Consider the following 57671-nt stretch of genomic DNA (forward strand, 5'->3'; position numbering starts at 1 on the left):
CCCCACTCCCGAGTTAACGCTCCAACGTGGAGACCATCTCACATTCGTTGGCCGTCGAGACGCAGTTCATACTGCAATCGAGCGGTGTCATCCTAACCCGTGACTAAAGCCGACGTGACGGCAGGGCTGTAACCGACTTGCCCTGATCAAGTCTACCGACTGGTTACGAGCGGCGATTTTTAAGCCAACAGCTCTGTTGAAGCCTTCAGCGTTGCCATTGTGGTGAGGCGGTCTTTCCACAGGTTTCTACGGATTTGGGAACTCGGTCTTCAGTAAATCGCCAGACTGCGAGAGGGTTCAACAAAGTCTGAACAATGATTTGGATCCGTGATTGCTGTATTAGCGCTGGCTCTACTCACGGACTCGTCTCGTCGTAGCAGTCAGGTTGTGATCTCGCTGGTGTACTGTTGTTCCCAGTCGTCGCGGGCTTCGATCTCCCGGCGACCTCTGGCTGTGATCGCGTAGACGTTCGTTCGGCGGTCCTTCTCGCCTTTGTCGAGCAGTCCCTTCTCGACGAGCGTATCGAGATTGGGGTACAGCCGACCGTGGTGGATCTCGGTTTCGTAGTAGTCCTCGAGTTGGTCTTTGATTGCGAGGCCGTGTGGCTCGTCCAAGCCGGCGGTGACGTACAGCAGGTCTCGTTGGAACCCGGTCAAGTCGTGCATTTTGCTGTCCGCAGCTAGTTTAAGAATACATATACGTTTGTTGGCCCTCGGACGGGTTTCAGAGTGGCCTCGCTGGACGAACGTTTATATCCGAACGTACAGCCACGACGCGGTATGCCACCCTACCGTGACCGGACCGCTGAATTTCGACCGTATGGCGAAGCGACGCAAATCCCGGACCCACAGTTGGAACCTGACCATGCCGAGTACGGCGACGCAATTCCAGAGCATGACTACCCTGCAGGTAACGACCGGGATACGGACACCTGTCAGACCTGTGAGCGGGCCATTCCTCGGACCCAGAGCCAGTGTCGGTTCTGCCTCGATCAGGACGTCTCGGTCCCAGACAGCACCTCTGCGCCCCACGAGCAATCGCTCCACGGCATCATCTGTCTGCTCGTTCCGTCACAGTCATCGCGGGGTGCACTCGCAAAAGGAACTGCAGCAGCACGATTACTGCAGCGTTCCCACTCATCACCTATCGACGAGTGTACACCTGTTGCAGCGCTCGAACAGCCGATCGCGGAGCCACTCCGAACGCGATGGGGTCACCTCCCGGACGTCGTCCCAGCGACTGGGTCACGTGCTGATGGCTTCGTGGCGAAAGCACGGTCGGTCTCGTTGTGGTCCGCTTCTCCTTCGACGGAGGGTTCTGCTTCCCGGTGGTACGACGCTGCTGGGACGCAGATTACTGAGAACTCTCGTCGTGAGCAGTTGCTCTCGGACTCGGAGACGTGGGTTGTCCCGGCGATTGCACTTCGACGAGCGTCTCCCGACTCTTCGCCATCACAGTCGTCGTCAGCCTCACCAACACGGCAGCTGCTCCGCTGTCAGTCGTGTGGTAAGCAGACACCGCATCGGTTCGACTCACGCGACGACAGCCCACCCGCAGCGTGGGCTGGTGAGCCTGTCTGGCAGTGTTCCGTATGTCGAACACCGCGGTATGGGAGCTGACTGTTGGAGTAAGTCCCTTTGCAGAGGGTTGACGCACAGGTTTATTATATGCTGTTGCATAAAATCAGATAGTGTCCGAGAATACAGAACAAGGGATAAAGGTCTGCGTGCCAGTTGATCCACGTGGCGACACGGGAGTGTTTCGGCTGCCTGCGGCCGATGACGTGGTACGTCATCTCATTGATGCACACCAGTCTGAGTTCACACTCAAAGAATTGAGTGAGATTACAGACCGGAGTCGGTCGACAGTTTGGCGAGCAGTTGAGTTCCTTGAAGCCCTTGATATCGTACAGGTTCGACAGACAACACAGCGTAAGTACGTCTCGATCAACCCCGCTCGACTGCAGAAAGACGACCCTGTTCTGGGGATTCCGCAAGTGGAGTATCACGCACCGGTTCGAGCGTTCGTTGAACGGGTCAACGCCGCAATCGAACAGACAGATGCAGTCACGAACGTACTCGGCATTCTCGTCTTTGGCAGTGTCGCCCGTGGTGAGGCCGACCGCAAAAGCGACATTGATGTCTTTGTGCTCGTTGAGGGCGACCGGACTATCGCGCGACGCGTCATCTCGACGGTGGCCGCTGACTTGGGCGAAGAACGGTTCGACGGCGACCGCTACACGTTTGAACCGTTTGTCGAGTCCGAAGCCAGCGCACGTCGAGCGAGCGAGAAACTCCACGAGATCTTTCGCGACGGTGTCACCGTCTATGGTGACACGGAGTTCCAACATGTTCGAACGGCGGTGATGACCGATGAGTAGTACTCGCATCGAGACGCTCGTTGATGAAGTACAAGCCGCATTCGACCATCGTCCTAGTACGATTGAATCTGGACTTGAGACGAACGAAGCAGATATCCTTCAGTTGCGGAAGTCATGTCGTCTCCTCGCTGGTGCGACGGTGCTTCTAGAACAGGGCTTCTACACACTCGTGATTGAGGCATCGTTCGTCGCGATCGAGCGTGTGATCGAATTCAAACTGCTCGAGGGAGGTCTCGAACCTCGTGACCTCCCCGGTACACATCCAGGTGTGTATACAGAAGCGGCGAGACGCGGTATTATCTCGCAGCATGTCGCTGAGAATCTCCAGGACCTCTGGCGGAATCACCGCGCCAAAACCTACTATCAGGATGGGCTTGCTTCAAAAAGCCGTGCGGAGAAACTGTTCGAACTCGCACGAGAGACACACGAATACGTAGTGAACCAATCCACAAAGAAATACGAGTGCATTTGCTAAGTAGGGGGACACCACCGGTTCAGGAATTCTGCTTTGGATTCTGAGGGACGATTTCATAGACTCACGGGACACCCACCACCGTTTCAGCATTTCTCCGGAGTCATGGATGGGGCCGGAGCCAGAACACTACTCACAGTTGGTTAGTCTCGCTGGCTGAGCGCGTATTTTATTGCGCCGGCGATGGGCGCCGGCGCAGGAGGTCGGACAGACTTCGACTCTTGAGCCGGCGAGGTGACGACGAATGCACCAGGTAATCTACGCACTCGTGACTGCATCGACAACAGACCAAGCCCTCTCACGGGCCGCCGACGTGTTCGATCAACTGGTGGGCGCTGCCCCCCAGGCCGAGGTGGTGTTCGACTACTACGTGACGTTCGATGACGACTCAACAACAGTCGCTGGCAGCGCCCGGTGGGGTGACCTCCCGGTTGCAGCACCCGTTGGCTCGGAGGACGGCCAAGAACTCCTTGAGCGCGGCTGGCAGGCGACCACTCGTGAGTTCGAGCGAAACCTCGAACGCGTTCGAGAGGGTGTTGACGACCTTGACGCGACGGCAATCATGCGCGATGAGGACCTCGTCAGGCATGCGTGCCACAATCTCGGGGCGTACCGCGGACCGGCGGTGTACCTCTACGACGAGTTCGCTGACGGCGTTCGGCATCGCGAGCGGCTTGAGCAACTCGTCGGGTCGAACGACCATCTGTGGATCGTTCCCGCTGATGTGCATTACTGAGTCGACGCTGTGCCCAATGGTACTCCTGAGTGAGCTGTTTCCTGATCGTGGTATCGCTGTTCGAATCGTCGTCGACGACGCGGCGGACAGCTATCGTGTCGAGTACACCCCGCTGTCCGATGGTGCAGTGACCGACGAGTGGACTGTGTTCGGTGGGTCCGTCGGCTATGATGCGTCGGTGTTTGCAACTGCCGCCGCTGCCCGTACGTTTGTCGAGCGCGTTCGAACGACCTCACACGACGACATTCTCGCGGAGTTAGCAGTAGACACAGACTGAGCGACCGAGTAGGAAGGGGGTGTGCTTGGTGTTGTTTTTGCGCCGCCCAAAGGGCGGAGGCGCAGTAACAGATGTTGATTCCAACGTCAGTAGCCGAGTTGTCTCGTTTTCCACACCATTCACTCACGATACCTGCTCCGGTGGTGAATGATCGATGAGTCTCGAGCGCGTGTTCCGTCACGACGAGGCGCTGTTCGAGTTTTTGTGGTGTCCGGTGTGTGGCACGGAAGCGTTCACGCACATTCCCTTTGAGGGAGTGTTCTGTACGGAGTGCAATACCAGCGTGACGTGCCGTGAGTCGCCTGAGTCGCGTGGTTACGACGAAGCAGTCATCATCACGTTCGACGCGACGACGACATGGAATCTCCACGTCGACGAAAAACTTCGCCGGCCGCTTCCCGACGACGAAGCGCAAGTTAAGATTCTTGGTGCGCCTGGTGACTACCACGTCGACTGGTGGGCACCAACCACGACTGAAGACTGGACGCCAGTTGAGCGCAACGAGTTCGCTGACGAATCCGAACCGGAGGAAGTGTCGCACCTCGCATAGCGTCGATCGAGAGACCCGTCGGGACTAGCGCGCCGTGGTTATTTTTTGCGCCCGTGATGGGTGCGGGCTGAAGACACAGTCCGTGTGACGTGATTTCCATGAGTCACCAACAAACAGAGTCAGACGTCTCGATCGACGAGATTCCGGTCGATCTCGACCTCGTGCATCGTTCGGAGTTCACCCGAGCCGACATTCCCGATGAAATCGAGTCGATTTCGTGGGAACCTTCTGAGCGAATCGGCCGCCGACGAATTCGCTCGTTGTGCTCAAAGCCGCTCGCTGGTGGTACATCCACGGCACAGGTGAGTCCGATCCCATGTACTGCTGGGCGATTGAGTGGGTTCGCCACCTCACGACTGGCGAGGCGACTGCAAGCGGCCTGTTCGGCGAGTGTCGACAGTACCTTCGGAGCCTCGAGTGCGAGGACACCGACCAGTAGGTCGTCTCACCTGTTTTTTGTGCGCCCCAGAGGGGTGTGGCGCGTCCTGGAAGGACGTGTTAGAACTGAAACCAATGGCAACAACGAGTTCTCCGTCGGTGTCGTTCGACGAGACCGACACGCGACACGATGAGATGCATCGCACGATCGAACAGTGGCTTGCGGACCTCGCTGCCGACGTCGACGACGCTCGGGCGAGCGAGCAGTTCCAAGAATGGCTGGACGTCCAGAGTCGGTTCCACGACTACTCCCACCGCAACACACTCCTCATCACCCTCCAGTGTCCTGCGGCGACGAAGGTTGCTGGCTACCGGACGTGGCAAGAAGAGTTCGACCGACACGTCCAGGAAGGCGAGTCGGCGATCTGGATTTGGGCGCCGATCATCACGACCCAATGCCCCGAGTGTGGGAACGCACCGAGCTATCACGACAACAGCGAGTGTGAGTACGACGAGACACCACCCGAGGAATGGTCAGAGGGCCTCGTGGGCTTCAAGCCAGCACCAGTCTTCGACATTTCGCAGACAGAGGGCGAGCCGCTCCCCGAGTTGGACACGGCGGCGACCGGTGAGCCTGACACGCTCGTCGACGATCTTACCAACATCGCGTCAGACCTCGGCGTGACCGTCCGCATTGTCGATCCCGATGAGTGGCGACATGGGGAGGCAAAGGGCATCTGCCAGTCGCGGAGTGTCCAAGATCTCACCCCACTCGTGGAAGTGAAGAATCGACCGAACCGCGCGGATCTCGCGTCGACGATCATCCATGAGTACGCCCACGCGATTCTGCACTTCGACATCACCGACGCAACCGAGCGGGCGAAACGCGAGGTCGAAGCAGAGGCCGTCGCGTACGTTGTCGGTCGATACCTCGGCTTAGACACGAGTGGGTCGGCGTTCTATCTCGCGGCGTGGCAGGGCGACGAGACAGATGTCCTCCAAGAGCGACTGGGTCGGATTAGCGGGACGGCCGAAGAGCTTCTGTCGACACTCGACGCGGTCTAACCCCATCTGCCGTCCAGTGACTCTTTTTCATGCGCTAAAAGGGCGCGCGCACTGCGCGCTGGCTACCATGACTCCAGTACTACCAGAGTTCGATCCACCTACGCGCGTCCTCAAGCGAGCGCAGTACGAGGCGTTTGCGTTCGAACTCCTTGACGGCGATGTCCGTGTACGCAACGAGAGCTATGCCGACCCGACCGCGCACGAGTACCGCGTTCGAATTCAGGACGGCGTGCCCGAGTCGTGTTCGTGTCCCGCCGATGCGAGCGGTGACGGCCCGTGTAAACATCGGGTTGCAGTCGCGATTCGCCCACGAATACTCGACCTCGCCGTGCAGATGCGTGTCGTTGCTGACGGTGGTAGCCCACCAAACGACGATGACGACACACCAGACCTGCCCTGCGAGTGTGAACAGCTCTCTGAAGCTCTTCCTTGTTGGAACTGTATCGACGCTGGGCGGCGCAACCTATCTGAATAGTCGTTGGCGAGGGTTCGTACGTCACCAATCACCCATCAGTCGTCGAACTGCTGGGACGCAGCGTACGCACCAGCAAACTGCTCGCGCATCTCTCGACGGAGCAGTTCGCTCATCACTTCGTAGACGACCGGCTGGGGATACTTCTCAAGGAGGCGTTGGACGTCGGCTGCACATTCGCTTTTTTCAGTCGCAAAGTTTGCGGTCCATGGTGAGCTACTCATACAAGACAGTCATCTGTTGTCTCAGTTAACTGTTCGCCTAGTGAGAAGTTCCGACTAACACAGTCCACGGACCGCGGCCTGCAGAGTCCTACTGATACGACTGTCGAGTGCACGAAACTCGGTGGGCACGAAGCCCACGAGGGAGTTATCAAGGGGTGGATGCAGATGGCTTGGTACGCGATTCCGCACCCGTTGCAGAACAGGGCGCGTCTTGGGTGACACGGCGAGCCTGCAACGGCAATCCACCTGTGAGCATGTTTGGTGTTGTGATTCAGTCATTAATCGCCCCTCCAGCCGAAGCCAGCCTATTCGAGACGGCGACGATGCTTTTGAGCCCCTGAAGGGTGCGGGGCGCAGCGAGATGCGTCGCGCGGTGTTCGAGATGGCGACACGAGATGTCTACGAGCGACAGTTCGACGAATCGTGCGGGAAATCCTGTGGGAACGCCTCCTGTCCAGAGTGTGGTGGCCAGGTCATTACGGACGGCTGGTGAGCGACGGTGTGAGTCCTGTGGACTCATCATCGACGGCCACGGCATCGACCGCGGCCCGGAGTGGCGATCGTTCGAACGTGACGAGCGCAAGCGAGTCGGGGCGCCGCGAACGCCGACGCGACACGATCACGGTCTCGCCACCGACATCGGCCGACACGTTGACGCGAACGGGACAGCGATTCCGGGCAAACATCGCCAGCAACTCTCTCGACTCCGTACCCAGCATAGTCGGAGTCGGTACCAGTCGAGTCGTGAGCGACGGTTGGCTCACGGGTTGGATGAAGTCCGGCGACTTGCTGGTGCACTCGACCTTCCTGATAGCCTGCGTGACCAAGCCTGTCGGTGCTTTCGGTCCGCTCAACAGGCGGACCTGCTGCCGGGGCGGTCGATTGAAGCAGTCGCGGCTGCGAGCGTCCATGCGGCCTGTCGATGTGCAGGGCTTTTGCGGACACTCGCCGAACTTGTCCCACTCGCACGGGTGGCTGACTCGCGCGTCCGGTCAGCGTACAACGCACTCAATACAGAACTCGGGCTGCCTGCGAAGCCAGTTCCACCGGTTGAGTTCGTTCCGCGAGTGGCAGATGCGCTTGATGTGACGGACCAGATTCGACGACGAGCACGGTCGTTAGCCGAGACATCGAGCGATGAGTGGGCTCATCGTGGCGCGAATCCGCATGCAGTCGCTGCAGCGTGTGTGTATACCGCTGCGGCTGAGCGAGACTGGCCGCTCACGCAGGCGCGTGTGGCAGCTGTGAGTGATTCTTCAATCAAAACGATTCGGACGCATTACCAGACGTTGTGTGAAGCTACCGGTTGAAGGTTCGAGCTGAGAGCAAGAGTTGTGTTGTACCCGTGACCGGTCTCACTCGCTTCATCCTATTCTGGTCATGCTCCCGACTGGCACTACCCTTTAATAGTAGTATATAAAATTCAAATACAATGTCTCACGAGAAACGGCTTGCGTCGCTTGAAATTCAGAACGTTGTCGCCTCCTGCGCAATCGGCCAAGAGTTGGCGTTAGAATCGCTCTCGATGGACCTTGTAGGCGCCGATTACAACCCGGATAATTTCCCGGGACTCGTGTACCGAACACAGGAGCCAAAAGCAGCGAATCTGATTTTCCGGTCTGGAAAAATCGTGTGCACTGGTGCGAGTAGCGTCGACGGGGTCAACCGTGCATTAGACCAGGTATTCGAAGAACTCGATAGCCTTGGAATCCCAATCGATGACCGGGAAGAGGCGACCGTGCAGAACATCGTCTCGAGTGCAGACCTCGGAACAACTCTCAATCTGAATGCACTTGCGATTGGTCTCGGGCTTGAGAATGTTGAGTATGAACCCGAGCAATTCCCTGGCCTCGTCTATCGGATCGACGAGCCGAACGTAGTGGTCTTGCTGTTTGGATCGGGGAAAATCGTCATCACGGGTGCAAAGAAGGTGGAGTTTGCACGTGAGGCGATTCAGGTCGTGAGCGACGAAATTGACTCGCTTGGGTTACTCGGTTGAGTATCGGATTCTGTAGTCAAGTTGTCCAATGGCCGGGGAAAGACAAAGGGTGATAACTGGCCTTTTTCCTGGAACGGGGTATCTGGGTCACACCTGAGCCGACTGATTCAGGGTGTAGTCTCGACTGAATCCCCGTATTCGGTCCAAGTGGCGTTTCAGGCATTCACACAACGAGAAACGCCGCGCTTCGGTCGCTCTGTATTCCCTTTGACCATGCACAGGTGCTTGAAAGTACATTCTCCGACCGGTTTTGCTGTTATCGCTCGCTCATCGTACGTAGACGACAATTGAAGACGAGTACTGGTGCGACAGTCGATCAGATACTGAACACCGTCAGGGCGTCCGAACATCATCGGCATAACAATGAGAGATATTGGTGATATACGTGTCAGTATGGGTTCCTCTGAAACCACCGGTGAGACGCAAAGACTCGATGTCAGAGATATCGACGGTGAACCGTTCAGCCACATCATGTCTGCAATCGGTGAGTTGAGCGCGGGTGACTCACTTCTTCTTGTCAATAGCTTCGAACCGGTCCCACTCTACGATGTCCTCAAACGGCGTGGGTGTGAGTTTCAGACGACTCAGGTTGAAGACGACGAGTGGCACATCACGATCTCTCTGAGATAGTAACGACTGAAGATGTGTGCACCACCGCAACCGCTTGCAAAGATACAGGTATCATACCAGTATTTCGGTCACGACGTGTGACGTGCTCCAATCTCGATCAAGAGCCGTACTAGTAAATATCCGTATCCGAGCGACCCCAGGAGTGCGACGCCGTCTCCGAGAGCACCTACAAGAGACATACCTGCGATTCGGCCGAGGACCGAGAGGACGAGCCCAGCGAGGAGTGCAGCGATTATGAGCTGGGTAGTCCGTTCGCTCGCCCCACGAAACCGACCTGCAGACGGAGGATAAAACAGGAAGATAAACCCGACAATGACGAGACCAAGGAAACCAAGGAGGTTGAGCTGACGGTGTGCAGATAGCGTCCCCGGTGGAAGCGCAGGTATCTCAAGTACGCTCCAAAGGGCCATTGTGAGCCCGATAGCAACACCCATAACACCAGCAACCACACCTGCGAGAACACTTTCTGTTCCGACCCGCCGGCGGTCTGACCGGAAGAACACACTGAGATACAACGCTGCAAAGCTGACGAATGCTATCGCTTCACTCACCGCCCCCGCGACGAAAAGTGGACCACCACCCAGACCGGCGGCAACCAATGCCGGTCCAACTGCACCGGCGGGGAGGACGACTGCGGCGAGTTTTTTCGATACCGGAACACCGAGGAACCGAGGGCTGAGACGAACGCCGAGCGTGAAAACGAGGAGGACTGCGAACCCCGCGGATACCAAGTGTGTGATTCGCGGAAAATAGCCGTCCGTGAGCCCTGGTAGCATTGTCGTACGCGCGAGTAGTTCGTACGACCCAACCGCGAGATAGGCGAACGGGATGATGAGATACCGGTTTGCATACTGGTCTACCCACTCGTAGTTCTCCCTGTGAGAACTCGTTCCCGTTTCCCCGCGTTGGACCTCGTTTCGGACCGACCACGACAGCGCAGCGACGAACGCTGCGACACCACTCCCCCAAACGAGTGCCCCAAGAGTTTCTACAAACGTCGGTCCGGCCGAACCTGCAGAGAATGCAAGTAGTACAGTCCCCAACGTGGCTGCCACGAAATGGATTGGTGGGATGGTCTCGGTAGAGAGCGTCGTCCCGAAATACGAGGGAACTAACAGATAGGCCATACCGAAGACAACGTGGGAGACGAACCCGAAGAGAGCGAGGATGACCTCAACACGATGGGTGATGCCGACCGTTGCACCGAGTCGCCAGCAGACGAAAAACACGGCACTCACGATGATGAATCGCCGCGACCACTGACTTCGGCTCGCTCCTGTCATCGGAGACCACCCGAGACGTTCCGCTTCGAGCTGAGTGTGCGCGATCTCTCGTCTCGAATAGCTGCCTTTGGACCCCGTCATTGGCTGTGGCGGTGCATCGCTCATCATCCAGTCGTAGACAGCCGAGGAACAAACAGTTCCACCCGAACGTATTCGGGAGAACGCTGAACGAGTGTTCACGTCATAGTTCCGCTGTATGCCACGTGTCGATTTTGATGCGAAACGGACGTACAATGCAACCCGGTTTTCTGCCAACGAAGCGTTTCTGACCGGCCGGACGAAAGTCATCTGTGGCTTCTTCGAGTCGGGACAGTTTATCCCCGTCCACGCACCGTCGAGCGACCTCGTCGTCAGCGTTCGATCTGGAAGCGGGCTCGTCCGCGAAGGTGAGACTGACCACCATGTCACCCCTGGTGACGTAGTGTTTGTCCCCGCGGAGACGAAACGTGGAATACGAGCTGACGAAGATTCAAGACTCGAAGTATTGTTGGTGACGTCGCCACCGCCGACCGATGTTGAACACGAGCCGGTTCGCCGCGGGTTGACGGAGGGGGATTTCGAACCATTATTTACCAGCGAGTGATTCGTTGTCGGCAAACTCCCTGTAGCTGTCTTCATGGGTGGTGATCGACCGCCCACTAAGGGGCCATCTACTTGCGACCCGAGTACAACAGCCCCGTGACCCGAAGACGTTCGCACAAAGGTATTCTTACTACCGGTTCGGACCTGAAGCTGATGAGTGAGCGAACGACCGAACTTCGCCAGTTGACAACCGAACTCCGAACCCACGACGACGTTGATGACGCGTTCCTCGCGAAGAGCTTCACCGATCGTCACGTGATTGTCGACATCAAAGGTGACAGCGGAGTTCCGTCGAACGTAGCGAACCGACTCGCGGCACACGGGCTCCGTGGCGCCGACGAGGTGTATGGCGACGATGAGCACGGGTCTTTTGCCGGTGCCGTCGGTGACGCGACACGGCATCATTTCGTGGATGTCCAGACTCGCGGCGCTCACCAGTCATACGTGTAGACTGAGTCGACAATGTGCGCGCAGATGTGTGGTTGATTATTCGAGTCAGAAACGTAACTGACTGTCTGGGTATCGTATCGGGGTCGTTGTGCTAGTTAGCCCAGTCTGTACCCCATTGGTCGAGGGCTTCGAAGACGGGACAAAGAGCACTTCCCTTCTCGGTCAGCGCATAATAGCTCGCAACCGGTGATTCGAACTCCTTGTGATTGTCGACCAACCCCTCCGCTTCCAAGTCGTCGAGTACACGCGAGAGCGTGTAGGAACTGGCCCCGGTTGAGCGTTTGAGTTCGTTGAACCGCTTTTCACCGTCACGCAGGTCGTTGAGGATGATGAGCTTCCACTTTGCTCCCATCTGCTCGACAGCCCCCACGACGTTGCAGACGTCCGAATTCCGCCGCTCGACCTCGGTGTCTTCGCTAGTGTCAGCTTCGGGTGGTTGGGTCGCCATTACTTGGTCACACTATCGTTGCCTGAGATATAAATAGGTTTGTAGCCAAACCAGGTAATGTAATGGAACTACAAAACTCGACAGTGCTCGTGACCGGAGCGACCGGAAACATGGGTCCGTACGTGACGGATTCTCTCGTTACTAGTGGTGCCAATGTTATCGGAACCTACGTCACCGACACAGCAAGAGATGAAGTCGAAAAGCGCGCTGAAAACGCCGACGCAGTATCGTACTACCAGGTCGATCTAACCGAACAGGCCGCTGTTAACACCTTCGCCGAGACGGTCGTTGACGACCACGGATCGATCGACCACATCGTCGGACTCGCTGGTGGCTTCTCGATGGGAAGCGTAACTGATACCGACGTCGATGCCTTCCAGGCCGCGCTGAATCGCCACGTGACAACAGCGTTTCTAACCGTCAAGGCCTTCGCGGACCACCTCGACGAGCAGAGCGGTGTCGTCCTGTTCAGTTCCGAGCGTGCTATCAACCCTGTCGGCGGTACGCTCGCGTACGACGTCGGTAAGGGCGCAGTTCGGACGCTGACCGAGTCGCTCGACACCGAACTCGATGCTCGTCTCAACGCAGTTGCACCGTTCCTCATCGACGTGCCCGGGAACCGCGAGGCGATGCCCGACGCCGATTTCTCGGAGTGGACGGCCCCCGAGGCCATCGTTGATGAAGTGCTCCACCTGCTTTCGAACGAGGGCGTAACGGGGCAGATCATTCGGATGACCGGCGGCCAGCCGGAGTTGGAGGAATAGTCGTGCAGATCGAGACACAACAACCGACATCAGAGGCGGCTACGCGGTGGGGTTTGGCCTTTGTTCGACTCGCGCTCGGGATTCCGATGCTTATCTCAGGCGTCGGCAAGGTGCTCGCAATCGGACCGAAACCGATGGGTATCTCGGGCTTCGCGGGTTTCTTGACAAGCCTCGGCGTTCCGTTTCCCACAGTTGCTGCGTGGGGAGTCGGCCTCATCGAACTTGTTGGCGGCCTCTTGTTGGTCGTCGGCGTGGCTGTTCGAGTCGTGAGTGCGCTGATTGCAGTCGATATGGTCGTCGCGACCGTTCTGTACCACCTTCCCAACGGATATCCCGCCGGAAGTAATGGTATCGAACTGACGCTCGTGTTAACCCTGATCGCAGCAGCGCTGGTGCTGAGTGGCCCCGGCACGCTCTCGGTCGAACATGCGCTGTTCGATCAGGAGGATTCGTCTTTCGACTCGTCTCAATCCCGGGGCGCACATAAGTAAGGGGCGCACCGTCTCAGTATTATGACCTCAGAGATCCCAGTCACCGACACGGATGAGGGCTTTGTCGTTCGCGATCCCGACGATATCGAAATTCGAATTCAAATCGACCCATCGGATCTGTAGTCTGAACGAACGCTGCTCCGATGGCTACCTTGTTCAGCATCGCAATATCCCATCCGAGTGGCTCGATACCACCGTCAACCCCCTGATCAGATAACAAGTGTGATGGTACCGGATCGTTGCCGGAGTCCATCGTTTGTCCCAATGCACGTCACGGGTCGTATACCCTCGATCTCAGTCAGCAGGTGCTTCCCGTCCACTTAGTGGACTTCTGTACATTGAAGATAAATGTCGTTCTTGCAACCGGTACGAATCGAGAACTCGCAGACGTGATCAGCGAGTGCTTCGCTGACCCGCTCTTCTGAAATGGGACGCAGAGCGTCTGACATACTACTGATTGAGTTGTCGATTCCACAGATCCTCTGCTGTCCGGAGTGCAGTTACAGTTTCAGCAACATCGTGAACTCGTACGATATCTGCGCCACCCTTCGCAGCGACGAGGTGCGCAGCGAGACTCGACCCAACTCGTTCATTAGAAGGCAAGTCGGAGAATTCCGTGGCAAACGACTTACGCGACGCACCGACGAGTACTGGAAAGCCGAGGGCAGTAAACTCATCAGTTCGTGCGAGTAGTTCGAGGTCGCCTTCTGTGTCAGTTCCGAAGCCGATCCCCGGATCGAGGATGAGCTGGTCGTCAGAGATCCCGGCAGCACGAGCGCGTTCGACACGCTGTTCCAGACGTTCACAAACGTCAGCTACGATATCGTCAGTTTCCGGTCTGTATGTGTTATCGACGGGCAGATTGACCGCGTCCATAAGTACTGCTTTGCACTCACGGCCGGCAACGAGTGACTGCATCTCGGGGTCTTCAAGTCCGTTCTGGTCGTTGATCATGTCAGCGCCGGCATCAAGGGCCGCCTTAGCAACTTTCGGCTTGTACGTATCGACCGAAACCAACGCATCGATATCAGAATTACTGGTAATCCGTTCGAGGATAGGGAGAACCCGTTCCTGCTCTTCTTGGACGGACACTGGGTCTGCCCCAGGTCGAGTACTCTCTCCCCCAATGTCGATGATGTCGGCACCTGCTTCATCGATTTTACGTGCGCGTTCGACTGCGCTCTCGAGAGACGTGTAGCAACCACCGTCGGAGAACGAATCTGGAGTGACATTCAGGATACCCATGACTTGTGTATGTTCTGTACTCTCAAGTGTTTGGCTCCAGTTCATATTCATACGTCGTCTGGTAGGTGAGATAAGCCCTATGACTTGCGAAGCAACGTTGGTGACTTGTTCAGTTTGATGGCTTCTCGCTTATCGCCATCTTCTACGGTTTATCCACGCAAATATTCATTTCCACTGTCTCGTTGAGTTGTCTTCCCTATCATACCCAGTACAAGAGTTGTAGCGGTGCTAGTCAACAGCACCTTTCAAAAATGTTCGATAATATCGGAACTCCGGTTGTGCAGTATGAACACAATTAAGAAATATATCAGAAAACAGTCATTTCGAGTGGTTCGTTGGTTACTCTGCTCATAGAACTTGTAATGATTAGAGCTGCCATGTAGACTACTATCTTCTTCGAGTGTCAAATACTAACTCCGAGATATCCAACTACGATGTCGAATTTAATTACAACACTAGGGGCGTAATCTTTTATTCAGGTCACGAAACTGGGCCAGATCATTGGTTCAAAGTCATACAATATTCACAAGTACTGGCGATGCTCCTACATCTCAGATACTTCGTAAATAACGAGATATACTGCCTCTCTGCCTGCTTTCTGGATCAGAGATTTGATTCGAGGGGACTACTTCGATATAATCGAAATCAGGGCCACCCCCTCAAATAAGTGACTGAAAGATACATTTGGAATGTCGTTGAGGCCAATAGTCTCCCAGAAGGTTCCAGAGATAATCACATGTTGAGATGAACTACGGGTGATGACTCGCGAGTGCGGAGGTGATAGTCCACCCCAACCGGTTGTTCACTGCTGCTTTCGTAGACAGTCTCCTCTCGTCCTCGGTAGGCTACAGTAAGATGTTCCTACTTGCCAGTCCCTTCGGCTAGACCTTCGACTACCTACCGCCCGGCACGGAAGAGATCTGTCTGGTTGCTTGGCGTCATGAGAAACCAATTCCGCCAAGTTCGGTAGTGGACGCCCGTACGATGACCTTTGTCTTCGAGAATGAGTTGAGCGAAAGATCACAAAATCTTCGCCCAGTATTCTCGCTGAAACACCATCCTGGGTACATCTTCTGAAACACGCTCAGTAAGCTCTGTAACGCTCACGTCAGCAGAGCTACTACCACGAACAGCTTCACGATTGCTGGGTCGCTTGTCTGGAACTTCTCCAACCCGTACTTCGATTCAACTCACGGAACAGTACTTCTCCTTTCTACTACACCACGTACAACGCCGCGACTTGCTCCGACGTGAACTCATCCGGCAGGTTCGTCATCTGCTGGAGATAGTCGTTAGTGTCCTCGTTGCGGTCACTGTCTCGACGTAGAACGCCATCGTCGCAGTCGGACGCTTCTCATCGTGGACGCTGCTTGAAGCCCACCAACCGTGTTTACTTGTTTATTTGCAGCGTACCTGTTTATGTCGGAATTTGGAATCAAATCCACCAATTGCGTGCCTCGGCGACGACGTACAGTGAACCGGTGATTAGCACGCAATCGTCGTCGTCCGCCAAGTCGAGCGCGTGTTCGACCGCTATTTTCACTGTTTCGTTCCGTTCTATCCGGGGAGAGCTCGTCTCGAATGCACCAGCGAGCGTGTCGAATGACGCAGCTCGGCTCACACCCGGTCGACAGAGGTGAAGCACGTCCGATTCAGGGAGTATTGTCGCCATCTTGGAGTGGTCTTTCTCTTTCATTGCGCCGAACACGAGGTGTAGCTCATCGAATTCGTATCGATTGACGAGAGTAGCTAGTGCGGAGCACGCTGCCGGATTGTGCGCACCATCAAGGATTACCAATGGCTTCGTCGACAGTACCTCGAATCTCCCCGGCCAGTAAGCGTTGTGGAGGCCGTGCTCGATCGTCTTAGTATCGACGTTCGCCACTTGTCGGGCGAGCATTGCCGCAACGCCGGCGTTAGTCGCTTGGTGTTGACCAATCAACGATAGATTCGTCGTGACGTCCCAGTTCGGACCGATTATCGAAACAGTCGTTTCGTCGTTCGAGATCATTGGCTCCTCCTGGGTGATGATATCGGCTGCCGTGTCGCCCACAGTGACGACCGGCGTTTCGGCTCGGATCGTGTCGAGTGCGGTGCCGTCCGCACTCGTCACGAGCGGGGAGTCGTCCGGTGCGACTTGGGCTTTATCTCTGGCGATCTCTTCGACCGTCTCGCCAAGGACGTCGGTGTGTTCGAGACTGACGTTCGTGACGGCACTCGCCACCGGGTCGACGACACTCGTCGCGTCATGCCGCCCGCCGACCCCGACTTCGAGGACTGCAACGTCGACGTCTTCGCTACTAAAATGCTGCAACGCGAGGACGGTCAGAATCTCGAAGTACGTAGGGCAGTCACCGTCGTCGCGTAGCTGGGCGATGCACGGTTTAATCTCCTTAGCGAACGATCGGACGTGTGCCTTTGGGACTTTCCGCCCGTTAACCCGGATCCGCTCGCGAAAGCCGTTCAGGTCCGGTGAGGTGTACAACCCGACATCGTGACCCGCTTCTCGCAGTATGCGTTCGAGCATTACCGCTGTACTCCCCTTCCCGTTTGATCCCGCTATCTGAACGCAGTCGACTCCCTCATGTGGATTGCCGAGGCCGGAAAGCATCTTAGCGGTCGTCTCCGTCCCGAGATTCGGGCGAGAGCAATCCAGACTCTCTAGATAGTCGACCGCCTCATGGTACTCCATATCAAGTAGGTTCATCGGTATCGGTATTAATGTGTTTTTCTCCTCTATTACCCAAAATAACGTCCTGTGCCGGGACCCACGACACGGGACAGGAAACCGTTCACTCTCGCAATTGCTCCTGACTTTAAGCTACTCAGCGGTGCGGTATCCGTCTATTAGTCTGTGGAACTGGAAGGTTCAGCGACGGACGGGTCAGAGCCTCGGACATTCCAGACGACGTACATCGCGATTGGGACGAGCAACGTTATGATGAGCGCCCCAACATTGCCTGCAATCTTGAGCGTGCCGACGAAGCTTCGGACCCCGTAGAGGTAAATCACCAGCGGCGGCACTGCGGTTAGGGCCCATGCGACACTCGTTGAGAGGCCATTGTAGTCGACGTAGTTGTTCTTCTGAGCTAGGCCGAAGCCGATGAAACTGGTCATAACGGTGATCAGTGGTAAGACGTTGCCGATGATCAAGCCGCTCGTACCGTAGATCTGTTCGAAGGCCTGCGGCCCGATCTGTGGCACTTCGCGTCCGAAGACGAGGACGAAGGCGACCGTCAGAATCACGTAGAGCGCGAAGATCAGGACGAAAGCCAGGCGGATGCTCCGCTTGGCCGCCTCGTAGTCGCCGATGGACCTGTAGACGTCCGGAATCATCGCGTGCCCGACGAAGGCAAAGAGTGCGACGCCGACGAAGGCCTGCCAAGCACCCATGTCGACGGTATCGGCGTTGGAGAGATCCCCATGGGGGAGACTCGTGAGCGCCACGACTAAGAACAGGAAGACGATCCCGATGACGAGAGCGAACTCCATCTTAATCGAGGCCTCCAGACCTTGGTAGATCATGAACGAGGCAACGATCCAGAAGAGAATCGCGGCCATGACCTCGCTGAGCGGCGTGATAGCGGCGAGCGTCTGGCCGCCAGCGGAGGTGTACGCGAGCAGTGCGCCGTAAATGTAGACCATCATACCGCCCATCATGAGGTACCCTCCCGGACGCCCCAGCAGATCACTGGCCAAGGTGACGATCTGGCTGCCACCACTCTTCGCCGAGAACCGAAGCAGAATGATGGAGGTTGCGTACAGTAACACGCCCACGACCAGCATGAGAAGTAACGATGGGAGCAGCCCGATTTGAGCGGCAGCGTATGGTATCCCGAGGACACCGGCACCGATGATGCTCCCGATGATGAGACTTGCGCCGCGTAGTTCCTCTGTGAACGTCATTATTGATTAATCACCACAGACGATTATTGCTGAATGTTAAAACTTAAACTTTTGGTTACTCAGTTTAGAATTATATTTTCTCATCGAGCAGCGACCAGGTTTCGTGAGAGGCTGAAGCGAGACGGATCGCCTTCGCGTTCAGTATGGGTATTCGCTAGGGGTCAGACCGATATTAGGATAAGAGCCCATCATCAACCCGCAGAACCTCGCCGTTAACGTATGAGGCAGTCTCACTCGCCAGAAATGCGATTACATCTGCGATTTCTTTCGGCGTTGCCAGCCGTCCGCTTGCCGTATAGTCCTCTACCTCGTCCTCGTAGCTGGTCGTATTTTCGATGAGGTCAGTGTCAGTGTATCCTGGCGCAACGGCGTTGACACGAATACCTTTCTCGCCCAGTTCTCGTGCCGCCGCGCGAGTCAGTCCGATCAGTCCTGCCTTGCTTGCAGCGTAGTTTACCTGCCCCGCCCAGCCGCGCTGTGCCGCGACGCTCGCGACGTTCACGATCCGACCACCACGGTTTCGGAGCATCAGCCGAGCCGCCTCACGCGTACAGTAAAACGCACCAGATAGATTGGTCTCGATGACGTTGTGCCACTGTTCAGGCGTCATGCGAACGAGCAGTCCGTTCTCCATGGTTCCTGCGTTGTTGATCAGAACCGTCGGCGAGCCGTATCGGTCGGAGATCATCTCGAAGACTGCTGCCACCTCGTTGAAGTTGGTCACGTCGCACGGCTCAACCCTAGTGGCGGCCGGATATGCTGCTAGCATTTCGGTCGTCTGTTCAGCCGCTTCCTCGTCGTCGTGATAGGTGACGATCACTGTTGCACCGCCATCAGCGAGGCGCATCGCTACTGCACGACCAATTCCTCGCGTTCCACCGGTCACGACGGCGACGTCGTCCTGAAAGCTGACCATTACGCAAACACCGACCGTGCATCAGCAGGCGTCTCCAGCGTGTGGCACTCAGCGTCCGGATCGATACGCTTGACGAGACCTGCTAGGACGCCAGCCGGCGGAAACTCGATGTAGCGAGTGACGCCGCGTTGACGTAACTCCTCGATAGCGCCGATCCAGTCGACGGACGACGTGATCTGGTTGGTAAGATCCTGTCGAGCGATCGCTGGGTCTGTGTAGACTCGCCCCGAAACATCCGAGACGATTGGTATTGCCGCTTCCTTCAGTGAGATATCTTCGAAAACCCTCTCAAGAGGGTCAACGGCGGGTGCCATGATTGAAGAGTGAAATGCTGCACCGACTTGGAGTTCGCGGAACCGAGCAGTCGTTGCGTTAGAAAGGGTCGCTCGAACTTCCTTGACGCCGCTGATCGACCCGCTAATCACGGTCTGTTTTGGTCCGTTGTACAGCGCTACATTCACATCATCACGATTTCGACAGACATCGGCAACAGTTTCAGGATCTGCAAGTAATACTGCCAGCATCATCCCTGGTCCAGCCACTTGTTCGGCGCGTTCCATGAACTTTCCCCGTCGATGAACGACATCAACGAGATCAGCAGGTGACGCCATGCCGGCAGCTGTTAAAGCGGTGAAATGTCCCAAACTGTGACCGGCAACGAAGGCGGGCTCCACGTCAAACCGAGATACAACACCTCGGTACGTCGCGTATCCGGCGGCCAGTAGAGTCGGCTGAGCGGTACGTGGTTGTGCGAGTTCTCTCGTTCCCGCCTGGAAGCAGAGCTCGTACAGGTCACTATCGAGTGCGCCGTCGAGACTGTCGAAAGCCGTGCGCATCTCTGGCCACGCTTCGTAGAAGCTCTTTCCCATCCCCTGCTGTTGACTCCCCTGTCCGGGGAAGATGAATGCCGTGTCTGCGAGCGTTGCGGGTCGGTTGTCCTGGTTCATATGTTGTGTCGTGGAGTCCTCCTCGTCGAGCTACGGTTCGATACTGAACACGGTCACAGAGCCGATCGCGTATCCGGCGTCCTTGTCGTGACTGAGGCTGATCAGCGATATCTGCTGTTTCGTAGAGATATATTTCTTCGGTCGAGCGTCCTGCCAAGTGCTTCGTTCGCGGGCGGTTTAATCCGAAGGTGTGGGGTGGCCCGTTTACGAACAACCTCAATCGAGTCCAGCGGAATCGCAGGCGATTCAGCGTCGAGCGTCTTACAAAACGCCTCCTTGGCCGCCCATCGAGCCGCATAGTGCTGCGATGGCGTCCCTCGGCGTTCACAGTACGCTTGCTCCGAGTCCGTGAACGCGCGGTCACGGAACGATTTGCCGAATTCTGCGAGGAGAGAGGCAATTCTCTCAATCGATACGAGATCAATGCCGTGGCGAACGACGGAACCGGAGTCGATGGATCGGTCAGCCCTCGACTCGATGTCAGCGAAGGTCTCACAATAGCCGTCGTCGGCGCTAGATCCAATTCCAATGTTGCCGCCCAAGGCGTCTTCTTCACACATTGTCATGCTTGCTCGAAGACGAGCGTGGCGTTGATTCCACCGAAGCCGGCGGAGGTCGTCACAGCGGCGTCGATAGGGGCGTTGCACGCTTCAGTCACGACTGGAAGATCACACGCCGGATCCGGGTTCTCGTAGTTCGCTGTCGGTGGGATCGTCCGTTCAGCGATTGCCGTAGCAATAATCGCACTCTCGATGGCTCCGGCACCACTGAGAGCATGCCCGAGTGCGCCTTTGACGCTCGTGACTGGCGGAACGGTGTCGAACACGGACTGGAGTGCCTCAGCCTCCCGGGCATCGCCGGTCGGTGTACTCGTCGCATGTGCGTTAACATGATCGACAGCGTCCGAATCCAGAGTCGCATCCTTGAGTGCACGCTCGAGACACCGCCGAAGACCCTGCCCCCCTTTGGCCGGCCGTGTTGGGTGGTGGGCGTCGGCGGTCAATCCAGAACCCGTAATGGCCGCGTACGGCGTGACGCCGCGCTCGTCCGCGTGACTGCGCTCTTCGAGGATGAGAATCCCTCCCCCTTCCGCGAGGACGAACCCATCTCGATCGGCGTCGAACGGACGACTCGCTTGTTCTGGCGCCTCATTTCGTGTGCTGAGCGCCCGCATCGCGTCGAATCCGCCAACACCGGTTGGGGTGATTGGCGCCTCGGTTCCCCCGGCGATCACAATATCTGCGCGCCCGGCCCGGATGTCGTCGACTGCATCGGCAATCGCGTGAGCACCGGCTGCACAGGCCGTCGCAGGTGATCGGTTCGGCCCTTTCGCGTCGAAACACATACTGACGTGACCGGCCGCGAGATTCGCGAGCGCGGTGATGAGAAACCGCGGCGACGGCCGTTGACCAGTGGCGGCTTCGATCTCCGAAAGCCCGCCGAATGTCGAAGCGACACTGGTGCCGACTTGACATGGCGTCCAAGAGGGTTCACTGGGATCGAATTCAGCATCCGCGATCGCTTCCGCGGCTGCAGTAATGGCGAACTGCGCGTATCGTCCCATCATCCGATCATCGATCCAGCCACTGGCCGTTTCATCTGCCGGACTCCCGTCGATTTCGCACGCGATCTGTGACCGAACGGCTGCCCCATTGGGGTCGAACCGAGTGATTGGATCAGCGGCGGTGGTGCCCGCACACACCGCCTCCCAGGTTTCGTCCGCGGTCATTCCGAGTGGTGTGACCATCCCGATGCCAGTCACGACGACATCTCGATCCATGCTCAGACGTGTTCCTTGACGTATTCTTTGAAGCCTCTGACTTGCTCGATCTCCGCGAGATCTTCGTCGGGGATGTGGACACCGAGATCCGCTTCAATCACCTCGGCGAGTTCGACGATATCAAGCGATTCGGCGTCCAGTGTCTCTCCTTTGAGTGCGGTCGAATCATCGAACGAATCCATGTCGACGCGTAGTCTGTCCGCGACAATCGTATCGATTTGGGTGCTGATGCTGGGCGAGTCAGCCATGTCTTACGCTTTCGCATCGGTGAGTAAAATAATACCGTTTGTCACTGGCGACGACAAGACCTCCTTACGGTTCGAGGACGACTTTGCCAACGGTCTCGCGGTTCGTCAGTTCGTCGTGGGCCGCTCTCGCCTCAGTCAGCGCGAACGTCTCACCGATAATAGGTTCGACTCGGCCGGCGTGCAGGTGATCGAGCAGGTTCGGGACCGCCATATAGACGCGATGTGGAACATGCTCGAACGCGTGCTCGAGATGGTATCCAATGATCGACTGGTTCTCGAAAAACAGTCGAGGTACCGCCACCGTCGGGATCGACCCGCTGGCCATCCCGAACGAGACGATTCGGCCATTTGGTGCGAGCGCCTCTACGCTTTCGGCGAACGCATTGCCGCCGACGCCATCGAGAACGAGATCGACGCCCTTGCCGTCAGTTCGCGCAGAAACCGATTCTGCCACGTTAGTTTCGGAGTACTTGATCGCGTGATCGGCACCCAGTTCTTTCGCGATATCGAGCTTTGTATCGGTGCTCGCAGTGGCAAACACTTCCGCACCTGCAGTGGCAGCCAGCTGAATCGCTAGCGAACCGACACCGCCAGCAGCAGCGTGGATCAAGACGCGTTCCTCAGAACCTAATCGTCCCCACTCGTGGAGAATATTATGTGCGGTCAGGCCTTGAACAGGAATTGCTACCGCCTCGCGAGTGGAGAGCGATTTAGGGACCCGAAACGTCCGATCGACTGGTGCTGTTGCGATCTGAGCGTACCCTCCGGTGGAGGTCAGTGCTGCAACCCGGTCACCGACATCGATACTCGCTTCCGTTGGAGCAGCGGTGACGGTCCCAGCGACTTCGAGACCAGGGACGAACGGTGGGGAGGGCCCCTCCGGATAGTTCCCACGTCGTTGTTCGACGTCGGCGAAGTTCACGCCGGCAGCGTCAACGTTAATTTGAACCTCTGATTCGTCGTTCTCGATCGACGGTGGATTTCGGTCAGTGACTGTCAGAACGTCGCTACCGCCGTATTCAACGGCTGTAATGGCTTTCATTCTCAGGTTCCCCCGCTCGGTGAGACAGCTACAGGCCGTCCCACAGATTGGTGCCTTCTATCAATTGTCGTAGCCTGTTTCTGTTGTTCGGCCGTGCAGGTTACAATCTCCTCACCCAATAACCTTGGAGACGCTTTCATACGATACGGATCTAGCTGGTTCGTGACAGGAACTCGAGCACGGTTTCCGAGAGAACGGCGACACCGATCAGCAGACAATCTTCATCGATATCGAACGTCGGTGTATGATGGCCGCCGGTATTACCACCGATTCCGACAAACGTCGCTTTACCACCGTTCTCTTTGACGGCCCGCATAAGGTAGGTCACGTCCTCGCTGGCACCCGCGCTAGCACGTCGACGCACTGAGGAAACGCCGTCGACGCCTCTTGCAATGCCGTCGACGATATCGACCAGTTCCTCGTCACTGTCCTCGCGGATTGCCTCTCCGATAAGCGAGGTCTCGGCTTCACACCCATGCGCTTGTGCCGCTGAGTGGATGTGCCGACGAACTGAATCGCGCATATATTCCATCAACTCGTCCGATTCTCCCCGCATCTCTACTGTCGCAGTCGCTTTATCTGCGATCACGTTGGCGGCATTGTCGGAACTGATCTCACCGACGTTCACCCGTGTGGCCCCATCTCTGTGACGCGGGATACCGTAGATATTGCTCGTGGCATCCACGAGCGCTTGGACCGCATTACGGCCCTCATTCGGCGCTAACCCGGCGTGTGCAGATTTGCCGGTGAAGGTGATATCGTAGCGCGAAAAGGCAAGTGCCTCGTCGATGCCCGCAACCACAGTCCCGATCGGATGATCGAGACCGACGTGCGTTCCAACCAGGTAGTCAACATCGCCGATGTGGGGTCCGGCGGCCATCGCTTTCCCGCCTCCGAGGAGTTCCTCGGAGGGCTGGAAAAAGACCTTGAACGTGCCGCTAAAGTCGCTTTCGAGGACAGTCTGGAGCGTTCCCAAGCCGAACGCAATGTGCGAGTCGTGGCCGCACGCGTGCATGAACCCCTCGTTCTCAGAGCGGAATCCAACGGTGCTCGGCGCGTGGCTCTCGTCGGTCGATTCGGTAATCGGGAGAGCATCGATATCGACACGAAGCCCTACCGTCGGGCCATCACCGCGATTGACGACCGCGACGACCCCGGTATGTCCGCCTGCAACCTGTTCAAGGACGTCAGTTCGATCCGTCCGAGTTGCCGCTCGTTCGTGCCACTCGGAGAGTTCTTGTTCGTCCGGGACTCCCAGTCGTTCGTCGGGATTGAGCGCATCAGCCCCGACGTGAATCTGATCGATACCTAGACGTTCGAGTTCGTCGACGATCCGTGCTGTGGTCCAGAACTCGCGCCACCCGGGTTCAGGAAATTCGTGAAATTCGCGTCGGAGGTCAATGAGTTCCTGTTCCGTCGGGAGGTGGATTTTCGTTGTCATAGGTGTGTTGTGATGTGTGTTTGTTCGTTGTGCTATCTGTGCGTTATTCGTCTGCTTTGTCGGGCGGCGAGACCATATCCTTGTACCACATCCAGCGAGCGATGAGCGTCGTGCCGAATACGGAGACGATGATCACTGCGTACAGGGGGTAGCTTGGGAGGAAAGCCAGGTATCCGAGTTCCAACAGCAGCGTCATACTCAGTGCGATCACGAACCCGATACCCGCAACTTTCGGGTAGTCCCGCCCGAACTGGGCGAAGATAGCACCGAAGACCGCCGGTACCAGATACGATTCGAGTGCATTTCTCCACAGCTCGGGGAGTGCCTGGAAGACCGAAACGAGCGCGAACGCACCGACTCCCAGCATCGCCGTGTTGACGAAGATTGAGGCCGCTATCGCTACCGTTGAGATGATACTCGCTTGCGGCGTCCCCGTTTCGACGTCTGCAGCTTCCTGAGCCGCCGCTGCGCACGGTAATCGCAGGTTCGAGATATTCCCCGAGAGGAACGCCATGTACGTTCCAGGGATACCCAGGACCGGGTAATACGACAGCGGCTCAATGACCCAAGCCCACCCGAATGTGACCGCAACCGCGGCGAACGCCCCGATGATTGCTGACGAAGGAGCCAGGATGTCGAAGGCGACCAGTAGCGTAACCGCAGGTCCCAACGAGAGCACGACTGCGAGGAGATTGGTCGCCCTTCCCCATTTGTTGACGTAGGGGATAAACTGCTCCTGATAAACATCGCTATCGTCCGCCGTTTGGGTGCTACTGACTTGCGTACTCTGACCTTTAGACATGTTACCACCAACCTCCAACGGTCACTTGCATGGCGACGCCGGCCAGAAGCCCGACGAACATTGCTATGCCAAGCGACCATTCTCTGATCCACTGAATGTCGCGACCTATCAGCAATGTGTAACAGTGCAAGCATCGCGAGCCCTCCGACGGCGACGGAAGCGGTCTCCTGAGTCCCTGCAGTGACTTCGCCGCTCAGGAAATACGCGAACGCACCGAGCATCGCCGCTGCACTAATCACCGGGAGGAGTTTTTCGTTACCGTTGCTGATCTTCGTTCTGAACGCCTCCATGTGCCGCGTGCCAAACGCCGAGACGAGTAGCCAGCCGGTGCCGCCAAGTGTCATCGCCCAAACTGCCGTCGCGTACGCTGTTTCGGTAATGCCCTCCTCACCCAAGCTGTATCCGAACTGGCTAACGCCTAACTCGGCGGCAGGTAGCTCGAACGCCACCGACCCGATCACCGTGAGACGCATCCATGCCACGGGACCACCAACAGTCGCAATCAATGCTAACATTCCCGCCAACACCGCGACTGAGGGACCGATAGCCGATATCAGTCCCGTTTTGAATCCAGTCTCTAGTTTCTCCTCCGAGAGCCCCATCTCCTTCCCGTCGTTCCATGCACGCCGCAGAAAGAGAGTGGCCTGCAGCAGCACGGCTAAAACGACCGGAACTGTCGAGAGCCACAACCACGGACTGTTGGCGATGTCCATATACGCCGGTGCTATCGGCGCCATCTCATGCCATACCATAGCATGTACCCCGTGCATCAGATTAACATATATAATCACCGGTGATGGTCGCAGGTCCGGAATTCAATCTCTAGATATCCTTACATTACCCCGATAAATTCGGCGCGTTCGTAGCCGGACACTAACTATCCCAGCAGATGCCTGCGGTATCGACTCTTGCCGCTGTACTGTCGACACCGCGGTCGCGCTCAAATTAAACGCCGCGACCCTGCAGCATCTCCTCCTCGGGCAGGTCGACGTTGGCGTCGCCCTTCATACCCGAGCCGACGTTCTTGCTGATCTCGGCCAGCGCGTCGGAGTCGTCCCAGTTGTTGACGGCCTCGACGATAGCGGTGCCCATCGCCTCGGGATCCTCGGCGCCGAAGATGCCCGAGCCGACAAAGATCCCGTCGCAGCCGTGATGCATCATCAGCGCGGCGTCGGCCGGCGTCGCGATGCCACCGGCCGCGAAGTTCACGACCGGCAGGCGGCCCATCTCAGCGGTCTCGTGGACCAGTTCGGCGGGTGCTTCGTGTTCGCGGGCCCACCTCTCGCGTTCTTGATGGGTCATTCCTTCGAGTGTACGGATCGATCCCTTGATGTTGCGTTGGTGGTGGACGGCCTGATTGACGTCGCCGGTACCGGCTTCGCCCTTAGTGCGGATCATCGCCGCGCCCTCGTCGATGCGCCGGAGCGCCTCGCCGAGGTTGCGCGCGCCGCAAACAAACGGCGCTGTAAACTCGCGCTTGTCAATATGATAGCGGTCGTCGGCGGGCGTCAGGACCTCCGACTCGTCGATCATGTCGACACCGGTCGATTCCAAGATCTGGGCCTCCTTGGTGTGACCGATCCGGGACTTTCCCATCACCGGGATTGACACCTCATCGATGATCGCTTCCACGTCGGCGGGGTCGGCCATTCGGGCGACTCCCCCGCGCTTGCGAATGTCGGCGGGAACCGCTTCTAGGGACATTACCGCGACCGCGCCGGCGTCCTCGGCGATCCGGGCCTGCTCGCGGTTCACGACGTCCATGATCACGCCGCCCTTCTGCATCCGGGCGAAGCCGCGTTTGATCAGATCGTGTCCGTGCTTGAGTTCCTCGAGTTCAGCGTCTTCTGGCATTTTTGATATTTGGTTTCATGTTCGGTTTCCGAATCTGTACATAGTTTTTGTCACGATTGGGCTCTGGCGCGCTCGCGCGCCTGCTGGATATCCTCGCCTTCGAGTATCGCTTCGACGAACAGCTCGCCGGCGCGGTACGACGAGCGGACCATCGGACCAGAGGCACAGTAGAGAAAGTCCAGTTCGTCTTCGGCAACGCGCTTCCAGGTGTCGAAGGCGTCCGGATGCACGTACTCGCTGACGTCGAGGTGCGAGCGGGAGGGTTGGAGATACTGACCCAGCGTCACGATGTCGACGCCGGCCTCCCGAAGGTCCGACATCGTCCGGTACACCTCGTGAGCGTACTCACCGACTCCCAGCATCAGGCTCGTCTTCGTGTAAATGTCGGTCTCACGATCGACCTGCTCGAGGACCGAGAGCGACTGTTCGTAGCCGGCACGGCGGTCCCGAACGGGCCACTGGAGGCGCTCGACCGTCTCGATGTTGTGGGCGATCACGTCCGGATCGGCGTCGATAATCTTCCGGACGAGATCGGGGTCACCCTGGAAGTCTGGAATCAAGCACTCCACGAGGATTGAGGGATCCCGCTCCTTGATCTCGCGGATGGTTCGAGCGAAGTGACCCGCACCCTGGTCGGGCAAGTCGTCGCGGTCGACCGACGTGAGGACGACGTAATCGAGACCAATGTCGGCGACGGCGTCCGCAACGTTCGAGGGTTCGTCGAAGTCCAGCGGCTCCATCCCGCCGGTCTTGACGTCGCAGAAGTTACAGCCACGCGAACAGCGATCGCCCATCAGCATGAACGTCGCCGTTCCGGGGCCGTCCCGTCCGCTCCAGCACTCGCCCATGTTCGGGCAGTTGGCTTCCTCACAAACCGTGTGGAGGTCTCGCTCACGGAGCGACTGTTTGATCTCCGTGAAGCGCTCGCCTGACGGCGGTCGAATCTTCAGCCAGTCTGGTTTACGTGCCTTGCTCATGGGGTTCGATGGTCGATCGACGATCAGTCATAGATGGGATGCTCCGAACAGAGCCGGTCCACCTCTGTCGATACCTCCTCGGCCAGGTTGTCGTCGCCCGGATCGTCAAGGAGATCGACGATATACTGACCGACCTGCTCCATCTCAGACTCGGTGAACCCGCGCGTCGTCAGCGCCGGTGTCCCGACACGGATACCGCTGGTGACAAACGGAGACCGCGACTCGCCTGGAACTGTGTTCTTGTTGACCGTGATCCCGACGCTCTCCAGTCGCTCCTCGGCATCTTTTCCAGTGACAGACGGATGCGAGTCACGCAGGTCGACGAGGAGGAGGTGCTTGTCGGTGCCGCCGCTGACAAGAGACATTCCGCGATCGGTGAGCACATCGGCGAGAGCTTTCGCGTTCGAGACGACCTGTTCCGTGTACTCGGTGAACTCGTCGGTGAGTGCTTCCCCGAAGCCAACGGCCTTGCCGGCGATGTTGTGCATCAACGGCCCGCCCTGCGCGCCGGGGAACATCGCCTTGTCGATCGCCTCGGCGTGTTCCTCCGTCGTGAGTATCATCCCGCCGCGTCCGGCGCGGATCGTCTTGTGCGTGCTCCCCGTTACGAAATCGGCGTCCTCGACCGGGTTCACGTGGACCCCGCCAGCGATGAGCCCCGTGACGTGGGCGATGTCCGCAAGGTGATACGCGTCGACGGCGTCAGCGACCTCGCCGATGCGCTCGTAATCGAACTCGCGGGGGTACGCTGATGATCCACTGACGATCAGGTCCGGATCGAACTGTTCGGCGTGATCGGCGAGTTCGTCGTAGTCAATATACCCCGTCTCCGGATCGACGCCATACTGTTCGACCTCGTAGTACTGCCCGGAGAAGTTGACGTGATGACCGTGTGAGAGATGGCCGCCGTGGGTCAGGTCCAGCGAGAGAATTCGGTCGCCAGGATCCAGCATCGCGAAGTAGACGCCCATGTTGGCCTGCGTGCCACTGTGTGGCTGAACGTTCGCGTGGTCGGCGCCGAAGAGCTCTTTCGCGCGATCGATCGCCAGCTGTTCCACGGTATCAACGTGTTCGCAGCCGCCGTAGTACCGCGATCCGGGATACCCCTCGGCGTACTTGTTGGTCAGCACCGATCCCTGCGCCTCGAGGACGGCTTCGGAGACGTGATTCTCTGACGCAATCATCTCCAAGTTCGATTCCTGTCGGCGTTTCTCTCCGCTGATGGCAGCTTGGACATCGGGATCCGTCGCTGCCAGACCGCTGTCTGGTAACATACACTGAGTGAATCCCACCGATAGTATAAAAAATCTTGGTCAAGTCTAGCGTGCGGAACGATATCACAATGTCATGTCCACTTAGTAGACCTGAAAACTGCTAGCTCAAAGAGGAGGTGACTCCCCACACTGCTCGGCCGCTTAGAACAACCGTCCAGCTACCAAACTCACCATGTTTTAAGTCGGTGTAGTAGCGTGAATGCTGTATGGTGCAAACCGTAGAGACAACCGAAGCGCCGGCAGCGGTCGGTGCGTACAGCCAGGCGACCGAGACCGACGACATCGTATTTACCGCCGGACAGATCCCCGCGACACCCGACGGCGAACTCCTAGATGATGCACCGATCGCCGAGCAGACGGAACAGTCACTCAAGAACGTCGAGGCAGTGCTGGACGAGGTGGGCCTCGGCATGAGCGACGTGCTCAAAGTGACCGTCTTCCTCGATGACATCGACGACTTTGACGAAATGAACGAGGTGTACAGCGGGTACTTCGACGACGAGCCGCCTGCTCGGAGCGCCGTCGGTGTCGACAAACTTCCGAAAGGCGTCGGCGTCGAGATCGAAGCCGTCGCCAGCAAGTAACGCAACTGCCTCTGACGAGGCATCGAACAGTTATTTTGCTCCACCGGAACGAAACCCCGAGCCGCCCGCAAGCGGCGGCCTCTCGTCCCCGACTGACAGTTACTGACTGCGACAGTGACCAACTGCGTCGAACTGCGTGTGGTCGGCTCTCTCCGCCGCAGTTCGCGCCGTCGGGCAGAGCCAGTTACCGGTCGAAGGTGTGAATCGGATGACCGAGCGCACACTCGGCTGCTTCCATAATCGCCTCGGAGAGCGTGGGATGCGCATGGACGGTCGACGCGACATCAGAGAGCGTCAGTTCCTGCTCGACTGCGAGGCTGATCTCGGCGATCAGCTCGGATGCCTCGGGGCCGACGACTTCTCCACCGAGTATCGTCCCGGATTCGGCGTCCGCGACTAATTTTACGAACCCTTCTCGCTTCCCGGCCGTCAGCGCCCGCCCGCTCGCGCGGAACGGGAATTCCCCCAAGGTGGGTTCGTAGCCCCGTTCGCGTGCCTCCGATTCGGTCAGCCCGACGGTTCCGATCTCAGGGTCGGTGAACACCACGCTCGGGACGGTTCGAGGCGGGTCGGGTGACGTGCCCGCAATCGCTTCGGCAGCAACAACGCCTGCGGAACTTCCTTCGTGGGCAAGCATCGGTTCGCCCGCGACGTCGCCCGCCGCGAAGACGTGATCGACGTTCGTCCGCCCGAAGTTGTCCGTTTCGACGAACCCCTTGTCGTCGCGCTCGATGCCGAGCGCTTCCAGGCCTGCCGTGTCAGAGACCGGGGAACGGCCCACCGCGATCAGTGCCTTGTCGGCCGTGAGTTGTTCGGGGGCACCCTTGTCCGTGTCATCCTCGACAGGTTCGGTCGTAATCCGAATCCGCCCGTTACCGGTCGGCTCCCAGTTCGCCGCGACGCGACCGAACTGAAAGTTCACGCCAAGCTTTTTCGCCTGCTTACGGACCGGCCGAGTAAGTTTGTCTGAGTACCGCGGTAGTGGGGCGTCCAGCATCTCGACGATTGTCACGTCCGTCCCCAGTTTGGCGAACATTGTCGATAGCTCCATCCCAATATAGCCCGCGCCGATGACCACGAGCTCGTCGGGGACCGACTCGAGGTCGAGCGCGGCCTTCGCGTTCAGTATCGGTTCGTCATCGAACGAGAATCCCGGGAGCTCGATCGCCCGACTCCCGGTCGCGACGATGGCGTGGTCGAACGCGACCATCTCGATGTCGCCGTCGCTACTGATCTCCGCGCGGTGATTGTCGACCAGCTGGGCCGTTCCCTGTTGCAGCGTGACGCCGTTAGCCTTGCAGAGCTTCTCGACGCCCTTCGTTAGCTTCCGGACCACGCGGTCCTTCCATCGAGTGAGGTGTTCGAAGTCAACCGCGACGTCTGCCTCGATACCGCGGTCCTCCGCGTTCCGTATCGAGTGAACATCGTCGGCCGCATCGATCAACGCCTTCGAGGGGATACAGCCGTGGTTCAGACACGTTCCACCAATACCACCCCGATTGACGAGGGTAACGGTTCGTCCGAGCTGTCCAGCGCGGATGGCCGCGACGTAGCCCGCGGGGCCACCACCGATGACAAGTACGTCTGTTTCTTGCATGGATGTGCTATCCTCGTGATATCCTCTGGGCTTCCTCCTGTTAATAGTTCGCAGTCGCACTGCGGTCGGTCGAGACAGCCGCAGCGCTACCGGAAAGAACGAGGCGGAACGCCGGAACGGTCCCGACAGATAGCGTGAGCGCCGCGCGCTCACTCAAGCGCGTGCCAGGAGAGACGCGGGCTCCGGGCAGCACTTGTCTGGTCGATGCGACTGGCGGCCGTCAACGACGGGGCCGTCGACAGCGTTGTCTCGTCCTCTCCCGCCACCGCGTTCAACGCCTCGGCAAGCTGGTCGAGGGTCTCCCGGCTCTCCGTCTCCGTTGGTTCGGTCATGAGAGCTTCGGAGACGATATCGGGCCACTTCGTCGTCGGCGGGTGGACACCGTAGTCGAGCATGCGCTTCGCGAAGTCGGCAGCGTCTCGGTCTCCCGCACTGGCGACGAACTCGTGGTGGAACGGTCCGAATGGGATGTCAAGGTCGATCTGCGAACCGAGATAGTTCGCGTTGAGTACCGCCTTTGCGCTCGTATCAGCCAGTCCGTCGTCGCCGAGCCGTTCGATGTAGGCGTAGGCTTTCAGCAGGACGAGCCAGTTCCCCATTGCCCCATGGACCTTGCCGATCGAGTGCTCCGGCTCGTGTAACTCGTACTCGTCGCCGTCGACCCGCACCTGCGGCGAGGGCAGGAACTCGGCCAGATCCTCAGTGACACCGATCGGACCGGCACCGGGTCCACCGCCACCATGGGGTGTGGCGAAGGTTTTGTGCAGGTTGAAGTGCATGATGTCGAACCCCATGTCACCCGGCCGGGCCTGCCCCAGCAGTGCGTTCAGGTTCGCGCCGTCGTAGTACAGCAACCCACCCGCGTCGTGGACGATTTCGGCAATCTCCTCGATGTCTCGCTCGAACAGCCCCAGCGTGTTGGGGTTTGTCAGCATCAGTGCTGCCGTCTTGTCGCTGACGGCCCCTTCCAGCGCGTCAAGGTCGAGCCGGCCGTCGTCGCTCGGCGGGAGTTCGACTACATCGTAGCCCGCCAGCGCTGCGCTCGCGAAGTTGGTCCCGTGGGCGCTCGACGGGACAATCACCTCATTGCGGTCCTCCTCGTCGTTATGCTCGTGGTAGGCCTTCGCAACGAGAATACCCGTGAACTCACCGGCCGCCCCGGCGGGCGGCTGGAGTGTCACTGCATCCATCCCACCGATCTTCCCCAGATGCGCTTGTAGGCGACCGTAGATTTCGAGCGTGCCCTGTGTAGACTCGGCCGATCGATCCCGGTGAGCGGCCGCGTCGGCGAGCGCGGCAACGTCCTCGGTGAACTTGGGGTTATACTTCATCGTACAGGATCCAAGCGGGAACACCCCGTTTTCGATGCCGTAGTTCATCTGGGAGAGGCGCGTGTAGTGGCGCGCAATCTCGGGCTCGGAGAGTTCCGGAAGGGTCACCGATTCCCTGGTCAGATCGTCGGGAAGCGACGTCTGCTCTACGACGTCGACCCGCTCTTCGTTTTTCTCCACGAGTAGGGGCTCGTACCGGTCGCCGTCCATCTCACTCCAAGTGGCTTGGTCGTAGCGCTGCATCAGGCGACCACCTCCTTGACCGCTGCCACGAATTCGTCCCGCTCGCTGCGGTTAGCGTCAGTGATACAGATCTGAATCAGATGATCGTCGACAGCGTGAACTGCAAACCCGGCGCTCTCGAGGTCATCGGCGACCCACTCGGCGTCCTGTCGCGTCTCCGCAAGGAACTCGCGGAAGTGGTGCCGGTCGTGGACGGGCGCAGTGATGCCCTCGATGTCGTCGAGATCGGCTGCCAGTTCCTGTGACAGTTCAACACACTCTGCGGCCAGGTCGACCAACCCGGTCGCGCCGAGCCAAGCGATGTGAATCGCGGTCCGTAACGCGACCCACGCCTGGTTGGTGCAAATGTTTGAGGTGGCCCGTTCTCGGCGGATGTGCTGTTCCCGGGTCTGCAGGGTGAGCGTGTACGCGCGGTTGTCGCTCGCGTCTTCGCTCACGCCGACAAGCCGTCCCGGCACCTGACGAAGGTAATCATCCCGGCAGGCGAAGAGCCCAAGTCCCATTCCGTACGCCGGTGGTAGTCCGAGGACACTCGCGTCACCGACGACGATATCTGCGCCGACGCTCGCCGGTTCTTCGAGCAGCGCCAGCGCGACGGGGTCGGTCCCCAGGCAGAAGGCCGCGTCGTGTTCGTCGGCGACGTCGCCCACCGCCGAGAGGTCTTCCTGGATGGTTCCGACTGCTGTCGGGTTCTCGACATACACCATCACCGTCTCGTCGGTGACGTGCTCTGCGAGCGTTTCCGAGTCGGTCGCCCCGTTCGTAGTGGGGTATGTATTGACCGTCAAGTCGACACCGGAGAGGTAGTTTTCGAGGACAGACAGGCGCTCCTCGCGGACGAGATCCGAGACGAGCACCTGCGATCCGCTGGTTCCGCGGACTCGGTCGGCTAGCAAGGCCGCCTCGCCCAGCGCCGTCGCGGCGTCGTACATCGAACAGTTCGCAACCTCGAGGCCGGTGAGTTCGACCAACATCGACTGATACTCGAACAGCGCCTGGAGGAACCCCTGGGCGATTTCGGGCTGGTACTGGGTGTAGCTCGTCAGGAACTCTGAGCGCAGAGAGAGGTTGTCAACGAGCGAGGGAACGTAATGATCGTACTGACCGCGCCCGAGGAACTCCGTGAGTTGCTCGTTCTGGGCGAGCGTGTCCGATACGTTCTGAACGACCGCCTGCTCAGACGCCGACTCGATTCCGAACGCTCCCTCGAACTGGACCGACGGCGGGATGTCGAACAGTTCCTCGACGGACTCAGCGCCGATTATGTCGAGCATCGTCTGGACGTCCTCTTCGGTGTGTGGAGTGAAGGGGTTGCCTTCGGACCGACGCTCGCTGCCCACGTTCTGGATGTTCTGTGTCATTTGGGTTTTCTGTGTCATCAGTAACTCTCTCGCATGCTCATTCGATCTGGTCTCGGTACTCATCGGCCGACAGGAGCGGTTCTGTATCGAGGTCCCCGTCGAGTTCTAGTTCGATCAACCAGCCGTCGCCGAAGGGGTCGTCGTTAACGAGCACCGGCTCGGATTCCGCTGCCTCATTGACGTCGGCGACGACGCCAGCGACCGGAGCGTAGATATCGGAGACGGCTTTGATACTCTCAACGACGGCGAATTCGTCGCCGTCGTCGAGTTCGGTGCCGACTGCCGGCAGTTCGACGAAGACGATGTCGCCGAGTTCGTCCTGCGCGAAGTCGGTGATCCCGATCCTCGCAGTGTCGTCGGTCAGTTCGATCCATTCGTGCGATTCGGTGTAGTGCAGTTCGTCGGGTACGTCAAATTCCATTGGTGTTGCTTGTAGTCCGCTCGTGGTTCAATCGCGATGCTCCTGCAGGAACCGGTGGCTCACGACCGCCGCTGTCGCCGTCCGATCGCGTATCTCAACGCCAAGTGAGGTGCCCTCGTCAGCGTACTCCGCGTCGACGTAGCCGAGCGCAATCGGTACCTCAAGCGTCGAACTCATCGTCCCGCTAGTCACGTGACCGACCTGCTCGCCGTCGTGTAGAATCGGATAGCCGTGTCGCGGGATGCCCCGCTCCTGCAACTCAAGGCCGACGAGCAGTTCGTCCGGGTCGTCCGCGTCACGGAGCGCTTCCTGACCGACGAAGAAGGACTTCGAGTTGTCGACGACGAAGCTTAGGCGGGCCTCGTAGGGCGTGCGCGGCTCGTCCTCGGGGTGGAAGTCCTGTCCGGAGAGTAGTAATCCGGCTTCGAGTCGGAGTGTGTCTCGCGCGCCGAGCCCGCAGGGCTGCACGTCGTCGAACGCATTCCAGACAGCCTCAGAGTCGTTGTCGTCGAAGATCAGCTCGAAGCCGTCTTCGCCGGTGTAGCCGGTCCGGGCAACGAGGCAGTCGGCACCACCGATCGTCGTCTCGCGAGCGCTAAACTGAGATACGCCATCGAGGGGGTCAGCGGCGACTTCCTGGACGCGGTCGACCGCATCCGGGCCCTGTACGGCGAACATTCCGAGCTCTTCGGTCCGGTTTACGACGGCCGCGTCGAGGTCGTGTGCTGTCGCGTAGTCGGTCCAGCGGTCGACCATCATCTCGTCGTGCCCGGCATTAGGGACGAAGAGGTACTCCTCGCTATCGGGGCGGAAGTAGACCACGGTGTCGTCGATGATGATCCCATCCTCGTTCAGAATGCAGGCATACTGAGCGTCCCCCGGATCAAGCGTGGTCACGTCGTTGGTTGTGAGCTGGTTCATCAGATCCGCTGCGTCCGGACCACTGACTGTGACTTCACCCATGTGACTGACGTCGAAGATACCGACCGAGTTGCGGACTGCCGCGTGTTCGGTCGTGATAGAGTCGAACGAGACTGGCATATCCCAGCCGCCGAAGTCGGTGAAGTCGGCTCCGGACTGCGAGTGCTTCTCGTAGAGAGGTGGCTTTCGTGTCGACACGGTTTGGGTAATTCCTTGCAACGGTTATATAACTTACCGTGAGCGCCATCTCTGACGCGCTGTTTCAGAGACTGGAACGAGCGACGCGCGACAGCGTCGTTAGATCGCGAACTGTGACACGCACGTCAGTTGAGGCGAGTGACTTCGTAGCCCGCATTTTTGATCGCCTGAATGATGTGCTGGGTATGCTGGCCGCCGCTCGTCTCGATGCGGAAGTCGAGGTACGCCTCGCCAACCTTCAGCTCGTCGATGGCCCGCTCGTGACTGACGTTCCGGATATTGGCATTCTCGTCGGCGATGATGCTCGAGATGGTGCTCATCCTCCCTGGTTCGTCAATGATGCGAACCCGGAGCTGGACGAGCTGCTGTCGGTAGGTAAGCTCATGCGTGAGTGTTCGCTGGAGCATCGTTGCGCTGAGGTTCCCGCCGCTGAGGACTGGGACGACCGTCTCGTTAGCGACATCGACCCGGTCGCTCAGGAGCGCTGCTATGGTCGCCGCTCCGGCGCCTTCAACCATCTGCTTGGTCCGCTCAAGGAGATAGCGGATGCTGTGCGCAATCTCCGTGTCTGAGACCGTTACCACCTCGTTGACGTGCCGGTCTATGAGTTGGTACGTAAGCTCCGAAATACCACCCGTTGCAATCCCGTCTGCGATTGTCTGGACCGAATCGATTGTCTGTGGCCCACCCTTCTGGAGGCTCTGGGGGACGGTCGCCGCGTCTTCGGCCTGGACGCCGATGATACGGACGGACGGATCTAGTTCCGCGACGGCTGCCGAGATACCACCGATAAGCCCGCCGCCACCGATCGGTACAAGGATCGTATCGACGTCTGGGACCTGATCGAGGATTTCGAGGCCGAGCGTCCCTTGGCCGGCGACGATGTCGGGGTCGTCGTACGCGTGAACGAAGACGGTACTGTCATCGACTAGTGACTGCGCATACTCCATCGCCGCCTGAAAGTTCTGCCCGTGGAGGTCGACGTCGGCGCCGTAGTCCCTCGTCGCGTCCACCTTCGACTGTGGCGCATTTGTCGGCATGACGATCGTCGCCTCAAGGCCAGTCTCTGCTGCAGCAAGCGCGACACCCTGCGCGTGGTTGCCGGCGCTGGCGGCGATCACCCGGTCGACGGTTGATCCACCGTCGGTGTCTTCCAACTGGACAAGTTTGTTGTACGCCCCCCTCGTCTTGAACGAGCCCGTTCGCTGGAGATGCTCCATTTTGAGGTAGACCCGAGCGTCGGTATCGCGGTCTAGCGTCCGGCTCGTCTCAATTGGTGTCTTCCTGGCGACCGACTCGCCGGCGAGGCGGTTCTGTGCTCGCTGAATATCGGTGAGTTGTACGGACATAGTTCCTGAACCGGTAGTTGATTTCCGACGGCACCTAGAGGGAACCTTCGGATAACGTACCGATTGTGCATAACGATTGTACGGAGCGATTTATACGTACTGGTCGTTGGAACGGGATACGTGACTCGCTGTCCCCTTATTTCCTTTCGGAATATGGGGAACAGTATGTGAAACATTTATGAATGATAGTCATATAGCGGCCGTTCATCGATTGATGTACGACCCATCGGATGATAAATTATCTTTCTGTTATTTATCGCCAATTAATCAGAATATTGTAGTCCCAGATGTACCAAACTATATCATATGTATTCCCCATGACGGGGAAGGTCTCTGTCCCGGGGTTTAAGCCTCTGCCTAGACAGTGGTAATGTATGGCGCGTCAAAACGACGGCGAACGACGGAAGACCACAGCGACATCGCTACGCATTGTCGATGCTATCGAGGAACTCGACGGTGCAACGCTCTCTGAAATCACCGAATACATGAAATCCTCCACGAGCACCCTTCACACACACCTCAATACCCTAGAAGAGTGCGGCTACGTCACGAAAGTCGGCAACAGCTACCAACTTGGACTGAAACTTTTCCGTCTTGGGGAAGCAGCCCGATACCGGGACGACCGGTTTCAGTTAGCGAAGAGGAAGGCTTTCGAACTCGCGAATACGACGAATGAGGAGGTCAGTTTCGCCGTCGAAGAGAACGGTCGCAGCATTGTCCTCTTCGACGAGACCAACAACCCCTCGATGGACGGCTTTCAGGTAGGGCACCATTTTTACATGCACAACTCAGCCAGCGGCAAGGCCATGCTCGCAGAGTTCGATGAGGAGCGCCGAAACGAAATTATCAATCGGTGGGGGCTGCCACGGGAGACGGAAAATACCATAGTCAATCGAGGTGAACTCTACGATGAACTCGCACGCATTCGAGAGCAGGGGTATGCCGTCAACGATCAGGAGGCACTGGAAGGGCTCCGATCGGTGGCCGTCGCCATCGAAGGCCCGGACGGTGATGTGTTTGGGTCGCTTGACGTCTCTGGACCGCCATATCGTCTTCCTCACGATGAGGAGCTAGCTAAGCTACTCTGGGACGTGGTTGATGAACTTGAAGCAGAGCTTGCATCGGCGTAATTCATACTCCAACCCAATTGCTGGAGAATATATGACGCTACAGTCACTACCTATGACCTCTACCCCTTCTTCGTACGCTGAATAGACGCCACCAGATATTCCAAGTGCTCAAAAGGAACCGCCATCCGGCAAGCGCACCGTATGGATGTTACACTAATAGGCTTGTAATAGAATGGCGTCCAGGACCACAAAGGAAGTAGATCGTCAGTAGTGTTATCATCGTCACCATTATCTCCTACTCATGGTGCTGTTTGGTGCTGCCTTGTTTACAGGAATAGTATTGTTCATCAGAAACATGACTCAGCCAGTACAACTTCGATCAGACGGCACTGTCTAGTTAAACCAGTTTGAGGAGCGAGCAGGTTGTTGAGTTAATTTGGGATGAAGCTCCCAGACCGACTCAGCGAGTGTTTTGCGACTGATTTAGAAGAACGTGGGAGCGTGAGCTGACGGCATGCCCGTCAGGGCGTTCGCTGTTCAACTCCACGCGACCAGATGTTCACTTAGAGAACCAAAACAGACCCTTCGATACCTCGGCGTTGAGCGCTCTCACCAAGCTGTTTGGCAATGGGTACATAGGCTGACTGACAGCGGACACAACCCGCCTGAGGCGAAGACGAAGCGGTGCGGTCGACGAGACTGCTGTCAAAATCAATGGAGAATAGTCTTGGTTATACACTACAATAGACACCGAGACAAAGCTGATTCTTGACGTCAAGTTGTTTGGACGACATGGAACTGATCCGGCTGCTGCGTTTCTCCATCGACTTTCGGAGAAACACAAATCTCTCAGACTCTATGTTTCTCGTTGATGGCTGGCTATCAGACTGCACTCTCTCGATTGGGATTGATCAGTCGGCTTGACTACGTCGAGAGAAACCTCATCGAAAAATGGATTCACCCTCAAAATACGAGTCGATCAGTTCCATAACTCGTGGGTGGGCAGTCACAGAAACGTCCGCGAGTAATTCATACAATTCGCGCAATACTATAATTTTCAATGGCCGCACCAAGCGCTCGATGGACGAACCCCGGTTGAGGAGGTCACTAACTAGACAGTGCCGACCGATCAAGATAATTGATTTAGTGACACTCTCGTTGTCGAACTCGTCGGTATTTCGATAATCTCGAAGTCTGTCGTCGTGACTTTTGACCCCACTTTGGTGCCGTCCTCTGTTCTATCTAACTCACTACACCCTGTCTGGGTTTATGACGAGTTGTGCGATGACGTTCAATGGTACGGTCACCTGAAACCACAGCGAGTAAATGGACGACCGTGTATATGAACCACAAGTAATGGTAGTAATATCGGGAGAGGAGATCGTCGAGTTCGTGACGTCAATCTTCGTGTTTTCGGCGATGTTCTCGATGGGCCTGAAGTTGTCCGTTAAGCAGCTAATCAACGCACTCAGGACGCGCCGGCTGCTAGTGAACTCACTGGCGGTGAACATCGTTGCAGTCCCGATAATCGCCTATTTTCTCGTTCAGATAGTCTCTGTGGAGACAGGACTCGCAGCAGGGATACTGTTGCTTGCGGTCTCACCCGGTGCACCGTTCGGCCCGAAGCTCGCAGAGATATCTGACAGTAATGTAGCGTTCGCGAGCGGTCTGATGGCGATTCTCTGTATACTCTCGGTCGTGTCGATCCCGATCTCTCTGTTGCTGCTACTCCCTGGTGATGCCGCTGTGGACCCCCTCGCCATCGGACGTCTGGTTCTGGTCGTTCAACTGGTCCCGCTACTGCTCGGGCTCGGGATTTCGTTCGCCTCCCCTTCACTTGCAGAACGTCTGTATTGGCTGTTCAAGCGTCTCTCTGACTACACATTTGCCGGGTTAATCGTGGTCCTGTTGGTGGTTTACAGCGACAGTATGGTGTCGCTCGTCGGCACGGGAACGCTTGGTGTCTCAACTGTCGTCGTGGGTGCGTCATTGATGCTTGGATACTACCTCGGCGGACCAGCACAAGGGACTCGGGAGGTATTGGCGACGACGACCGCCGCTCGAAACGCGGCAACCGCACTGTTCATTTCGACGACTGGGTTCTCGGATTCGAATGTCCTCACGGCAGTCCTTGCGTTCTCGGTTATTGGCGTCGTTGGGTCAGGACTGATTGCGAGTGTGTGGCGACGACAACCTGCCGGGTCTGCCTCATCCCACGGTTAACACCTAAACCACGCTGTGATGAAGCGCTCGAAGAAGATGGGAGATAAAAGTGCTCGAACTACCAAATTAGGATTTCGATGAGGAGTCTGTAGGTGACATATCCGACGAAAATTGCTAGCATGAAGGACGCAATCCAAGCGAAGACAGTGTTCCTGATCTTCGTCCTACTTACTGATTCTTCCGTCGCTGCGTACCCACTACCGATGATCGCGCTAACCATGATTTCGTTGAAAGACACTGGAACACCGAGAAAAACGGCGGACTGGGCGATGAGGAACGACGGAATCAACGCGGCTATGGACCGCTGAGGTCCGAGCGCAGAGTAGTCTCTTGAGAGTGCTTTAATCATCCGTGGTGCACCGGTCCACGACCCGATCAGTAACCCGGCCCCACCCCCGATAAGGACAACGAAGAGTGAAATCCCAAACGAATCAGTAAGTGGGGTTACTGGACCGACCGCTAGTCCAACTTGCGTCCCCCCAGCCGAGAATGCAACCAGTCCGCCCAGCAAGAGCAACAATCGACGGAGAGTGCGGTCTCTGTGCCGTTCGAACTGTCGAGAGACGGAGAGATATCCGACTAGTCCCGAACACCCAATTGACAGTGCTACAATAGCCATCGAGAGGTGGTCTGAACGTTTGGCGAGTGACCCAAACATCCAAGCGACGGATCCAGTCGCACCTGGAGGTCCCAGAAATATAAACTCCATATTGACGACCGTAATGGCTGTCACCCCGCCGAGGGAAGGAACGAGGACACGGTTTGGAACGTGATTCGACCGGAGGAGCCGTGCGGTGAAGTACGCTGCACCGCCACCGAGAAACGGTGTTAGTATCCACAGTGTCGCGATCCGGCCATAGGTCATCCATGCGGGGTTCCCTCCAAGAGCGATACCAACGCCTGTTACAGCACCTGTAACGGTGAATGCGGTCGCAATCGGATATCCTGTGAACACGCCGATGGATACAAGCAGACCGGCGATCAAGAGACTCAACGTCGCGGCGAGCGGTGAAAGAGTGACTCCTTGTACGAGTCCGCTACCGACAGTTTTCGAGACGTTCGCACCCTGAGTGATAGCACCAAGGAAGCCTAGTATTCCGACGACGAACCCAGCTCGCATGACAGAAATGGAGTTGGCACCGACTGCGGGGGCGAATGGTGTCGACCCACTGGACCCAGCACCGATGGTCCACGCCATGAACAGACTCGCTGCCGTAGCGACAACGAGTGTTCCGACTACAGCTGCTTCGACCATCCCTCAGTGGAGTATGTGATATGTGAAATAGACATCGTGAGGTGGATGTGTCAGATTGTGTCTCTGTCGATGATATCCGAGGTGGACACATTCGACGTATACACGATCATCACCCCAAAGAAGGCGACGCCAAGCAGTTGGACTGGAAGTGTCGGGCCAAAGACTATGACAGCGAACAGTCCGACTGCGACGAGACGTACGGGTTTCGAAAGTTCGTACGCTCCATTGAACCCTGTGAGGCCGACAACTAGCGCGACAATCGCTGCGACGAGAAGCACCGCGGTGACAAGCGTCGACGGGTACTGCCACTGCAGCAACTGCGGGTTCAACACGAACATGAACGGGATGACGTACGTTGGCGTAGCTAGTACGAGCGTCTCTTTGGCAGTCTCTATGAAGTCGGTTCCAGAGATACTCATCGCGACAGTAACCGCCAACGCAACCGGTGGAGTCAGCGCGGACAGGAGTGCGAAATAGAAGATATAGAAGTGCGCGGCTATTTCGGTTATTCCGGCTTGAACCAACACGGGCGCGAGGATAGTCGCGACCAAAATGTACGCTGCGGGCGTGGGCATTCCCAGTCCGAGCAGGAGGCTTACGACCATCGTGACGAGTAAGATGATTGCGAAGCTCCCTCCCGAAATGTCGACCAACTGGAAGGCGATGCGCTGTGCGAGTCCAGTGACGCTAAAAATGTTGATGACGATACCCAGCGACGCAAGAATCGCAAGAAACGGTGCGAGGTTCTCACCACCAGCCCGGAGCCCATCGAGCGTTTCTACAGCAAACTCACGGACATTTCCGGCGAGAAGCTGACGGACCCCGCGTGACAACACTGCGGCAACGATAGTGTACAATCCCGCCGCGAGGGGGCCGAATTGCTCTATGACCAAGACGTAGACCAGTACACTGAGTGGAAGTAAGTACTGCAACCCACGACCAAGAAATACGAGCCACGAGTCGTCATCGGTTTCGACCTCTGCGTCCGCCGAACTATCTGCTTCGGTGACAGCACCGGTGTCGAAGCCCTCGTACCAACCGTTACCCACGATGGTGAAGTGAACGCCGATGGCTGTCCCAACGTAGAACAAAAGTGCCGGAATGATCCCTGCAATAGCCACGTCCGCGAACGGAACGCCAAGGATATCTGCCATGAGAAATGCCGCAGTTCCCATAATCGGAGGAAGTATCTGCCCGCCTGTACTCGCCACCGACTCGGTCGCAGCCGCGAACCGCGCTGGAATATCGTGTTCCTTCATGAGTGGGATGGTAAACGACCCTGTTGTCGCGACGTTCGACGCCGCCGATCCCATCATCGTCCCCATGAACATACTCGAGACGACTGCAGCTTGTGCGACCCCACTTCTCGAGTACTGCTTGATCTTGTTTCCAACTTCGATGAGATAATCGAAGCCACCATATCCTTCGATGAGTCCGGCGAAGACGATGAAGATAGCAATCCATGTAGCACCGACCTGTAACAGGAAACCGTAAATTCCGGTGAGTGTAATCGTCTGTCGGCGGACGAGTTCTTCCAAGCTCATTCCACCATGACCCAGTATCCCAGGGAGATGCGGACCGAACAGACCGTACAACATCGTTCCGACGATAACTAGACCGAGAACAGTCCCGTACTTACGGAATGTAGCGTCGGTCACGACGTATACAAGCGCAAGACCAACTAGAAGGTCGACATCGGTGTAGATGAGGAGCCGGCCCTCCTGGAGCCACCGGAAGTACGAGAGGTGAACGTACCCGACAGCAGCAAGTGTGAGGAGGCCGAGAAAAACACAAATGCCCGCGCTCACTCGAGTCCGGGTCGAATCACGACCAGACTGGAGTAGCTCGCTCGCGTGCATAAAATAGTAGATGGCAAGCCCGACTCCGAGGACAGCGTTCGCATGTTGACGTTGCGGGAGTGCGGTGTTGACGGCGAAGTAGACAATCCAGAGAGCTAGTACGACCGCTAATACGCCTGAAGCGGGTGTGAGGATTCGTTCAGCGATCCGCTGAGGGTGCGTCGTTGTTGTCATTGTGAATCTTGTGTGTAGGTTTCTTGCGGACGCATCATACAGACCCGACTGTGTATTCGTCGCTCCACACCCCGAGTTCTTTCAGGAACTTTGCGGCCCCCGGGTGGACGGGGACTTCCGGCGTCATGTTCCGCATGTACCAGTCTTTGGCCGTCCACACTTCGAAAGCACTGTGTGTGTTGCTCAGTGCGGTGGTGTTCTCCCACGACGTTTTTAACAGCGTGTAAATCGTCTCGATGGGCACCGCATCAGACGTCCAAAGGACATAGTTCGCCGATACTGTGGGTGCAGTATCTCCTTGCGCTGTGAATTCGTCGATGTTTTTCACGGTGTCTTTCTTCAGCTCTGCAAGCGGCGTCTTCGAATCCCCACCGATAGCCCCAAGCGTTTCGTCTCGGTACGAGAGCATTCGAACGGAGTTTTGCGAAAGCACCTGTTGCATGAATCCTGGTGTGACATTGTTCGACAATATCGGGCCGCCGACAGCTGTTGCTTGCCCAGACGACAGGATGTCGGAAAGTTGTCCGACACCCGAATTTTCGACCTGAAGATCCTCTATATCCAGTGCTTTCTTGAGAGCGACTTCCCAGACGTCCCAGTATGACGCCCCGGAGGGCCCTGGGCCAAGCGATTTTCCGGCGAGGTCACCAAAGTACTCGACATCCGTGGCTGCGTCGACGAAGGCTCCCAACTTCATGAAATAGAACGACGGGAGTTGTAGCAACGTCTGGCTGAACTCGACGTCACTGAACAATCCGGTTCGATTCTTCGCCCGCGTTCCAACCAGAGTCGTTCCGAACGAGATGTCCGTCTCACCACGACCTACGAGTGCGATTGATTGGCCGCTCGTTCCGGACTTGATATTGACCGTGAGTTCAGAGTTATCCTGTACGACAGCAGCCAGTGCGTTACCCATCCCGAACGCCAGCGAGTTCGATGGACCCGACGTGAATGAGAGTTCTGACTTACCACTTGAAGAAGTGGTTGTCGTAGATGTCGTGGCATCACCGGTGCATCCAGCAACGAGCCCAGTTGCACCGGCTGTTACAGCCCCAAGGAGGCCACGCCGCGTGAGATATTGACTGCGTTGGTCACTGTCGGAACTGTGAGTGCGGCCTGTTGACATGGTTCGATTTCACTATTGAGGGTTACTCTATTTATTATTATCGTTCACCAACTAGCATATTCGATAAACCTCAATTTTTGCGGTGTATGTGAACATACGAGATTAATCGTGTCTCAATAGAATACACCAGAAGTCCCAAAAGTCGAAAGAGGGGACCCAACAATTGGCAAGGAACACAGAGACCAGCGATGTACTACCGCCGCAGGTACCGACGAATTAAAGTGGACTTTGGAGTGTCAGCCCGTCTTCGGCGAGGAGTACTGTACCGTCGAACGTTTGTTTGGCTTCACGCCTCATTTGTTCGGTATCGAGGTACGGTGTCAAGTGAGTCAACACAAGTGTATCGACGTTCGCTGCTGTCGCAACCTCACCACATTCTGCTGGATTGCTGTGTACTTCTCCCAATCGGTCTAAATACTGTCCGTCGGGGTCGAAGAACTTGTCCCACACCGGCTTGTCTGAAGGGGGCGTATCAACGAGTGGACCGACACAGCAGTCGTGGACGAGGACGTTGGCACCACTAGCGAAGTCCGCGAGTCCATCGACGACTGTCGTATCTCCAGAAAAGACGAACGACTCGCCCGTGTTTTTGTCGTCGAATCGGTATCCGTACGTCTCGATGGAGTGGTCGACTGGAAATGCCGTGATTCGACAGTCCCCGATATGGGTTGAGAAGTCTGGTCCGACTTCATTAGTCTCGATGTCGTTGAGACCGTCCAGAGACCGCCCAAGGGACTCACGGTACTCGAAATCCGTCTCGTATAACCGGTACATCGCTTCGAGGAGTGTCTCCGTCTCTGCGGGCCCGTACAGTTCGAGATCACGCCGCCCAAGCAACCAACTAGAGATCACGAAGTGGAAGAACGATGCATTGTGGTCCATATGTTGGTGAGTGAATAGCAGATGCTCGATTGACTGTGGTTCGATCTCCGTCTCGAGCATCCGTTCGACAGTTCCGGGACCGCAGTCTACGAGAGCGGTTTCCGTGCCGCAATCCACGGCAACTGCAGTACCTGCACGTGTTGGATCTGGAATTGGACTTCCAGACCCAAGGATAGTCACATCCATGATCCATGGTATCTCACATTCATAGATAACTGTTGTGTAGCGATTGTCCCAAGGAGGGTTCGATTCCTTCGAATATCTAACTACGATACCTGAATGCGTAGAATTCGGGGTTTTCACGACGGCGAAGAGAGTTCGAGTTCAATGATATTCTTCGCTCCCGAGACTGCGTCCGGTAAGGTGACTTCGAACCGTTCGCTTTGAAACCGGTGGGCAGGCCCGGAAACACCGATAGAGCCTATCGGTTCCCCTTCGTGTAAGATTGCACAGGCGACGGCGCGTCCCCCTTCGAGGCGCTCACCTCGATTAAACGCGAATCCCCGCTCCCGGATCGATTCGAACTCCTCGAAGAGAGCCGCACGTGACGTAACAGTATTCTCAGTATACGGCGTAAGCCCAGTCTCGTCGATAATCTCTATGACATCCTCGTCTGGAAGCTGTGCGAGTATCGATTTGCCCGCCGCGATTGCGTGGGGTCGACGACGAGAACCGAGGTCGCCGTACGCTTGAATCGCGTCTTCACCGCGGGCGTTACAAATGAAGTACACCCACCCATCTTCTAGCGTTGCAGCCCACGCCGCTTCACCGGTCTCGCGCGCCAAGTCGTCGACGACTGGCTGTGAGATACGCGTCAGCGTCTGTTTGTTTCGGACAGACATCCCTACGTTCAAGAATCGGAGACTGAGGTGGTAGTTTCCATCTTCTTTTACGACATAACCGAGTCTCTGGAGTGCGCCAAGGTGATTGTGGACCGTACTCGCTGCTAAGTCGAGGGATGCTGCGAGTTCTGTGACGCTTGCGTCGTTAAGTTCGTCAATAGACTCGATGATTCTGAAAGCCGTCGTCGTGGTTTTCGACCACCGTTTTGGCATGTTATCTTTGCTCATATTCGGTGATTGATCCAAGCAAATATAAACCTCACCGGAGCGCGTCATGCAGACTTCTCTTCTCACGTATTAAACAGATCCCTGTGGTTTTCGAACATATCGAATGATAGTATTCTCGGTACGGTTGTTCCACTCGATCTCCGGATTTGTATAGTACTACTGGTGGAACTTCTTCGTCAGCAACGACACTTCATTACAACAATAGCGGTGTAATTTGATACGTTGGCATGATATCAAATTCTCCACTTGTTCGGAAGATAGCGGTCTCGTCGAACCGTCTAGAAGTAATTTCCAAAAAGAGGACGTGACGTCGTCCTAATTCCTGCGTAATTCGACTCAATCGAATTTGAGAGAGGTAGAAAAGCGAACGAAGAGTCGGGAGGAGTCGTGTAAAATCAGTCGTTGGGGAGACAGTATATCAATCATGGTCACCACTTGTAGAACTACACCTTCACCATCCATGAATTTCGATATATTCGAAAGCTGGCTGCGCGACAGTTAGTGTCTAGCGTGAACTCGCCCCTCGTTGATACTCATACTCGTTGCCTCGAACTTGCCTGCACTACTCACGAGCGAGGAGACATTTTCATTCCCATTTCTCGTTTCGATATTCCTGAAACGACAGTGATCCACGGGATTTCGACCTTTTGAGAGGCTACACGAACTGTCGCCTTAGCTCACGCGAAACCTGGGCGTTCAGAAAAAGAGTGCGAACACCCCGATTTGTACTGGAACGAGAAATAGCAGTGACACAGCGGCGATAGCACTCGAGATGCGGGTCAATTCGACACTGTCTACAGTTCCCATCCCGAGGATCGCCACGAGAACTGCCGATTGATACGGGAAAAAGTAGGTATTGAGGGCCACAGCCTCCATCACCGCCACTGGAACCAACGGGATTCCGATACTACTCGAAAATGAAGTGAGAATTGGTGTGAGGACACTGGCGACGGCAAGACCCTCCATCACCAGAGTGAGGAGTTGTGAGACGACGACGACGAATACGAGAACGATAGGGAGCGATGCATCGCTCGGCAACTGTGAGAGGAGCGCTTCGGCAGCCAGATCGGTGAACCCAGTCTGCTGGAGACCCGCGGCGATTGCGAATATCGCGCCGAAAAAGAACAGGATCGAGAAATCGGCCTCAGAGATGGCGTCCGAATCGACAACACCAATCTTTGGAGCGAACGCCAAGAGTGCAATCACGAGCGCGCCGAATAACGGATGAAGTCCGTGTAAGAAGTCCGTCATCCAGATGGCTACACCAACGAGGAGGAAGGCGAGCATTCTCAACTGCTGGGATGTCACACCAACGTTCTCAGTTCGTTCGTGAGCGGCGAGGGAACCCTTGTCGCGCGGGTGATAGAGAAGATAGGTGACGGTGATTACCACCAGAACGCGACCGATTCCCATCACAGGACCGGCCCAGAGTAGCCATTCAGTCCATGAGATAGATAGGCCAGTGGTAGATTCGACGAGCCCGGTTACGATGATGTTCGCGAGAGCCCCAGTCAGAACGCCTGATGAACCGTAAAACGTCGCCAACAGTGGGCCGAGAAAGAGCCCAATTTTCGCTCGCCGTTCAGTGAAGAGGTCGCCGAGTGAGAGCAGTATCGGCCCAAGAATGAGAACCCGAACGAGCGCAGAGGGTATCAAGACGGCCAGCGCGAGACTCGCGAGGCAGAAGGCGACGAGTAGGTATCGAAACGCAGCGACGGCATCAGTTGAGGCAGCGGTCGGCATTCGGGTGCGAGCAAGCGTCTCTACTAACCTTGCCAGACCACTCTGACGGGAAGCTTCTCCGACGAGAATTCCAACAGCGACCAGCCACGTCGCCGGCGAACGAAACCCTGTCAATGCTAACCCAGGCGAGAATGCGACTCCGATTAATCCGATACCGAGGAGTGCTGTGAACCACGGCTCAACCGGTGACTTGATCCACAACACGACGCAAAACACTGTGATAGCGAGCATGAGACTCGCATCTCGCGCGAGTGGAACGAACCGAAAGATAGCTGCAGCCACAAGTATCCCACAGAGAGGTGAAACCCATGTAGGGTGGATATTAGGGATGCCAATGGTAGACCAACGTGAGTCACTCGACATTGTAGGTCTGATCTCAAGACCCATGGCAATGATTCTATCGGGGCTCCGTAGCCAGCGTTTGACTCATTCGGCTATCGATTAGAAACCCCCCATAGACTTATTGCAAAACTGTACCAAAGGCTCGGTATGGCACAACAAGAGCCAGAGGAACTCTTAGAGCTGAGTTCCGGTACCCGAGGTATCCTCGAAGAACACGACCTACGTCCACTGTGGGAAGTCGAAGATGACATGGGCCACGTCTTAGACGACCCCGACTCAGATATCTGGAAGTGGGAGGATATTCAGACCGCCATTGACGCTATCGAGGAAGACGTTCCGATTGCCGACCTCCCACCAGGGTTCCAGCGGCGCGTCGCCGTTCCAATCAACACGGCAAACGCCATCTCGAACACTATCTACGTCGGGATTCAAACGGTCTCGCCGGGCGAGACCGCGCCTTCGCACCGACACGGGGCGAACGCGCTTCGGTTCACGATCGACGGGCACGAGGAGATGAAGACGGTGGTCGCGGGCGAGGAGTTCCCGATGAAGGACAACGACCTCATCACGACGCCGCAGTGGGAGTGGCACGACCACGTGAACGACGGCGACAAGACGGCAGCGTGGCTCGACGTCCTCGACCTCCCGCTCGTGCTCGATTCGCTCAACGCGAAAAATACCTTCGAGTATCACGAACTGGACCGTCAGCCGGTCACGAAGACGCCGGGATACTGGGAGTCACAGTACGGGCGTGCCCGTGACTACGACGAGACGAAGCGAGACGGCATTCCTGGTCCATTTGAGGGGAAGTGCGAGGCGACGCCGCCCTACCGGTTCGGGTGGAACGACACCCTAGAAGCGCTCCGTCAGCGCGCCGACAACGATACCCCAGACCCGCACGACGGCTACAGTCTCTCGTACGTCAACCCAGCGTCGGGGAAGCCGCCGCTGTTTCCAACGATGTCGTTCCGCGCGCAGTTGCTTCAAGAGGAGACTGACCCACACTTCCACAACGCGACTGAGGTATACTTCGTCATCGAGGGTGAAGGCGCGACGCATGTCGGCGACGAGGCACTGGAGTGGAGTCAGTGGGACGTGTTCGTCGTCGCACCGGACGAGATTCATCACCATGATCCGGATGGTGAGGCCATCCTCCTCGGGATGACCGACCGTCCCGTGTTCGAGGCGTTCAACCTCTACGCCGAGGCGGCACCACAGTAATCGCGGCTGTCGGCGAGCGTTCAAGCACTACGGACGACAGCTGTTACTGCCAAGAGGTATTTCATACGCTGTTTTACTGCAGGTGGTAGGCTTATGTACTCGGCGCCACGACAACGTGTATGGCGGAGTTCGAAAATCCATACGCACAGGCAAATCCATTTGTCAGAGCGCACTTTGACTGCTTGAACTGTGGCGGAAAACTGTGGGAGTACGCCATTCAAGACCGGATGGTATGTGAGGACTGCCGCGAATTGTTCGACTCCTCGGAGATATTCGACAAATCAATTGGCCATGAGTAACCGTCTAGACCAACGCAGCACGTCTGCTGATCACACCGACGAACGACCGAACTACGATCACACGTCGAACGACGTCAAGCGGCCGGCGCTCGTCTCCGACCTTCGAGAGCGAGTTGACGGCGACGTTCGGTTCGATACGTACACGCGGCAGTTGTACGCAACCGACGCGAGTGCGTACGAAGAGACGCCAATCGGCGTCGTATTCCCGACATCGACCGAGGATACCGCTGCCGTCGTCTCTTACTGCTCCGAACGGGGAATCCCAGTCCTCCCCCGGGGTGCTGGAACGAGTCTGGCCGGACAGGCGGTCAACGAGGCCGTCGTCCTCGACTTCACCCGGTACATGGACACCATCGTGTCTGTCGATGCGGATGCACGGTACGCTCAGGTGCAATCCGGCGTCGTCCTCGCGGAACTCAACGAGGCGCTGTCCCCGCACGAACTGAAGTTCGCACCCGACCCCGCGGCCGGCGACAGGAGCGTCATCGGCGGTGCCATCGGCAACAACTCAACCGGCGCGCACTCGCTCAAATACGGGAAGACCGACGCGTACGTCGAGGAGTGTGAGGTTGTCTTGGCCGACGGGGCGGTCGCAACGCTCGGCGAGACGGACCTCGATAAACTCCGAGAGCGCGCCGACAGCGACGGCACGCTTCTCCAACGCGTGTACGCCGAAGTCGTTCGCATCGTCGACGACGAAGCCGATGAGGTCAGAGCGCGGTTCCCCGAGTTGAAACGCAACGTCTCCGGTACAACCTCGACGTTCTCGTGGAAGAAGCCGAGACGGGGACAGTCAACCTCGCGCGGCTCATGGCGGGGAGCGAAGGGACATTAGCGGTCGTCACCGAAGCCAAGGTCGCCTTAGAGCCGGTCCCCGAGACGAAGGCGGTCTCGCTGCTGTTCTACGAGAGCGTGCTCGACGCCGTGACCGACGTGCAGCACGTCCTCGAACACGACCCCGCGGCCGTCGAACTCATCGACGACGTCCTTATCGGGTTGGCGCGGGAAACCGCCGATTTCGAGGAGATTGCCGCGCTCGTCCCGGACGACGCACAGGCGGGACTACTCGTGGAGTTTTATGCCGACGACGACGGTCACGGACGGTCGCTGACTTCGGGGCTCCTCGCTGACCGCGTTTCCGAGGGAGAAGGGGACGTAGAGCCACCGAAGGACCACCCAGACACCGTACAGACGTTCTCATTCGCCGGGGTGGAAGCGCACAGTGAGGTTGACAGAGAGCAGTTCTGGAAGCTTCGGAAAGCCGGTCTCCCCATCCTGCTCTCTCGGACATCCGATGAGAAACACATTAGTTTCATCGAGGATTGTGCGATTCCACCGGAGCACCTCCCCGAGTTCGTTGAACGCTTCCAAACACTGCTCGAAGCCAAGAGCCGCGACGTCGACGCAGCGTTTTACGCGCACGCCGGTCCGGGCGTCTTGCACGTCCGCCCGCTCGTGAACACGAAAGCCGCGGCGGACCGACGGGACATGGTCGAGATTGCCGACGCTGTGACCGACTTCGTGGTCGAACTCGGCGGGAGCGTCTCCGGCGAACACGGCGACGGTCGCGCGCGGACTCAATGGAACCGCAAACTGTACGGTGACGCGCTCTGGAACGCCTTCCGTGACCTGAAGACCGCGTTCGACCCCGACTGGTTGCTCAACCCTGGCAACGTCTGTGGCGACCACGATATGACCGAGCACCTCCGGTACGACGGCGAGTACTCCTACAACACCGGATTCGAACCATCGCTCAACTGGGAGAACGAAAACGGCATGCAGGGGATGGTAGAACTTTGCCACGGCTGTGGTGGGTGTCGTGGGGACCAAGACACGTCCGGGGGCGTGATGTGTCCGACGTACCGCGCTGCCGGTGAAGAGATTACGACGACGCGGGGGCGCGCGAATCTCCTTCGGCAAGCGATGAGTGGGGACCTGCCGGACGACCCGACTGACGACGAGTTCGCCGAGGAGGTGCTTGACCTCTGTATCGGCTGTAAGGGGTGTGCCCGCGACTGTCCGAGCGAAGTCGACATGGCGAAACTGAAAACCGAAGTCATGCATGCGCGTCACCAAGAACACGGGTCGAGCCTCCGTGACAAGCTCTTCGCGAACTTCGACGCATTGGCTCCCCTCGGAAGCGCGCTCGCCCCGATTTCGAACCTCGCGCAGTCGATTCCGGGAGCGAGAACGATTGCGGAGAAGACGCTCGGAATCGCACGCGAGCAGGCGCTTCCGGAGTTCCAGCGTGAGACGGTACGTGATTGGTTCGAGAGCCGCGGCGGTGCGCACGTCGCCGAGAGCAACGCCGAGCGGAAGGCGGTTTTCTTCGTGGACAGTTACACCAACTACAGTCACACGGAGGTCGGAAAAGCGACGGTTCGTGTCCTTGAGGCCGCCGGTGTCTACGTTCGGTTAGCTGAGCGCACCGATAGCGGTCGCCCGGCGCTCTCGAAGGGGTTCGTCGAAAAGTCACGTGACGCGGTCGAAAGCAACGTCGCGGAACTCGCACCGTACGTCAGAGACGGCTGGGACGTCGTCCTCGCCGAGCCGTCCGACGCGGTGATGTTCCAGTCTGACGCGCTCGACTTATGCGACGGCCCCGCTGTCGAATCCCTCGCAGCGAACGCCTACGGAGTTTGCGAATACCTCGACTCCTTCCGGCTCGGCGAGAACGTCGACTGGGAGCCGACGACTGAGTCGGTCGCCTACCACGGTCACTGCCACCAGAAGGCGGTGAAGAAAGATCACCACGCCGTCGGTGTCCTCCGCCGCGCTGGCTACGAGGTCGACCCGTTGGATTCGGGCTGTTGCGGAATGGCTGGGAGCTTCGGCTACGAGTCCGAGCATTACTCACTCAGCAAATCGATCGGTGAGATCCTGTTTGAGCAGATCGAGGCGAGTGAGGCGACTGCCGTCACGGCCCCAGGAACATCCTGCCGAACGCAACTCAGCGACGACCGTATCGAAGCAGTCACCACCGACAGCTCGTTGTCTGGAACTGAACTCGACCGCGAAGAGCCGCCGACCCCGGTTGAACTACTCGACTACTGTCTCCCCAACTAACACACATATGCACGTGGGGGATTCATACAGACCCGCTACTCGACGTTGACTCGTCGAGATCTGCTCTTCGCAGATTTTCTCCAACAGCATGTTTTATAACCATCCTGAGTGAATAGGATACTATGCGATTCGTCAGATTCGACCAGGGACACCTGGGACTGTTGACTAACGACGGCATCGTCGACCTTACCGACCGCCTCGGACTCGGTACCACTGACCCACTCGTCGAGTACATCAATGGTGACTACGATACCAGCGAATACGTCGATGCTGAACCGGACTACGATAGAAGCGAAGTCGAGATCAAGTCGCCAGTAAAGCGCCCCGGTAAGGTTATCGCGGCACCCCTGAACTACGAGAACCACATCGAGGAAGCCATCGCGGATAAGGACATCACCACAGACGAGTGGTTCTCGATCGAGGACAAGGGGTACTTCCTAAAAGCGCCGTCGAGCGTCGTCGGGCCGGACCACGGCATCGAACTGCCGTTCGACGACCGTCGAGTCGACCACGAAATCGAACTCGCGTTCGTGATGGGCGAAGACACCAAGGACGTCGATTCCGACGAGGCCTGGAACAATATCTTCGGGTACACCATCCTACTCGACATCTCGGTCCGCGGCGATCAGGACCGGTCGAACCGGAAGTCCTACGACACGTTCACCGTCGTCGGCCCGAGCGTCGTCACCCCGGACGAAATCGACGACCCGCAGAATCTGGATATGCAGCTCGACCTCAACGGGGAGACACGTCAAGACGCGAATACCAGCGATATGGTCTACACCTGTGCGGACATCGTCCAGTACGCGAGTATCGGCGCGACGCTCGAAGCCGGCGACATCGTCACGACGGGAACGCCAGAAGGCGTGAGCGAACTCAACGACGGCGATACCGTCGAGGCCGAAATCGAGAGCGTCGGATCGATGACCGTCGACGTCACGCAACGGGACCTATCTTTCGCCGACGTGAACGTCCAGAAAGGCGGCCAGTAACGTCGCAGTACGTAGCGCCACTTTCCTTTTTGCGTCAGACGCAGCGTCGTGAGACATAGCGAAGCGTATCCGAAAGCACGAATCCGGGCCAATACCGATACGCGTACTCACCGCCTTTAGGGGTGATGTGAGCCTCAAGACGTTCTCGGGTTTCGAGAGCCGGTACAAAGAACTATGTTACAAGCTGCCATTCGTACGGTCGTGCGAGTGGCGTAAGGCGATCGCGAGCCAATTGCTTGAGCTACCCGACAGCGAAACCATGACAACGATTCTACTTGCAGTCGATACGGATGTTGAACGAGCCAAAAAACAAGCCAAAACCATAACCAGTCTCCCGCTACAGAACGAAGACACTCACATCTCCGTGTTGCATGTCTTCCGTACGGACGACGACAGAGCCGACGCGAAGAATCTTAAGTCGGTCAAGGCGGCACTCGATGACCTCGAAGCGGCAGGGTTTGCGGTCGAAGTCGAACAGTTGAGCGGGGATGCGGTTCAAAGCATCCTCGAGATGTCAGAGCGTATCGACGCCGACATCATCAGTCTCGCCGGTCGGAAGCGATCACCCGCGGGGAAAGCACTCTTCGGGAGCGTGTCTCAGGAGGTTCTCCTGAAGTCGGAGCGACCGGTCCTAATCGAAACGACCGATTGAAACGGGAAAAACCTCAGTACGATTTTTCACCGCGATTCGAACGCGCCAACTATCAAGCGCCGGCCGGGGCTATATCAGGCCAAGCGTGTCCGCCGCATGCGTCAGCGCCGCGGCAATCGGAATGAGGAGCGCGGTACGCATGACCAAGAGGAGAAAGAGGTCGCGGAACCGCATCGGCACGTCGTCGAACATATCGACCATCATCGGTGCCGGTGCAGAAAAGAAGATGGCCTGCGCACTCGTGACGATCAAGACGAACACCTGCGTGACTAAGTCCGCTTGGACGACGAACGTGCTGCCGATGAAGAACTCCGCTCCGCCCAGGATGATACCGATAGTGGCCAGTTTCGGATCCGGAATCCCAAACAGAGACAGCAGCGGAACAAACGGTTCGGCAATGTATTCGAACGCCGGCGTGTACGCCTCAAGCAGGAGAACAATCATCGACATCGTCAACACGGAACCGACGACCGTACCGGCAAGCTTCAGACCATCGATGAAGCCAGTAAACGACGCGCGGGGTATCGAGTCACCGTTCGCCGCCGTCGAGACGCCCTCGTTGAACGCGAACCGTAGATACTCACCAACAGTTCCAGTAAACCGAGGCTCAGGGTCGGGCTCTGCAATGTACTCATTCGGCACCATCGAGAGAGGTGGAATCCGGACGAGGATGGCCGCGACGGCGAGGGTCGCGATGGTGTAGAGAAGCACGATGACCGGGAAAATGTGAAGCAGGCCGAGAATGGCCGCAACCGCACCGACGGTCCCTAAGTTCGCCGTTGCAAAGCAGGTACAGATGACGAACACCTCACGCTTGTTGTATCCGCCCCGGTCGAAGACGTTCCGAGTGAGGTAGTAGCCAATACTGAACGATCCGAGCCACGATGCTGCGCTATCGAGTGCTGACTGCCCTGGGAGTTTGAATGCCGGCCGCATGACCGGTTGTGCCAGCGTACCAATGAACTGGAGTCCTCCGAGTTCCGCGAGTAGATTGACGAAGACGGCGCCGATCGGTATTACGAGCGCGACCGTGATGACGAGTGCGCCCCAGGCGATGTTGACAATGGGGTCCGCAAGCATCCACGCCGGCCCGATGTCGAACAGAATCGCGAACGCGAAGAAGACCGCCGCGAGTCTGAACAGTACGAACACCGACGCTGTACGCCAGTACTCCAACTCGAGTCGATCGACCGTTTGTTGGCTAAATGTCGGCGTGCCACGATAGTGAACGTTGGCGACAGTCGTCAACACACCCCCCACGATGATGATGCCGAGTGCGAACAGTTCGACGGCGGCTATCGATGCGTTCTGGATGAGCGTCAAGATGACGTCGAGTGGAATCGTCGTCTGACCGTTCCACTGTATGGGAAACAGGAAGACGAATCCCCCAGTCAGAAACGCGACGATGAACCGAACTATCGGTCTCCATCCATTTCGACCGAAGTCTACATCGGAAATCGACTTTTCCTCGGCTCTCACCGATGCGTCGGATACGTGGTCTTCGCTCTCCCATGCTTGGCTACCGAGCATAACTCGTCAGAGTTCATCATCAGGTATAAAACTACCTGAGAAAATAATTATAACCTATTTCAATAGCAGTCTTGTTCCAGCGACGAATCGGCTCCGTAGGTTCGCGACTCTCCGACGGTATCGTGTTCCCAGTCATTGATTCGCCTCACTAGCCGTCCTCCAGCCACAGCCTTTCTCTCTCACCGACCCCCCGTCGCAGGGAGCGACTCACCCGAACTGCCCGACTTGTGACTGAAAATATTGGTTAATATACATAACTTATTTATGCGGTAGTATCACAGTTGTTTATCATGGGCTCGCCAATTAGCCGAATAGATGCTCAAGCAGAGGTACCCGATCAAGCGTTCGACGATCGAGTCATCGATCTCGACTTCCATGTCAATCCACTGGAGGACGAGTTGTTGTCGTACGTGGAAGACGACGTCGTCAGGGACAAGCTGACGACTGAGTTCGGTCCGACACCGATTATGGGCAAGTGGGACGCCGCCTACGGTATCAAAGAGGGCAATGAGGGACTGTTCACGCAGGG

Annotated in this window: 53 protein-coding genes and 6 pseudogenes (1 of these 59 running past the window's edge); 26 read left to right on the forward strand and 33 right to left on the reverse strand. The window is 57.5% G+C overall.

Annotation, left to right across the window (positions count from 1 at the left end):
• Positions 1-380: 380 nt before the first annotated feature.
• Positions 381-665 (reverse strand): PadR family transcriptional regulator, encoded by a 285-nt coding sequence (locus ATB1_RS10860; RefSeq protein WP_042663721.1) that lies wholly within the window; start codon positions 663-665, stop codon positions 381-383.
• A gap of 114 nt (positions 666-779) precedes the next feature.
• Between ATB1_RS10860 and ATB1_RS21575 the strand changes: the two genes are divergently transcribed.
• The 9 genes and pseudogenes from ATB1_RS21575 (at position 780) to ATB1_RS20685 (ending at position 6333) form a co-directional block, all read left to right on the forward strand.
• On the forward strand, positions 780-1619 hold the full coding sequence (locus ATB1_RS21575; protein ID WP_128081454.1) for a hypothetical protein: 840 nt from the start codon (positions 780-782) through the stop codon (positions 1617-1619).
• Between the two features lie 71 nt (positions 1620-1690).
• Positions 1691-2380, forward strand: coding sequence for a nucleotidyltransferase domain-containing protein (locus ATB1_RS10865; RefSeq protein WP_042663722.1), 690 nt, complete (start codon positions 1691-1693; stop codon positions 2378-2380).
• A complete protein-coding gene (locus ATB1_RS10870) occupies positions 2373-2855 on the forward strand; it encodes a hypothetical protein (RefSeq protein ID WP_042663723.1) in 483 nt (160 codons plus the stop codon). Before ATB1_RS10865 ends, ATB1_RS10870 begins: the two co-directional genes overlap by 8 nt.
• Positions 2856-3096: 241 nt before the next feature.
• Entirely contained in the window at positions 3097-3588 is a 492-nt protein-coding gene (locus ATB1_RS10875; protein ID WP_042663724.1) for a hypothetical protein, read from the forward strand.
• A 16-nt stretch (positions 3589-3604) separates the two neighbouring features.
• Positions 3605-3865, forward strand: coding sequence for a hypothetical protein (locus ATB1_RS10880; RefSeq protein ID WP_042663726.1), 261 nt, complete (start codon positions 3605-3607; stop codon positions 3863-3865).
• Between the two features lie 154 nt (positions 3866-4019).
• Positions 4020-4415, forward strand: coding sequence for a hypothetical protein (locus ATB1_RS10885; protein ID WP_006600181.1), 396 nt, complete (start codon positions 4020-4022; stop codon positions 4413-4415).
• A 98-nt stretch (positions 4416-4513) separates the two neighbouring features.
• Positions 4514-4854: pseudogene (locus ATB1_RS10890) on the forward strand (hypothetical protein).
• A gap of 74 nt (positions 4855-4928) precedes the next feature.
• Positions 4929-5858 (forward strand): ArdC-like ssDNA-binding domain-containing protein, encoded by a 930-nt coding sequence (locus ATB1_RS10895; protein WP_042663727.1) that lies wholly within the window; start codon positions 4929-4931, stop codon positions 5856-5858.
• A 67-nt stretch (positions 5859-5925) separates the two neighbouring features.
• On the forward strand, positions 5926-6333 hold the full coding sequence (locus ATB1_RS20685; RefSeq protein WP_082256374.1) for an SWIM zinc finger family protein: 408 nt from the start codon (positions 5926-5928) through the stop codon (positions 6331-6333).
• Positions 6334-6368: 35 nt separating this feature from the next.
• Here ATB1_RS20685 and ATB1_RS10905 read toward each other — a convergent pair whose 3' ends face one another.
• Positions 6369-6554, reverse strand: a complete 186-nt coding sequence (locus ATB1_RS10905; protein ID WP_042663730.1) for a hypothetical protein — start codon at positions 6552-6554, stop codon at positions 6369-6371.
• A gap of 382 nt (positions 6555-6936) precedes the next feature.
• Between ATB1_RS10905 and ATB1_RS20690 the strand changes: the two are divergent.
• From ATB1_RS20690 to ATB1_RS10920, 3 genes and pseudogenes are all read left to right on the forward strand, one after another.
• A pseudogene (locus ATB1_RS20690) lies at positions 6937-7864 on the forward strand (transcription initiation factor IIB family protein).
• 122 nt (positions 7865-7986) lie between these two features.
• Positions 7987-8553 carry a TATA-box-binding protein gene (locus ATB1_RS10915; RefSeq protein WP_042663678.1) on the forward strand — a complete coding sequence of 189 codons (567 nt, stop codon included), beginning with the start codon at positions 7987-7989 and terminating at the stop codon, positions 8551-8553.
• A gap of 393 nt (positions 8554-8946) precedes the next feature.
• Complete coding sequence (locus ATB1_RS10920; protein ID WP_042663680.1) at positions 8947-9183, forward strand: DUF2249 domain-containing protein; 237 nt, start codon at positions 8947-8949, stop codon at positions 9181-9183.
• Between the two features lie 68 nt (positions 9184-9251).
• Here ATB1_RS10920 and ATB1_RS10925 read toward each other — a convergent pair whose 3' ends face one another.
• Positions 9252-10466, reverse strand: coding sequence for a hypothetical protein (locus tag ATB1_RS10925; RefSeq protein ID WP_042663765.1), 1215 nt, complete (start codon positions 10464-10466; stop codon positions 9252-9254).
• Positions 10467-10662: 196 nt separating this feature from the next.
• On the opposite strand from ATB1_RS10925, the gene ATB1_RS10930 reads away from it, so the two are divergent.
• Complete coding sequence (locus ATB1_RS10930; protein WP_042663732.1) at positions 10663-11049, forward strand: cupin domain-containing protein; 387 nt, start codon at positions 10663-10665, stop codon at positions 11047-11049.
• Positions 11050-11201: 152 nt separating this feature from the next.
• Positions 11202-11498, forward strand: coding sequence for a hypothetical protein (locus ATB1_RS10935; RefSeq protein ID WP_042662409.1), 297 nt, complete (start codon positions 11202-11204; stop codon positions 11496-11498).
• 91 nt (positions 11499-11589) lie between these two features.
• On the opposite strand, the gene ATB1_RS10940 is transcribed toward ATB1_RS10935, so the two are convergent.
• Positions 11590-11946 carry a helix-turn-helix domain-containing protein gene (locus tag ATB1_RS10940; RefSeq protein ID WP_042663733.1) on the reverse strand — a complete coding sequence of 119 codons (357 nt, stop codon included), beginning with the start codon at positions 11944-11946 and terminating at the stop codon, positions 11590-11592.
• 62 nt (positions 11947-12008) lie between these two features.
• On the opposite strand from ATB1_RS10940, the gene ATB1_RS10945 reads away from it, so the two are divergent.
• Entirely contained in the window at positions 12009-12710 is a 702-nt protein-coding gene (locus ATB1_RS10945) for an SDR family NAD(P)-dependent oxidoreductase (protein ID WP_042663734.1), read from the forward strand.
• 53 nt (positions 12711-12763) lie between these two features.
• Positions 12764-13201, forward strand: coding sequence for a DoxX family protein (locus ATB1_RS10950; RefSeq protein WP_241768184.1), 438 nt, complete (start codon positions 12764-12766; stop codon positions 13199-13201).
• Between the two features lie 450 nt (positions 13202-13651).
• Here the strand turns inward: ATB1_RS10950 and folP are convergent, their stop codons facing one another.
• The 16 genes and pseudogenes from folP to glyA form a co-directional block, all read right to left on the reverse strand.
• Positions 13652-14497, reverse strand: coding sequence for a dihydropteroate synthase (gene folP, locus ATB1_RS10955; RefSeq protein WP_343122540.1), 846 nt, complete (start codon positions 14495-14497; stop codon positions 13652-13654).
• A gap of 865 nt (positions 14498-15362) precedes the next feature.
• A pseudogene (locus ATB1_RS23265) lies at positions 15363-15836 on the reverse strand (IS4 family transposase); the annotation flags it as partial.
• Between the two features lie 45 nt (positions 15837-15881).
• Positions 15882-17138, reverse strand: a complete 1257-nt coding sequence (locus tag ATB1_RS10960) for a folylpolyglutamate synthase/dihydrofolate synthase family protein (protein WP_082256375.1) — start codon at positions 17136-17138, stop codon at positions 15882-15884.
• 155 nt (positions 17139-17293) lie between these two features.
• Positions 17294-18352, reverse strand: a complete 1059-nt coding sequence (locus ATB1_RS10965) for an aromatic amino acid transport family protein (RefSeq protein ID WP_052367931.1) — start codon at positions 18350-18352, stop codon at positions 17294-17296.
• A 172-nt stretch (positions 18353-18524) separates the two neighbouring features.
• On the reverse strand, positions 18525-19268 hold the full coding sequence (gene fabG / locus ATB1_RS10970) for a 3-oxoacyl-ACP reductase FabG (protein ID WP_042663735.1): 744 nt from the start codon (positions 19266-19268) through the stop codon (positions 18525-18527).
• The gene (locus tag ATB1_RS10975; protein WP_042663736.1) at positions 19268-20215 is read right to left on the reverse strand and encodes an ACP S-malonyltransferase; all 948 of its coding nucleotides are present in this window, start codon (positions 20213-20215) and stop codon (positions 19268-19270) included. The genes fabG and ATB1_RS10975 overlap by 1 nt, the downstream gene beginning before the upstream one ends.
• A 101-nt stretch (positions 20216-20316) precedes the next feature.
• Positions 20317-20775 (reverse strand): holo-ACP synthase, encoded by a 459-nt coding sequence (locus ATB1_RS19890; RefSeq protein ID WP_241768189.1) that lies wholly within the window; start codon positions 20773-20775, stop codon positions 20317-20319.
• 2 nt (positions 20776-20777) lie between these two features.
• Positions 20778-21995, reverse strand: a complete 1218-nt coding sequence (locus ATB1_RS10985; protein ID WP_042663737.1) for a beta-ketoacyl synthase — start codon at positions 21993-21995, stop codon at positions 20778-20780.
• Between the two features lie 2 nt (positions 21996-21997).
• Positions 21998-22243, reverse strand: coding sequence for an acyl carrier protein (locus tag ATB1_RS10990; RefSeq protein WP_042663686.1), 246 nt, complete (start codon positions 22241-22243; stop codon positions 21998-22000).
• 64 nt (positions 22244-22307) lie between these two features.
• Positions 22308-23285, reverse strand: a complete 978-nt coding sequence (locus ATB1_RS10995) for an NADPH:quinone oxidoreductase family protein (RefSeq protein ID WP_042663738.1) — start codon at positions 23283-23285, stop codon at positions 22308-22310.
• Between the two features lie 151 nt (positions 23286-23436).
• Entirely contained in the window at positions 23437-24726 is a 1290-nt protein-coding gene (locus ATB1_RS11000) for an amidohydrolase (RefSeq protein ID WP_052367933.1), read from the reverse strand.
• Between the two features lie 43 nt (positions 24727-24769).
• Positions 24770-25528 (reverse strand): hypothetical protein, encoded by a 759-nt coding sequence (locus tag ATB1_RS11005; RefSeq protein WP_052367929.1) that lies wholly within the window; start codon positions 25526-25528, stop codon positions 24770-24772.
• Between the two features lie 158 nt (positions 25529-25686).
• Positions 25687-26298, reverse strand: a pseudogene (locus ATB1_RS24380) (DUF5058 family protein); the annotation flags it as partial.
• 175 nt (positions 26299-26473) lie between these two features.
• Positions 26474-27382 (reverse strand): pyridoxal 5'-phosphate synthase lyase subunit PdxS, encoded by a 909-nt coding sequence (pdxS, locus tag ATB1_RS11010; RefSeq protein ID WP_042663739.1) that lies wholly within the window; start codon positions 27380-27382, stop codon positions 26474-26476.
• 50 nt (positions 27383-27432) lie between these two features.
• Positions 27433-28359 (reverse strand): lipoyl synthase, encoded by a 927-nt coding sequence (lipA, locus tag ATB1_RS11015; RefSeq protein WP_042663740.1) that lies wholly within the window; start codon positions 28357-28359, stop codon positions 27433-27435.
• Positions 28360-28382: 23 nt separating this feature from the next.
• Positions 28383-29633 carry a serine hydroxymethyltransferase gene (glyA, locus tag ATB1_RS11020; protein WP_042663741.1) on the reverse strand — a complete coding sequence of 417 codons (1251 nt, stop codon included), beginning with the start codon at positions 29631-29633 and terminating at the stop codon, positions 28383-28385.
• A gap of 206 nt (positions 29634-29839) precedes the next feature.
• On the opposite strand from glyA, the gene ATB1_RS11025 reads away from it, so the two are divergent.
• Positions 29840-30217 carry a Rid family detoxifying hydrolase gene (locus ATB1_RS11025; RefSeq protein WP_042663742.1) on the forward strand — a complete coding sequence of 126 codons (378 nt, stop codon included), beginning with the start codon at positions 29840-29842 and terminating at the stop codon, positions 30215-30217.
• Positions 30218-30401: 184 nt separating this feature from the next.
• Here ATB1_RS11025 and lpdA read toward each other — a convergent pair whose 3' ends face one another.
• The 6 genes from lpdA to ilvA form a co-directional block, all read right to left on the reverse strand.
• On the reverse strand, positions 30402-31814 hold the full coding sequence (lpdA, locus tag ATB1_RS11030; RefSeq protein WP_042663743.1) for a dihydrolipoyl dehydrogenase: 1413 nt from the start codon (positions 31812-31814) through the stop codon (positions 30402-30404).
• A 149-nt stretch (positions 31815-31963) separates the two neighbouring features.
• Positions 31964-33388, reverse strand: coding sequence for an aminomethyl-transferring glycine dehydrogenase subunit GcvPB (gcvPB, locus tag ATB1_RS11035; protein WP_042663744.1), 1425 nt, complete (start codon positions 33386-33388; stop codon positions 31964-31966).
• Complete coding sequence (gene gcvPA, locus ATB1_RS11040) at positions 33388-34749, reverse strand: aminomethyl-transferring glycine dehydrogenase subunit GcvPA (protein ID WP_042663770.1); 1362 nt, start codon at positions 34747-34749, stop codon at positions 33388-33390. Before gcvPA ends, gcvPB begins: the two co-directional genes overlap by 1 nt.
• Positions 34750-34786: 37 nt before the next feature.
• Complete coding sequence (gene gcvH / locus ATB1_RS11045; RefSeq protein WP_042663745.1) at positions 34787-35170, reverse strand: glycine cleavage system protein GcvH; 384 nt, start codon at positions 35168-35170, stop codon at positions 34787-34789.
• A gap of 27 nt (positions 35171-35197) precedes the next feature.
• Complete coding sequence (gene gcvT / locus ATB1_RS11050) at positions 35198-36289, reverse strand: glycine cleavage system aminomethyltransferase GcvT (RefSeq protein ID WP_042663746.1); 1092 nt, start codon at positions 36287-36289, stop codon at positions 35198-35200.
• Positions 36290-36414: 125 nt separating this feature from the next.
• The gene (gene ilvA, locus ATB1_RS11055) at positions 36415-37638 is read right to left on the reverse strand and encodes a threonine ammonia-lyase (RefSeq protein WP_042663747.1); all 1224 of its coding nucleotides are present in this window, start codon (positions 37636-37638) and stop codon (positions 36415-36417) included.
• A gap of 374 nt (positions 37639-38012) precedes the next feature.
• On the opposite strand from ilvA, the gene ATB1_RS11060 reads away from it, so the two are divergent.
• The 3 genes and pseudogenes from ATB1_RS11060 (at position 38013) to ATB1_RS11065 (ending at position 40931) form a co-directional block, all read left to right on the forward strand.
• Positions 38013-38768 carry an IclR family transcriptional regulator gene (locus ATB1_RS11060; protein ID WP_042663748.1) on the forward strand — a complete coding sequence of 252 codons (756 nt, stop codon included), beginning with the start codon at positions 38013-38015 and terminating at the stop codon, positions 38766-38768.
• Between the two features lie 381 nt (positions 38769-39149).
• Positions 39150-39823, forward strand: a pseudogene (locus ATB1_RS20700) (IS6 family transposase).
• 211 nt (positions 39824-40034) lie between these two features.
• Entirely contained in the window at positions 40035-40931 is an 897-nt protein-coding gene (locus ATB1_RS11065) for a bile acid:sodium symporter family protein (RefSeq protein ID WP_198526088.1), read from the forward strand.
• A gap of 58 nt (positions 40932-40989) precedes the next feature.
• Here the strand turns inward: ATB1_RS11065 and ATB1_RS11070 are convergent, their stop codons facing one another.
• The 6 genes from ATB1_RS11070 to ATB1_RS11095 form a co-directional block, all read right to left on the reverse strand.
• Positions 40990-42186 (reverse strand): inorganic phosphate transporter, encoded by a 1197-nt coding sequence (locus tag ATB1_RS11070; protein ID WP_042663750.1) that lies wholly within the window; start codon positions 42184-42186, stop codon positions 40990-40992.
• A gap of 50 nt (positions 42187-42236) precedes the next feature.
• Positions 42237-44219 (reverse strand): TRAP transporter fused permease subunit, encoded by a 1983-nt coding sequence (locus tag ATB1_RS11075; protein WP_052367934.1) that lies wholly within the window; start codon positions 44217-44219, stop codon positions 42237-42239.
• Between the two features lie 34 nt (positions 44220-44253).
• Positions 44254-45345, reverse strand: coding sequence for a TAXI family TRAP transporter solute-binding subunit (locus tag ATB1_RS11080; protein WP_082256377.1), 1092 nt, complete (start codon positions 45343-45345; stop codon positions 44254-44256).
• Between the two features lie 216 nt (positions 45346-45561).
• Entirely contained in the window at positions 45562-46530 is a 969-nt protein-coding gene (locus ATB1_RS11085; RefSeq protein ID WP_198526089.1) for an MBL fold metallo-hydrolase, read from the reverse strand.
• Positions 46527-47345 (reverse strand): IclR family transcriptional regulator, encoded by an 819-nt coding sequence (locus ATB1_RS11090; RefSeq protein WP_082256378.1) that lies wholly within the window; start codon positions 47343-47345, stop codon positions 46527-46529. Before ATB1_RS11090 ends, ATB1_RS11085 begins: the two co-directional genes overlap by 4 nt.
• A 648-nt stretch (positions 47346-47993) precedes the next feature.
• Complete coding sequence (locus ATB1_RS11095) at positions 47994-49403, reverse strand: SLC13 family permease (protein WP_042663773.1); 1410 nt, start codon at positions 49401-49403, stop codon at positions 47994-47996.
• Positions 49404-49529: 126 nt separating this feature from the next.
• On the opposite strand from ATB1_RS11095, the gene ATB1_RS11100 reads away from it, so the two are divergent.
• The 5 genes and pseudogenes from ATB1_RS11100 (at position 49530) to ATB1_RS11120 (ending at position 55612) form a co-directional block, all read left to right on the forward strand.
• On the forward strand, positions 49530-50603 hold the full coding sequence (locus ATB1_RS11100) for a cupin domain-containing protein (protein WP_042663756.1): 1074 nt from the start codon (positions 49530-49532) through the stop codon (positions 50601-50603).
• Positions 50604-50722: 119 nt separating this feature from the next.
• Positions 50723-50902, forward strand: coding sequence for a hypothetical protein (locus ATB1_RS11105; protein ID WP_013035200.1), 180 nt, complete (start codon positions 50723-50725; stop codon positions 50900-50902).
• Positions 50895-53968, forward strand: a pseudogene (locus ATB1_RS11110) (FAD-binding and (Fe-S)-binding domain-containing protein). Before ATB1_RS11105 ends, ATB1_RS11110 begins: the two are co-directional and overlap by 8 nt.
• A gap of 122 nt (positions 53969-54090) precedes the next feature.
• Complete coding sequence (locus ATB1_RS11115) at positions 54091-54960, forward strand: fumarylacetoacetate hydrolase family protein (RefSeq protein ID WP_042663757.1); 870 nt, start codon at positions 54091-54093, stop codon at positions 54958-54960.
• A 127-nt stretch (positions 54961-55087) separates the two neighbouring features.
• The gene (locus ATB1_RS11120) at positions 55088-55612 is read left to right on the forward strand and encodes a universal stress protein (protein ID WP_241768191.1); all 525 of its coding nucleotides are present in this window, start codon (positions 55088-55090) and stop codon (positions 55610-55612) included.
• Positions 55613-55681: 69 nt separating this feature from the next.
• On the opposite strand, the gene ATB1_RS11125 is transcribed toward ATB1_RS11120, so the two are convergent.
• Entirely contained in the window at positions 55682-57142 is a 1461-nt protein-coding gene (locus tag ATB1_RS11125; RefSeq protein WP_042663759.1) for a YjiH family protein, read from the reverse strand.
• A gap of 290 nt (positions 57143-57432) precedes the next feature.
• On the opposite strand from ATB1_RS11125, the gene ATB1_RS11130 reads away from it, so the two are divergent.
• Positions 57433-57671, forward strand: the 5' end (the start) of a protein-coding gene (locus ATB1_RS11130; protein ID WP_042663760.1) for an amidohydrolase family protein. It continues 895 nt past the right edge of the window; the window shows 239 of its 1134 coding nt (coding positions 1-239); its start codon is at positions 57433-57435; its stop codon lies off the right edge, out of view.

The sequence above is a fragment of the Haloferax sp. ATB1 genome, from assembly GCF_000730175.1.

What these genes read in the sequence shown, in the direction of transcription:
- ATB1_RS10875 (WP_042663724.1), top strand. Translation starts at nt 3,097, where the DNA reads ATGCACCAGGTAATCTACGCACTCGTGACTGCATCGACAACAGACCAA.
- ATB1_RS10940 (WP_042663733.1), bottom strand. Translation starts at nt 11,946, where the DNA reads ATGGCGACCCAACCACCCGAAGCTGACACTAGCGAAGACACCGAGGTC.
- ATB1_RS11095 (WP_042663773.1), bottom strand. Translation starts at nt 49,403, where the DNA reads ATGTCGAGTGACTCACGTTGGTCTACCATTGGCATCCCTAATATCCAC.
- ATB1_RS10975 (WP_042663736.1), bottom strand. Translation starts at nt 20,215, where the DNA reads ATGAACCAGGACAACCGACCCGCAACGCTCGCAGACACGGCATTCATC.
- ATB1_RS10995 (WP_042663738.1), bottom strand. Translation starts at nt 23,285, where the DNA reads ATGAAAGCCATTACAGCCGTTGAATACGGCGGTAGCGACGTTCTGACA.
- ATB1_RS11080 (WP_082256377.1), bottom strand. Translation starts at nt 45,345, where the DNA reads ATGTCAACAGGCCGCACTCACAGTTCCGACAGTGACCAACGCAGTCAA.
- ATB1_RS10985 (WP_042663737.1), bottom strand. Translation starts at nt 21,995, where the DNA reads ATGGATCGAGATGTCGTCGTGACTGGCATCGGGATGGTCACACCACTC.
- ATB1_RS10885 (WP_006600181.1), top strand. Translation starts at nt 4,020, where the DNA reads ATGAGTCTCGAGCGCGTGTTCCGTCACGACGAGGCGCTGTTCGAGTTT.
- ATB1_RS11105 (WP_013035200.1), top strand. Translation starts at nt 50,723, where the DNA reads ATGGCGGAGTTCGAAAATCCATACGCACAGGCAAATCCATTTGTCAGA.
- ATB1_RS10920 (WP_042663680.1), top strand. Translation starts at nt 8,947, where the DNA reads ATGGGTTCCTCTGAAACCACCGGTGAGACGCAAAGACTCGATGTCAGA.
- ATB1_RS10925 (WP_042663765.1), bottom strand. Translation starts at nt 10,466, where the DNA reads ATGACAGGAGCGAGCCGAAGTCAGTGGTCGCGGCGATTCATCATCGTG.
- ATB1_RS10930 (WP_042663732.1), top strand. Translation starts at nt 10,663, where the DNA reads ATGCCACGTGTCGATTTTGATGCGAAACGGACGTACAATGCAACCCGG.
- ATB1_RS11000 (WP_052367933.1), bottom strand. Translation starts at nt 24,726, where the DNA reads ATGACAACGAAAATCCACCTCCCGACGGAACAGGAACTCATTGACCTC.
- lipA (WP_042663740.1), bottom strand. Translation starts at nt 28,359, where the DNA reads ATGAGCAAGGCACGTAAACCAGACTGGCTGAAGATTCGACCGCCGTCA.
- pdxS (WP_042663739.1), bottom strand. Translation starts at nt 27,382, where the DNA reads ATGCCAGAAGACGCTGAACTCGAGGAACTCAAGCACGGACACGATCTG.
- ATB1_RS10870 (WP_042663723.1), top strand. Translation starts at nt 2,373, where the DNA reads ATGAGTAGTACTCGCATCGAGACGCTCGTTGATGAAGTACAAGCCGCA.
- gcvH (WP_042663745.1), bottom strand. Translation starts at nt 35,170, where the DNA reads ATGGAATTTGACGTACCCGACGAACTGCACTACACCGAATCGCACGAA.
- ATB1_RS10860 (WP_042663721.1), bottom strand. Translation starts at nt 665, where the DNA reads ATGCACGACTTGACCGGGTTCCAACGAGACCTGCTGTACGTCACCGCC.
- ATB1_RS21575 (WP_128081454.1), top strand. Translation starts at nt 780, where the DNA reads ATGCCACCCTACCGTGACCGGACCGCTGAATTTCGACCGTATGGCGAA.
- ATB1_RS10990 (WP_042663686.1), bottom strand. Translation starts at nt 22,243, where the DNA reads ATGGCTGACTCGCCCAGCATCAGCACCCAAATCGATACGATTGTCGCG.
- ATB1_RS11125 (WP_042663759.1), bottom strand. Translation starts at nt 57,142, where the DNA reads ATGCTCGGTAGCCAAGCATGGGAGAGCGAAGACCACGTATCCGACGCA.
- ATB1_RS10895 (WP_042663727.1), top strand. Translation starts at nt 4,929, where the DNA reads ATGGCAACAACGAGTTCTCCGTCGGTGTCGTTCGACGAGACCGACACG.
- ATB1_RS11025 (WP_042663742.1), top strand. Translation starts at nt 29,840, where the DNA reads ATGGTGCAAACCGTAGAGACAACCGAAGCGCCGGCAGCGGTCGGTGCG.
- fabG (WP_042663735.1), bottom strand. Translation starts at nt 19,268, where the DNA reads ATGGTCAGCTTTCAGGACGACGTCGCCGTCGTGACCGGTGGAACGCGA.
- lpdA (WP_042663743.1), bottom strand. Translation starts at nt 31,814, where the DNA reads ATGCAAGAAACAGACGTACTTGTCATCGGTGGTGGCCCCGCGGGCTAC.
- ATB1_RS11075 (WP_052367934.1), bottom strand. Translation starts at nt 44,219, where the DNA reads ATGACAACAACGACGCACCCTCAGCGGATCGCTGAACGAATCCTCACA.
- ilvA (WP_042663747.1), bottom strand. Translation starts at nt 37,638, where the DNA reads ATGTCCGTACAACTCACCGATATTCAGCGAGCACAGAACCGCCTCGCC.
- glyA (WP_042663741.1), bottom strand. Translation starts at nt 29,633, where the DNA reads ATGTTACCAGACAGCGGTCTGGCAGCGACGGATCCCGATGTCCAAGCT.
- ATB1_RS11115 (WP_042663757.1), top strand. Translation starts at nt 54,091, where the DNA reads ATGCGATTCGTCAGATTCGACCAGGGACACCTGGGACTGTTGACTAAC.
- ATB1_RS11100 (WP_042663756.1), top strand. Translation starts at nt 49,530, where the DNA reads ATGGCACAACAAGAGCCAGAGGAACTCTTAGAGCTGAGTTCCGGTACC.
- ATB1_RS10915 (WP_042663678.1), top strand. Translation starts at nt 7,987, where the DNA reads ATGTCTCACGAGAAACGGCTTGCGTCGCTTGAAATTCAGAACGTTGTC.
- ATB1_RS20685 (WP_082256374.1), top strand. Translation starts at nt 5,926, where the DNA reads ATGACTCCAGTACTACCAGAGTTCGATCCACCTACGCGCGTCCTCAAG.
- ATB1_RS10945 (WP_042663734.1), top strand. Translation starts at nt 12,009, where the DNA reads ATGGAACTACAAAACTCGACAGTGCTCGTGACCGGAGCGACCGGAAAC.
- gcvPB (WP_042663744.1), bottom strand. Translation starts at nt 33,388, where the DNA reads ATGCAGCGCTACGACCAAGCCACTTGGAGTGAGATGGACGGCGACCGG.
- folP (WP_343122540.1), bottom strand. Translation starts at nt 14,497, where the DNA reads ATGAATATGAACTGGAGCCAAACACTTGAGAGTACAGAACATACACAA.
- ATB1_RS11065 (WP_198526088.1), top strand. Translation starts at nt 40,035, where the DNA reads ATGGACGACCGTGTATATGAACCACAAGTAATGGTAGTAATATCGGGA.
- ATB1_RS10960 (WP_082256375.1), bottom strand. Translation starts at nt 17,138, where the DNA reads ATGGAGTACCATGAGGCGGTCGACTATCTAGAGAGTCTGGATTGCTCT.
- ATB1_RS10965 (WP_052367931.1), bottom strand. Translation starts at nt 18,352, where the DNA reads ATGACGTTCACAGAGGAACTACGCGGCGCAAGTCTCATCATCGGGAGC.
- gcvPA (WP_042663770.1), bottom strand. Translation starts at nt 34,749, where the DNA reads ATGACACAGAACATCCAGAACGTGGGCAGCGAGCGTCGGTCCGAAGGC.
- ATB1_RS10905 (WP_042663730.1), bottom strand. Translation starts at nt 6,554, where the DNA reads ATGAGTAGCTCACCATGGACCGCAAACTTTGCGACTGAAAAAAGCGAA.
- ATB1_RS11005 (WP_052367929.1), bottom strand. Translation starts at nt 25,528, where the DNA reads ATGTCTAAAGGTCAGAGTACGCAAGTCAGTAGCACCCAAACGGCGGAC.
- ATB1_RS19890 (WP_241768189.1), bottom strand. Translation starts at nt 20,775, where the DNA reads ATGTGTGAAGAAGACGCCTTGGGCGGCAACATTGGAATTGGATCTAGC.
- ATB1_RS11060 (WP_042663748.1), top strand. Translation starts at nt 38,013, where the DNA reads ATGGCGCGTCAAAACGACGGCGAACGACGGAAGACCACAGCGACATCG.
- ATB1_RS10880 (WP_042663726.1), top strand. Translation starts at nt 3,605, where the DNA reads ATGGTACTCCTGAGTGAGCTGTTTCCTGATCGTGGTATCGCTGTTCGA.
- ATB1_RS11070 (WP_042663750.1), bottom strand. Translation starts at nt 42,186, where the DNA reads ATGGTCGAAGCAGCTGTAGTCGGAACACTCGTTGTCGCTACGGCAGCG.
- ATB1_RS11090 (WP_082256378.1), bottom strand. Translation starts at nt 47,345, where the DNA reads ATGACGCGCTCCGGTGAGGTTTATATTTGCTTGGATCAATCACCGAAT.
- ATB1_RS10935 (WP_042662409.1), top strand. Translation starts at nt 11,202, where the DNA reads ATGAGTGAGCGAACGACCGAACTTCGCCAGTTGACAACCGAACTCCGA.